The sequence below is a fragment of the Tenacibaculum soleae genome (genome assembly GCF_001693415.1).
Classification (GTDB): domain Bacteria; phylum Bacteroidota; class Bacteroidia; order Flavobacteriales; family Flavobacteriaceae; genus Polaribacter; species Polaribacter soleae.
In genome coordinates this window covers 1-57,671 of sequence record NZ_MAKX01000041.1, presented here as the reverse complement: position 1 = coordinate 57,671, position 57,671 = coordinate 1, and the positions used below count along the sequence as shown (strand labels likewise).

Annotated in this window: 50 protein-coding genes and 2 riboswitches (1 of these 52 running past the window's edge); of the genes, 5 read left to right on the top strand and 45 right to left on the bottom strand. The window is 30.6% G+C overall.

Annotation, left to right across the window (positions count from 1 at the left end; all coding sequences use genetic code 11):
- The 11 genes from hisF to BA195_RS13425 all read right to left on the bottom strand — a co-directional run.
- Positions 1 to 715, bottom strand: partial view of an imidazole glycerol phosphate synthase subunit HisF gene (gene hisF / locus BA195_RS13475; RefSeq protein WP_068706337.1) — the 5' portion only. It extends 38 nt beyond the left edge of the window; 715 of the gene's 753 nt are visible here — the first part of the coding sequence; the start codon lies at positions 713 to 715; its stop codon lies off the left edge, out of view.
- The gene (hisA, locus tag BA195_RS13470; protein ID WP_068706335.1) at positions 709 to 1,422 is read right to left on the bottom strand and encodes a 1-(5-phosphoribosyl)-5-[(5-phosphoribosylamino)methylideneamino]imidazole-4-carboxamide isomerase; all 714 of its coding nucleotides are present in this window, start codon (positions 1,420 to 1,422) and stop codon (positions 709 to 711) included. Before hisA ends, hisF begins: the two co-directional genes overlap by 7 nt.
- Before the next feature lie 32 nt (positions 1,423 to 1,454).
- Positions 1,455 to 2,036 (bottom strand): imidazole glycerol phosphate synthase subunit HisH, encoded by a 582-nt coding sequence (hisH, locus tag BA195_RS13465; RefSeq protein WP_068706333.1) that lies wholly within the window; start codon positions 2,034 to 2,036, stop codon positions 1,455 to 1,457.
- A 164-nt stretch (positions 2,037 to 2,200) separates the two neighbouring features.
- Positions 2,201 to 3,337 carry a bifunctional histidinol-phosphatase/imidazoleglycerol-phosphate dehydratase HisB gene (gene hisB / locus BA195_RS13460; RefSeq protein ID WP_068706331.1) on the bottom strand — a complete coding sequence of 379 codons (1,137 nt, stop codon included), beginning with the start codon at positions 3,335 to 3,337 and terminating at the stop codon, positions 2,201 to 2,203.
- A 119-nt stretch (positions 3,338 to 3,456) separates the two neighbouring features.
- Positions 3,457 to 4,485, bottom strand: coding sequence for a histidinol-phosphate transaminase (gene hisC / locus BA195_RS13455; RefSeq protein ID WP_068706329.1), 1,029 nt, complete (start codon positions 4,483 to 4,485; stop codon positions 3,457 to 3,459).
- Positions 4,478 to 5,764: a histidinol dehydrogenase gene (hisD, locus tag BA195_RS13450; RefSeq protein WP_068706327.1), complete on the bottom strand. Its 1,287-nt coding sequence runs from the start codon at positions 5,762 to 5,764 to the stop codon at positions 4,478 to 4,480. The genes hisC and hisD overlap by 8 nt, the downstream gene beginning before the upstream one ends.
- Before the next feature lie 10 nt (positions 5,765 to 5,774).
- Positions 5,775 to 6,632 carry an ATP phosphoribosyltransferase gene (gene hisG / locus BA195_RS13445; protein ID WP_068706325.1) on the bottom strand — a complete coding sequence of 286 codons (858 nt, stop codon included), beginning with the start codon at positions 6,630 to 6,632 and terminating at the stop codon, positions 5,775 to 5,777.
- Between the two features lie 265 nt (positions 6,633 to 6,897).
- A complete protein-coding gene (locus BA195_RS13440) occupies positions 6,898 to 8,427 on the bottom strand; it encodes a tetratricopeptide repeat protein (RefSeq protein WP_068706323.1) in 1,530 nt (509 codons plus the stop codon).
- Between the two features lie 833 nt (positions 8,428 to 9,260).
- Positions 9,261 to 11,033, bottom strand: coding sequence for a translational GTPase TypA (gene typA, locus BA195_RS13435; protein ID WP_068706321.1), 1,773 nt, complete (start codon positions 11,031 to 11,033; stop codon positions 9,261 to 9,263).
- Positions 11,034 to 11,103: 70 nt separating this feature from the next.
- Positions 11,104 to 11,400, bottom strand: a complete 297-nt coding sequence (locus BA195_RS13430; protein WP_068706319.1) for an LETM1 domain-containing protein — start codon at positions 11,398 to 11,400, stop codon at positions 11,104 to 11,106.
- Positions 11,400 to 12,563, bottom strand: a complete 1,164-nt coding sequence (locus BA195_RS13425; RefSeq protein ID WP_068706317.1) for a proline dehydrogenase family protein — start codon at positions 12,561 to 12,563, stop codon at positions 11,400 to 11,402. The genes BA195_RS13430 and BA195_RS13425 overlap by 1 nt, the downstream gene beginning before the upstream one ends.
- Positions 12,564 to 12,667: 104 nt before the next feature.
- Between BA195_RS13425 and aroB the strand changes: the two genes are divergently transcribed.
- Entirely contained in the window at positions 12,668 to 13,726 is a 1,059-nt protein-coding gene (gene aroB / locus BA195_RS13420; protein WP_068706315.1) for a 3-dehydroquinate synthase, read from the top strand.
- Between the two features lie 36 nt (positions 13,727 to 13,762).
- Here the strand turns inward: aroB and BA195_RS13415 are convergent, their stop codons facing one another.
- From BA195_RS13415 to BA195_RS13400, 4 genes are all read right to left on the bottom strand, one after another.
- Complete coding sequence (locus BA195_RS13415) at positions 13,763 to 14,632, bottom strand: mechanosensitive ion channel family protein (protein ID WP_068706313.1); 870 nt, start codon at positions 14,630 to 14,632, stop codon at positions 13,763 to 13,765.
- 36 nt (positions 14,633 to 14,668) lie between these two features.
- Positions 14,669 to 15,172: a Dps family protein gene (locus BA195_RS13410; RefSeq protein ID WP_068706311.1), complete on the bottom strand. Its 504-nt coding sequence runs from the start codon at positions 15,170 to 15,172 to the stop codon at positions 14,669 to 14,671.
- A 198-nt stretch (positions 15,173 to 15,370) separates the two neighbouring features.
- The gene (locus tag BA195_RS13405; RefSeq protein ID WP_068706309.1) at positions 15,371 to 15,919 is read right to left on the bottom strand and encodes a hypothetical protein; all 549 of its coding nucleotides are present in this window, start codon (positions 15,917 to 15,919) and stop codon (positions 15,371 to 15,373) included.
- A gap of 172 nt (positions 15,920 to 16,091) precedes the next feature.
- Entirely contained in the window at positions 16,092 to 16,253 is a 162-nt protein-coding gene (locus tag BA195_RS13400) for a DUF1328 domain-containing protein (protein WP_068706307.1), read from the bottom strand.
- A gap of 277 nt (positions 16,254 to 16,530) precedes the next feature.
- On the opposite strand from BA195_RS13400, the gene BA195_RS13395 reads away from it, so the two are divergent.
- The gene (locus tag BA195_RS13395) at positions 16,531 to 17,157 is read left to right on the top strand and encodes an SOS response-associated peptidase family protein (protein ID WP_068706305.1); all 627 of its coding nucleotides are present in this window, start codon (positions 16,531 to 16,533) and stop codon (positions 17,155 to 17,157) included.
- Between the two features lie 59 nt (positions 17,158 to 17,216).
- Here BA195_RS13395 and BA195_RS13390 read toward each other — a convergent pair whose 3' ends face one another.
- From BA195_RS13390 to BA195_RS13365, 6 genes are all read right to left on the bottom strand, one after another.
- Entirely contained in the window at positions 17,217 to 18,680 is a 1,464-nt protein-coding gene (locus BA195_RS13390) for a glutamate synthase subunit beta (RefSeq protein WP_068706303.1), read from the bottom strand.
- A gap of 4 nt (positions 18,681 to 18,684) precedes the next feature.
- Positions 18,685 to 23,196, bottom strand: coding sequence for a glutamate synthase large subunit (gene gltB, locus BA195_RS13385; RefSeq protein ID WP_068706301.1), 4,512 nt, complete (start codon positions 23,194 to 23,196; stop codon positions 18,685 to 18,687).
- A gap of 262 nt (positions 23,197 to 23,458) precedes the next feature.
- A complete protein-coding gene (gene leuB / locus BA195_RS13380) occupies positions 23,459 to 24,574 on the bottom strand; it encodes a 3-isopropylmalate dehydrogenase (protein WP_068706300.1) in 1,116 nt (371 codons plus the stop codon).
- An 11-nt stretch (positions 24,575 to 24,585) separates the two neighbouring features.
- The gene (gene leuD, locus BA195_RS13375; RefSeq protein ID WP_068706298.1) at positions 24,586 to 25,164 is read right to left on the bottom strand and encodes a 3-isopropylmalate dehydratase small subunit; all 579 of its coding nucleotides are present in this window, start codon (positions 25,162 to 25,164) and stop codon (positions 24,586 to 24,588) included.
- A gap of 1 nt (position 25,165) precedes the next feature.
- Positions 25,166 to 26,548, bottom strand: a complete 1,383-nt coding sequence (leuC, locus tag BA195_RS13370) for a 3-isopropylmalate dehydratase large subunit (protein WP_068706297.1) — start codon at positions 26,546 to 26,548, stop codon at positions 25,166 to 25,168.
- The gene (locus BA195_RS13365; RefSeq protein ID WP_068706295.1) at positions 26,548 to 27,723 is read right to left on the bottom strand and encodes a 2-isopropylmalate synthase; all 1,176 of its coding nucleotides are present in this window, start codon (positions 27,721 to 27,723) and stop codon (positions 26,548 to 26,550) included. The genes leuC and BA195_RS13365 overlap by 1 nt, the downstream gene beginning before the upstream one ends.
- A 132-nt stretch (positions 27,724 to 27,855) precedes the next feature.
- Between BA195_RS13365 and BA195_RS13360 the strand changes: the two genes are divergently transcribed.
- Entirely contained in the window at positions 27,856 to 29,418 is a 1,563-nt protein-coding gene (locus tag BA195_RS13360) for a hypothetical protein (RefSeq protein WP_068706293.1), read from the top strand.
- Position 29,419: 1 nt separating this feature from the next.
- On the opposite strand, the gene metF is transcribed toward BA195_RS13360, so the two are convergent.
- The 24 genes from metF to BA195_RS13240 form a co-directional block, all read right to left on the bottom strand.
- Positions 29,420 to 30,376, bottom strand: a complete 957-nt coding sequence (gene metF, locus BA195_RS13355) for a methylenetetrahydrofolate reductase [NAD(P)H] (protein ID WP_068706291.1) — start codon at positions 30,374 to 30,376, stop codon at positions 29,420 to 29,422.
- Positions 30,377 to 30,614: 238 nt separating this feature from the next.
- Positions 30,615 to 30,857, bottom strand: coding sequence for a hypothetical protein (locus BA195_RS13350; protein WP_068706289.1), 243 nt, complete (start codon positions 30,855 to 30,857; stop codon positions 30,615 to 30,617).
- A 7-nt stretch (positions 30,858 to 30,864) separates the two neighbouring features.
- Positions 30,865 to 33,543 carry a methionine synthase gene (metH, locus tag BA195_RS13345; RefSeq protein ID WP_084443220.1) on the bottom strand — a complete coding sequence of 893 codons (2,679 nt, stop codon included), beginning with the start codon at positions 33,541 to 33,543 and terminating at the stop codon, positions 30,865 to 30,867.
- 16 nt (positions 33,544 to 33,559) lie between these two features.
- Entirely contained in the window at positions 33,560 to 34,009 is a 450-nt protein-coding gene (locus tag BA195_RS13340; protein ID WP_068706287.1) for a hypothetical protein, read from the bottom strand.
- 3 nt (positions 34,010 to 34,012) lie between these two features.
- Positions 34,013 to 35,011, bottom strand: a complete 999-nt coding sequence (locus BA195_RS13335; RefSeq protein ID WP_068706285.1) for a homocysteine S-methyltransferase family protein — start codon at positions 35,009 to 35,011, stop codon at positions 34,013 to 34,015.
- A 49-nt stretch (positions 35,012 to 35,060) separates the two neighbouring features.
- A riboswitch (SAM riboswitch) is annotated at positions 35,061 to 35,184 on the bottom strand.
- A gap of 64 nt (positions 35,185 to 35,248) precedes the next feature.
- Positions 35,249 to 36,139 carry a cysteine synthase CysM gene (cysM, locus tag BA195_RS13330; RefSeq protein WP_068706283.1) on the bottom strand — a complete coding sequence of 297 codons (891 nt, stop codon included), beginning with the start codon at positions 36,137 to 36,139 and terminating at the stop codon, positions 35,249 to 35,251.
- A 3-nt stretch (positions 36,140 to 36,142) separates the two neighbouring features.
- The gene (epsC, locus tag BA195_RS13325; protein WP_068706281.1) at positions 36,143 to 36,883 is read right to left on the bottom strand and encodes a serine O-acetyltransferase EpsC; all 741 of its coding nucleotides are present in this window, start codon (positions 36,881 to 36,883) and stop codon (positions 36,143 to 36,145) included.
- Between the two features lies 1 nt (position 36,884).
- Entirely contained in the window at positions 36,885 to 37,217 is a 333-nt protein-coding gene (locus BA195_RS13320) for a 2Fe-2S iron-sulfur cluster-binding family protein (RefSeq protein ID WP_068706279.1), read from the bottom strand.
- 19 nt (positions 37,218 to 37,236) lie between these two features.
- A complete protein-coding gene (locus BA195_RS13315; RefSeq protein WP_068706277.1) occupies positions 37,237 to 38,292 on the bottom strand; it encodes an NAD(P)/FAD-dependent oxidoreductase in 1,056 nt (351 codons plus the stop codon).
- 92 nt (positions 38,293 to 38,384) lie between these two features.
- Positions 38,385 to 38,966: a precorrin-2 dehydrogenase/sirohydrochlorin ferrochelatase family protein gene (locus BA195_RS13310; protein WP_068706275.1), complete on the bottom strand. Its 582-nt coding sequence runs from the start codon at positions 38,964 to 38,966 to the stop codon at positions 38,385 to 38,387.
- Between the two features lie 16 nt (positions 38,967 to 38,982).
- Complete coding sequence (locus tag BA195_RS13305; protein WP_068706273.1) at positions 38,983 to 39,573, bottom strand: HPP family protein; 591 nt, start codon at positions 39,571 to 39,573, stop codon at positions 38,983 to 38,985.
- A gap of 15 nt (positions 39,574 to 39,588) precedes the next feature.
- Entirely contained in the window at positions 39,589 to 40,365 is a 777-nt protein-coding gene (gene cobA / locus BA195_RS13300) for a uroporphyrinogen-III C-methyltransferase (protein ID WP_068706272.1), read from the bottom strand.
- Positions 40,358 to 42,463: a HEPN domain-containing protein gene (locus BA195_RS13295; protein ID WP_068706270.1), complete on the bottom strand. Its 2,106-nt coding sequence runs from the start codon at positions 42,461 to 42,463 to the stop codon at positions 40,358 to 40,360. Before BA195_RS13295 ends, cobA begins: the two co-directional genes overlap by 8 nt.
- A gap of 38 nt (positions 42,464 to 42,501) precedes the next feature.
- Positions 42,502 to 42,849: a 4Fe-4S dicluster domain-containing protein gene (locus BA195_RS13290; RefSeq protein ID WP_068706268.1), complete on the bottom strand. Its 348-nt coding sequence runs from the start codon at positions 42,847 to 42,849 to the stop codon at positions 42,502 to 42,504.
- A 10-nt stretch (positions 42,850 to 42,859) separates the two neighbouring features.
- Positions 42,860 to 44,107, bottom strand: coding sequence for a sulfate adenylyltransferase subunit 1 (locus BA195_RS13285; RefSeq protein WP_068706266.1), 1,248 nt, complete (start codon positions 44,105 to 44,107; stop codon positions 42,860 to 42,862).
- A gap of 188 nt (positions 44,108 to 44,295) precedes the next feature.
- Positions 44,296 to 45,201, bottom strand: coding sequence for a sulfate adenylyltransferase subunit CysD (gene cysD / locus BA195_RS13280; protein ID WP_084443228.1), 906 nt, complete (start codon positions 45,199 to 45,201; stop codon positions 44,296 to 44,298).
- Positions 45,202 to 45,212: 11 nt separating this feature from the next.
- Positions 45,213 to 45,851: a phosphoadenosine phosphosulfate reductase domain-containing protein gene (locus BA195_RS13275; protein WP_245662361.1), complete on the bottom strand. Its 639-nt coding sequence runs from the start codon at positions 45,849 to 45,851 to the stop codon at positions 45,213 to 45,215.
- Positions 45,839 to 46,090: a DUF2061 domain-containing protein gene (locus tag BA195_RS13270; RefSeq protein WP_068706260.1), complete on the bottom strand. Its 252-nt coding sequence runs from the start codon at positions 46,088 to 46,090 to the stop codon at positions 45,839 to 45,841. The genes BA195_RS13275 and BA195_RS13270 overlap by 13 nt, the downstream gene beginning before the upstream one ends.
- A 120-nt stretch (positions 46,091 to 46,210) precedes the next feature.
- Positions 46,211 to 46,618 carry an RrF2 family transcriptional regulator gene (locus tag BA195_RS13265; RefSeq protein ID WP_068706258.1) on the bottom strand — a complete coding sequence of 136 codons (408 nt, stop codon included), beginning with the start codon at positions 46,616 to 46,618 and terminating at the stop codon, positions 46,211 to 46,213.
- A 29-nt stretch (positions 46,619 to 46,647) separates the two neighbouring features.
- The gene (locus tag BA195_RS13260; protein WP_068706256.1) at positions 46,648 to 47,814 is read right to left on the bottom strand and encodes a trans-sulfuration enzyme family protein; all 1,167 of its coding nucleotides are present in this window, start codon (positions 47,812 to 47,814) and stop codon (positions 46,648 to 46,650) included.
- A gap of 64 nt (positions 47,815 to 47,878) precedes the next feature.
- Positions 47,879 to 51,277 (bottom strand): bifunctional aspartate kinase/homoserine dehydrogenase I, encoded by a 3,399-nt coding sequence (gene thrA / locus BA195_RS13255; RefSeq protein ID WP_068706254.1) that lies wholly within the window; start codon positions 51,275 to 51,277, stop codon positions 47,879 to 47,881.
- 90 nt (positions 51,278 to 51,367) lie between these two features.
- Positions 51,368 to 52,642: an O-acetylhomoserine aminocarboxypropyltransferase/cysteine synthase family protein gene (locus BA195_RS13250; protein ID WP_068706251.1), complete on the bottom strand. Its 1,275-nt coding sequence runs from the start codon at positions 52,640 to 52,642 to the stop codon at positions 51,368 to 51,370.
- A 123-nt stretch (positions 52,643 to 52,765) separates the two neighbouring features.
- A riboswitch (SAM riboswitch) is annotated at positions 52,766 to 52,890 on the bottom strand.
- Positions 52,891 to 52,989: 99 nt separating this feature from the next.
- Positions 52,990 to 54,033, bottom strand: a complete 1,044-nt coding sequence (locus BA195_RS13245) for a WD40 repeat domain-containing protein (protein WP_068706249.1) — start codon at positions 54,031 to 54,033, stop codon at positions 52,990 to 52,992.
- Position 54,034: 1 nt separating this feature from the next.
- Positions 54,035 to 55,273: a S41 family peptidase gene (locus tag BA195_RS13240; protein ID WP_068706247.1), complete on the bottom strand. Its 1,239-nt coding sequence runs from the start codon at positions 55,271 to 55,273 to the stop codon at positions 54,035 to 54,037.
- A 277-nt stretch (positions 55,274 to 55,550) separates the two neighbouring features.
- Here BA195_RS13240 and BA195_RS13235 point away from each other — a divergent pair, with 277 nt between their 5' ends.
- Positions 55,551 to 56,606, top strand: coding sequence for a sensor histidine kinase (locus tag BA195_RS13235; RefSeq protein ID WP_245662360.1), 1,056 nt, complete (start codon positions 55,551 to 55,553; stop codon positions 56,604 to 56,606).
- Entirely contained in the window at positions 56,603 to 57,301 is a 699-nt protein-coding gene (locus tag BA195_RS13230) for a LytR/AlgR family response regulator transcription factor (protein ID WP_068706243.1), read from the top strand. The genes BA195_RS13235 and BA195_RS13230 overlap by 4 nt, the downstream gene beginning before the upstream one ends.
- Positions 57,302 to 57,671: the final 370 nt, after the last annotated feature.

Below are 57,671 nucleotides of genomic sequence, written 5' to 3'. Positions count from 1 at the left end.
TTAATTGCGGAACAGGAATTTCACCAAAATGAAAAATACTTGCTGCCAATCCCGCGCTTGCCTCTGTTTTTGTAAAAACGTCTGCAAAATGTTCTTCTTTACCTGCTCCGCCTGATGCTATAACAGGAATATTTATATTTTTACTTACTGAATTTGTAATATCTAAAGAAAATCCGGCTTTTGTACCGTCACTATTCATTGAGGTTAATAAGATTTCTCCTGCGCCTAATTTTTCTACTTCTTTTGCCCAACTTACGGTTTCTAAATCAGTTTCAAAAGTTCCTCCTTTGGTAAAAACTTTCCATTGATTATCTATCAACTTCGTATCAATAGCAACAACAACAAACTGACTTCCGAAACGGTTTTTTAAATCAGTAATTAACTGCGGATTTTTAACTGCCGATGAATTGATACTTACTTTATCTGCCCCTGCTTTAATTAAAGCTAAAGCATCATCAACAGTACTAATTCCACCACCTACAGTAAACGGAATATTAATTTCCTGTGCTACTTTTTCAACTAAATCAACTAATGTTTTTCTGTTTTCAAGTGTTGCTGTAATATCTAAAAACACCAATTCATCAGCGCCATCTTTAACATATTGCTTTGCCAATGCTATTGGATCACCAGCATCAATAATATCAACAAAATTAACACCTTTTACAGTTCGTCCGTTTTTAATATCTAAACACGGAATAATTCTTTTTTTTAACATAGTTGCTGTAATTCTTTTAAAGTGATATTACCTTCGTAAATAGCTTTTCCTAAAATAGTTCCTTCACAACCAATTTCTTTTAACTTTATTAAATCATCTATTGAAGCTACGCCACCACTTGCTATTAAGTTTACACCACTTTTAGCTAAGATTTCTTGATATAGCGCTACAGATGCTCCTTGTAACATTCCGTCTTTAGCAACATCTGTACAAATAGTAGTTTTTACACCTAAAACTTCATATTCTTTAATAAAATCAACAACATCAACTTGCGATGTTTCTAACCAACCGTGAGTTGCAATTTTACGATTGATACAATCGGCTCCTAAAATAATTTTACTGCTTCCGTATTGTGTTAACCATCCTTTAAAAATTTCTGGATTTTTAACAGCAATACTTCCTCCTGTAATTTGGTTTGCTCCATTTTCAAAAGCGATACGCAAATCATCATCAGACTTTAATCCTCCTCCAAAATCAATTTTTAAATTTGTTTTTGAAGCGATTTGTTCTAATACTTTATAATTTACAATGTGTTGTGATTTTGCACCATCTAAATCAACCAAGTGTAAATATTCAATTCCGTTGTCTTCAAATTCTTTTGCTACTTCAACAGGATTTTCATTATATATTTTTTTGGTACTATAATCTCCCTTTGTTAAACGTACGCATTTTCCTTCAATAATATCTATAGCGGGTATAATTCTCATTTTTTTTAGTTTAAAAGTTAACAGTTACTTGATTATAACTTTAAAAAATTTAGTAGTAATTTTTCTCCAACACTTGCTGATTTTTCAGGATGAAATTGCATTGCATAAAAATTGTCTTTTTGCATAATTGTGCTAAAAGGTTTGATATAATTGCAAATAGCTACTGTGTTTTGGCAAATTTCGGCATAATAACCGTGAACATAATACACATCTTCATCTGTAGTAATAGTATCTACTATTTTTGATGGTTTTAGTTCAGAAAAATTATTCCATCCCATGTGAGGCACTTTTTCTAAAGGCGGAAATTGTTTTGTTTCCGTATCAAAAATACCCAAACACTTGGTGTTTCCTTCTTCGGATGACGTACACATTAATTGTAACCCCAAACAGATACCTAAAACTGGCTGTTTTAAAGAAACTAAAAGTTCGTCTAATTTACGCTCTCTTAAATATGCCATTGCCGAGCTTGCTTCTCCAACTCCAGGGAAAATAACCTTAGTCGCTTTTCTAATTTCCTCTGGATTATCAGTAATTATACTTTCATATCCTAAACGCGTAATTGCGTTTTGAACAGAGCGAATATTACCAGCATTGTATTTTATAATTGCAATCATATGTTAATTATGAATTATGAATTTTCAATTACAGTTAGTTCGCAATTTTTAATTCGTAATTATATTTCTTTTATATTTTCATCTTTCTGAACTTGTTTCAGAATCACATTGTTTTAATAACCTGTTATGAGAACCTGAAATAAATTCAGGTTGACAACTAACCTTTATAACATGCCTTTTGTTGATGGTAAAAACATCTTGTTAGCATCGCGTTTTACCGCCATTTTCATCGCTTTTGCAAAGGCTTTAAAAATACCTTCGATTTTGTGGTGTTCGTTTTTTCCTTCAGCTTTAATATTTAAGTTACATTTTGCGCCATCTGTAAATGATTTAAACAAGTGAAAAAACATTTCGGTTGGCATATCGCCTATTTTTTCTCTATTAAAATCTGCTTCCCATTCTAACCAATTTCTTCCACCAAAATCAACTGCTACTTGTGCTAAACAATCATCCATTGGCAAACAAAACCCATAACGCTCAATACCTAATTTATTACCTAATGTTTTATTAAATAATTCACCTAAAGCAATCATGGTATCTTCAATAGTGTGGTGCTCATCAACCTCTAAATCACCAGTAACTTTTATGGTTAAATCCATCGCTCCGTGACGACCAATTTGATCTAACATGTGATCAAAAAACTTTAAGCCAGTGTCAATATCATTATTACCCGAACCATCTAAATTTAATTTGATATAAATTTGTGTTTCGTTAGTATTTCTTGTGATTTCGGCAACTCTATCTTGTAATTTTAAAAACTCGTAAATAGTTTTCCAATCGGTAGATGTTAATGCAATCGAATTGAATATTTCTTGTTTAGCTGCTTCAATTTCATCTGCGCCTAAATATGGATTTTCTGATAAGTAAATTCCTTTTGCGCCTAAGTTTTTAGCCAATTCCATATCTGTAATTCTATCACCCAATACAAATGAATTTTCTAAATCGTATTCTTCAGAAAAATATTGTGTTAACAAACCTGTTCTTGGTTTACGTGTTGGCGCATTTTCTTCCGGAAAACTTCTATCAATAAATACTTCAGTAAATTCTACACCTTCTTTTTTAAAGGCATCCATAATTTTATTTTGTGCTGGCCAAAAGGTATCTTCAGGAAAAGAATCAGTTCCTAAACCATCTTGATTGGTAACCATTACCAATTCAAAATCTAATTCCGACGCAATTTTTGCCATGTATTGGAATACTTTTGGGTAAAATTCTAGCTTTTCTAAACTATCCAATTGATAATCTACTGGCGGTTCTAATACCAAAGTTCCATCTCTATCTATAAATAATACTTTTTTCATGTTTTTATTTTTAATCTCGTTCGTCAACCTGAATTTATTTCAGGTTCTCATTTCTATGTTTTTTTACTTGATGAGATTCCGAAATAAATTCGGAATGACGCTCAGAATATTATAGCTTTTTAAGCTAATGATTTTAATGCTTTGATTAATTGTGTGTTTTCTTCGGTACTACCAACTGTAATTCGTAAACAATTATTTACTAAACTATTTCGATTACGAGTTATAATTTTGTGTGCTACTAATTTATTGTAAATATCTGTTGCGTTAGTTACTTCTATCAAAATAAAATTCGCATCCGAAGGATATATTTTTTGAACCAATTCAAGATTTTGAAAAGCTTTTATTAATACCTTTTTTTCATTCAAAATGATATTTTTATTTTCTTCAAAAACAGATAAGTTATCAAGAGATTCAATTACTTGTTCTTGATTTAAAGTACTTACATTATAAGGTGGCTTTACTTTATTATACAAATTGATAATTGCAGAATTTGCATACGCAGCACCAACTCTAACGCCTGCCAATCCCCAAGCTTTACTAAAAGTTTGACTTATAATTAAGTTTGGATACTCGTTTAACTTTGTTATAAAAGATGCTTTTGAGCTAAAATCGATATAAGCTTCATCAATTATTACAATTCCGTTAAAATTTTCAAGTATATAAATAATGTCTTCGTCATCAAAACAGTTTCCAGTTGGATTATTTGGAGAACAAACAAAAATAATTTTTACATCCTCCATATCTAAATATGGCTGTAATTGATTTAAGTTTATTTGAAAATCATTCAACAACGGCTGCTTAATTAATTCAATATCATTAATATTTGCCGAAACATCGTACATTCCGTAGGTTGGCGAAAAAGTTAAGGCTTTATCTTTTCCAGGTTCACAAAAAATTCTGAATGCTAAATCAATAACTTCATCACTTCCATTACCTATAAAAATCTGATTGTTTTCAACTTTTTTAATTGCTGATAATCGTTGTTTTATTTTTAATTGCTGTGGATCAGGATAACGGTTTAAAGTTCCGAACGGATTTTCATTTGCATCTAAATACACCTCTGCAGTTCCTTTAAACTCATCTCTTGCCGATGAATACGCTTGTAACTTTTGAATGTTAGCGCGAACTAATTTATTTAAATTAAACATTTTTGATTGCTTTTAAACGAACTGAAACTGCATTTTTGTGAGCCTGTAAACCTTCAGCTTCTGCCATTAATTCGATAGTTTTACCAATATTTTGAATACCTTCTTTCGAAATTTTTTGATACGTAATACTTTTTGTAAAACTATCTAAATTTACACCCGAATATGCTTTTGCAAATCCGTTTGTTGGCAAGGTATGATTTGTACCTGAAGCATAATCTCCAGCACTTTCGGGCGTGTAATTACCTATAAAAACTGAACCTGCATTTTCTATTTTATCAAGAAAATAATCATCATTTCTTGTTGAAATAATTAAGTGCTCTGGTGCATAATCATTTACAAAATCAAGAACTTCGTTTGCTTCTTTTATTAAAATTGCTTTCGCATTTACTAAAGCTTTTTTAGTAATCTCTTTTCTTGATAAATTTTCTAATTGTAAGTTAATTTCTTCATCAACTTTACTCATGAAATCTATTGAGTCAGAAACTAAAATTACTTGACTATCAGCTCCGTGTTCTGCTTGACTTAATAAATCTGAAGCTACAAAAGTTGGATTTGCAGATTCATCTGCCAATACTAATAATTCACTAGGGCCTGCTGGCATATCAATAGCAACGCCGTATTTTGTTGCCAATTGTTTAGCTACAGTTACATATTGATTTCCAGGTCCAAATATTTTTGAAACTTTCGGAATTGTTTCTGTACCAAAAGTTAATCCTGCAATAGCTTGTATTCCTCCAACTTTATAAACTTTAGTCACACCACACAAAGTTGCTGCATATAAAATAGCTGGATTTATTGATCCGTTTTTATCAGGAGGAGAGCACAATACAATCTCTTTACAACCTGCAATTTTTGCAGGAGTTGCCAACATTAACACAGTAGAAAATAACGGCGCTGATCCTCCAGGAATATATAAACCTACTTTTTGAATCGCTCTTTTTTGTTGCCAACATAAAACTCCATTGGTAGTTTCTACAACTACTTTTTCAGTTTTTTGAGCGGCATGAAAAGCTTCAATATTATTTTTTGCTTGTTGAATTGCTTCTTTTAATGATTCTGAAACTAATTTCTCAGCATTTTGGAATTCTTCACTAGTAACTTCAGTTGATTTTAAATCAACTTTATCAAAAAGAGAAGTATATTTATTTACAGCAAGATCTCCTTCATTTTTAATTTCATTAAAAATTTCACTTACAGTTCCTTCAATATCTGCAACAGATTTTGTTGGTCTTTGTAATAACGATTGCCAATTATTCTTATTTAATTCTACTGCTTTCATATGCTTTTTTTTAAACTACCATTTTTTCAATTGGGCAAACTAAAATTCCTTCTGCTCCGTTACTTTTTAACTCATCAATAATTTCCCAAAATTCGTTTTTATTGATTACTGTGTGTACAGAACTCCACCCTTCTTCTGCTAATGGTAATACAGTTGGGCTACGCATACCTGGCAATAAGTTTAAAATATCTTTAAGTTTATCATTCGGAGCGTTTAACAATACATACTTTGATTGTCTTCCTTTTAAAACAGATTGAATTCTGAACTGTAATCTGTCTAAAATCACTTTTTGTTCTGTTGCTAATTTTGGAGCTACAGCTAAAACCGCTTCTGATTTTAAGATAACTTCAACCTCTTTTAAGTTGTTTTTAAATAACGTTGAACCACTTGATACAATATCACAAATCCCGTCTGCTAAACCAATATTTGGAGCAATTTCTACAGATCCATTAATAATGTGTAATTGTGAAGTTATATTATTTGCTGATAAAAAACTCTGAACTGTATTTGGGTATGAGGTTGCTATTTTTTTACCTTGAAAATACGATAACCCAGTATATTCTTCTTCCTTAGGAATAGCTAAAGATACTTTACAACCAGAAAAACCTAATTTTTCAACAAACTGAATACCATCTCCTTTTTCTATCAATAAATTTTCACCTACAATAGCAGCATCAATAACTCCATCTTTTAAATACTGAGGAATATCACCATTTCGTAGATAAAACACTTCTAGCGGAAAATTACTCGCTGCTGCTTTTAATTGGTCTTTTCCATTATCAATTGAAATTCCACATTCTTTTAAAATTTGTAGAGAATCTTTATTTAATCTTCCTGATTTTTGAATTGCAATTCTTAATTTACTCATTTTGTTTATTTATTAATTTTATTTGAGTAAACCTTTTAAGTAAATATATTTTCTCTTTTTGAAAAAATAAAAAACCCGTTTGATTTACTCAAACGGGTTTAAAATATATGTTGGTTTTATTCAATACATCTTCAGTTCGCTTGAGTGCAAATATGATGGTAATGATGATGTAATTGATTAAATGTCATGTTATGTCTTTTAACGTTGCAAATATGGCACATAAATTTTATATAATAAAATTTATATAGTAAAATTTATATTTTTTTTATAATGCAACCAATAAATCATATAAACTATCCTCCTTTTCTAAACCCATTTTTTTCTTTATACGATATCTTGTTGTTTCTACACTTCGTGGTGAAACATTTATCAACTGAGCAACCTCTTTACTTTTTAAATTAGAAACTATATAGGTGCAATGTTTTAGATCATTAACTGATAGATTGGGGGCTATATTCTTTAGCTTATTAAAAAAATCTGGTCTTATTTTTTCAAATTGAACTTTAAAATCTTGCCATAACTCTTCTTCTGAAATTAAACTTAATAATTTTTTGTTTACAGAAATTAGATAACTCGAAGCATCTTTATTACTTTCAATATCGTCAGTTATTTTTCTAATCGCGTCATTATACGTCGATATTTTTAAAACTCTAGAAAATAACGCTTGTTCATTTAAATTCAAAAGTGATTCAATTTCTGTTTTCTTATCTACTAAATCATCATTTTTAGTTTTTAGATCGGCTATCAATTCCTTTAACTCAAAATTTAAAGTTTTTATCCGTCTATTTTTATTACGATTTTTTCTAATCAATGAAATAAGAAAGATCGTTAATATTATGAAAAGAATAAGAGTAATGGTACTTACAATCAATTTAAGTTTTTGATTATTAATTATAAGTCTCTGATTTTCTTTTAATTCGCTTTCTAACTCTAATTCATGAACAAAAGATTCTTTTATTTCTTTTTCATTAAAAACAATAGTTTTTTTTAAATTTTCATTTACCTGCTTGTATTTTTTTATTGCTGCTAAATACTCCCCTTTACTCTCATAATATTTTGCATACAAAGAATTAATTAAACTAAGAAGCTCACTATTATTTACTAACGTATATTTTTCTGCTTTTTTTAAATTTTTTAAAGCTTCTTCATTCTTTTTAAGCTTAAAATTACTATGAGCAATATAGTAGTACATTTTACCTACCCCGTCAACTCTTTTTCCGTCTTTTACAATTAATTTAAAAAAATTTTTACCGTAACCTATGGATTCTTCCCACTTATGTCTTTTCCTTGCATTAATCGTTAAGTTATAATAGGTGTCTATTAACTGTGATAAATTACTTACTTTTTTATAACTTTCAATTGCCTTTTTATAATATTTTGCAACTTTATTATAATCTTCATTTCTTAACGAAAAAACAACCCCTCTAGAGTTGTATATTGATCCTTTTAAAAACACATCATTTGTTTTTTCTGCTAACTCAAATGATTTTATAAATAAATCCTCTGCTTTTTTTAACCTTTTTAATTCTAGATTATTTACTCCTTTTAAATATAGAATTTTGCTATTAATTGAATCTTCTTTTATAGTAAACCTATTAAGCCTTATGATAGTTAATATACTGTCTAAAAACTGGGCATTTTCTTCATTTTGAAATGTATAAAACCCTTTTACAATTATATTTTTATATTCTTTTTTTGAAATAATACTTTGTTGTTGTCCTATTACATTTATAGAAAACAACATAAAAACAATACTTAAAAACGCTATTACTTTTTTAGAAAAAACATTACTCATATACTTCACCTGTACTACACAATACACTTACATTGAAATTAAAACCTATTTACAATTAAATTAATATTTTAAATATACGTCAAATATACTACATATAATAAAAAAAATGATTTCAAACGTTTAAAACAAAAACCATAAACAAAACTAAAAAAATTAATTAAAAGGTATTATTTAAAATAATGAAGTTCCTTTTGACTTAAAAACCAAAACATAAAAAACAAACATAAAAACATGAAAAACAAAAAGTTAATTAATTTATTTACATTTTTTAAAACTATGTAGTACAGTACACATCAGTTTAATTGCTAAATGAAAAATACTTTAATTTTATTAATTTATGTAAATAAAAATACACCTCAAAATTACTACAGATCAATTAAGCACTCATCATTCACATATATTTGTCCCGAAGTTATTGATTACCCATATAATAACATCATTAATTAATCCCCCAATTAATTAAAACACCTTTTATTGATTACCCCCTTAATTAATAAAAGTAATTTAAAAACTACCAAAAACTATATTCCCCTATATGTTATGGTAGTTTTTTCTTTCCATAAACAAACAAAATTAAGTTTATTTACTTTTTGTTAGTATTTAAAAATAGTGAAATAAAACATGCTCTTTTTAGCTTTGAAATAAAAACTACTAGAACTCTTTAAAAACCATTAATTTACACGTAAAATATTATTGTTTTATAAAACAACTTAAAATATAAACGTCAAGATTCATCCATATTTCATTATGGGAATTTTAACTATTACAGAATAATTTTTTAACCAAAAAAACCACCTAAAAAGGTGGTTTTAAATTATTGTATAATTATAAACTTATGCTTTAAATGTAATTTTACGCATACGTAAACTTTCTGGTGTTACTTCTAAGTACTCATCTGCTTTAATATACTCCATACATTCTTCTAATGAAAAATCTATTTTCGGAGCAATTTTCATAGCGTCATCAGTTCCTGATTTTCGCATATTTGTTAACTGCTTTCCTTTTACTAAATTCACAGCCATATCATCAGCTTTACTGTTTTCACCGATAACTTGACCAATGTAAATTTCTTGGTTAATATCGATAAAAAACTTACCTCTATCTTGTAAACGATCTAAAGCATAAGCTGTAGCTTTACCTGCTGCTGCAGATACAATAGCACCTTTTGTTTCTTCAGTAAAATCTCCTTTATAAGGGCCGTATTCAGAAAAACGGTGATTTATAATAGCCTGCCCCGAAGTAGCTGTTAATATTTTATTTCTTAATCCAATTAATCCACGAGAAGGGATTGTAAACTCTAAGTGTTGTAAATCTCCTTTAGGCTCCATTACCATTAAATCTCCTTTACGTAAAGAAACTAAGTTTACTGCTTTAGAGGCAACATCTTCTGGTACATCGATAGACAATGTTTCCATTGGTTCGTGTTTTTTACCATCAATTTCTTTAATAATTACTTGCGGACGACCTACTTGTAATTCATATCCTTCACGACGCATTGTTTCAATCAATACGGATAAGTGTAATACTCCACGACCATAAACATTAAATTTATCTTCAGAATCTGTAGTTTCAACTTTTAATGCTAAATTCTTTTCTAATTCTTTAAATAAACGATCACGTAAATGACGAGAAGTAACAAATTTACCTTCTTTACCAAAGAAAGGTGAATTGTTAATTGTAAACAACATACTCATTGTAGGTTGGTCAATTTCTGTTCTTGGTAATGCTTCTGGGTTTTCTAAATCGGCAATTGTATCTCCAATCTCAAATCCTTCGATACCTGTAATAGCACAAATATCTCCACAAGGAACTTTATTTACTTGAACCTTACCCATTCCTTCGAATACGTGTAGTTCTTTAATTCTTACTTTTTTAGTAGATCCATCTGCTTTACATAGCATGTAATCTTTACCAGCTTCTAAATCTCCTCTAAAAACACGTCCGATAGCAATTCTTCCTGTAAAAGAAGAAAAATCTAACGACGTAATTTGCATCTGTGGAGTTCCTTCGTTGTATTTAGTTTCTGGAATAGATTCTAATACAGCATCTAATAAAGGTACAATATTATCTGTTTCATTTTGCCAGTCAGTACTCATCCAGTTGTTCTTTGCAGAACCATAGATTGTTGTAAAATCTAACTGCTCTTCAGTAGCTTCTAAAGCAAACATTAAATCGAAAACTTTTTCATGAACAATATCAGGAGTACAGTTTTCTTTATCAACTTTGTTTACTACTACGATTGGAGTTAATCCTAATTCTAAGGCTTTTCCTAATACAAAACGAGTTTGCGGCATCGGCCCTTCAAATGCATCAACTAACAATAAAACACCATCAGCCATTTTTAATACACGCTCTACTTCTCCACCAAAATCGGCGTGACCAGGTGTATCAATTACATTGATTTTTGTATTCTTATAATTTACAGATACGTTTTTAGAAAGAATTGTTATTCCTCTTTCACGCTCTAAATCATTATTATCTAACAATAAATCAGTACGTTCTTTACGTTCGTCTAAAACTTTTGCTTGATCTATAATCTTATCTACCAAGGTAGTTTTACCGTGATCAACGTGTGCTATAATAGCGATGTTTCTAATTGGTTGCATTCTTGCTCGTTTTTGAAGCTGCAAAAGTAGTGTTTTATAAATGAATACTATAAGTGATAATGAATTATTTTCATTCTTCTAACACTTGGTCATCTTCCCTGAAGGCACTTGGCAAAATATCTGGAATTAATTTTATTAATAAAGGCAATAATAAAGCACCTCCTGGCAACATAAAGACTGCAAAAGCAGGAATAGCTTTGCATATATCTAAGGTTTGAGTTTTTACTTTATTTTTTTCTTCATCAGACAAGCTGGTAGTAATTGATTTTTTTATTAAAAAAATCAATTCTTTACTTTCTTGAAGTTCTTTTGCTAATCGTTTTTTATTTTTTTGAATAGCTTCCTTTATTTCATCAACCGTATTCATTATAATTTACGGCGCTTTCTTTCTATTTTTAGTAAATTAAGCTCTCTTGATGTTTGTCCTGCTACCGAAGTATTTTCTTCTGCTCTACGAATTAAGTATGGCATTACATCTCGTACAGGTCCAAAAGGTACATATTTAGCAACATTATATCCTTCTTTTGCTAAATTAAAACTAATATGATCGCTCATTCCATATAATTGTCCAAACCACATACGGTTATCATTACTAGCAATTTTATATTCTTTTGCTAAATTCATTAATAAAAATGAACTTTCTTCATTATGAGTTCCTGCAAATATTGCCATATTTTTATGCTCCATCATAAAACGTATAGCCTCATTATAATTATCGTCAGTAGCTTGTTTATCTTTACATATTGGCGATTTATATCCTTTTTCTTCTGCACGTTCTCGCTCTTTTTCCATATAAGCTCCACGTACCACTTTCATACCAATATGATATCCTTTTTGATGTGCTTTTTGATGTAAACTTCGTAAATAATCCATACGATCATGACGATACATTTGTAATGTGTTAAATACAATAGCTTTTTCTTTATTGTAAATCTCCATCAATTCTTCAATTAAATCATCTGCAGCATCTTGCATCCAACTTTCTTCAGCATCAATTAATAAAGGCACGTTCTTTTTTACCGCCGCTTTACATACTGTATGAAAACGAGCTACCACCCTTTCCCATTCTACTTTTTCTTCATCGGTATGTACTTCTCCTTCTGTTAATTTTTGATATAGTGAAAAACGTCCGAAACCTGTTGGTTTAAAAACTGCATAAGGAATTGATTTTTTTTCTTCAGCAAAATCAATTGTTTTTAAGGTCATTTTTAAAGCATCATCAAAGCTTTCTTCCTCTTCTTTACCTTCAACTGAATAATCTAAAACACTATATACACTACCTTTAGTGTGCATTTTTTCAATAACTGGTAAACAGTCATTTTCTGTTACTCCGCCACAAAAGTGATCAAAAACAGTAGAACGAATTAATCCTTCAACCGGCAAATGTGCTTTTAATGCAAAATTAGTCACTGCGGTACCTATACGAACCATAGGTTGATTTTGTATCATTTTAAATAAAAAGTAAGCGCGCTCTAATTCTGAATCAGATTTTAATTGAAAAGCAGTTTCGGTGTTGTTAAAAAGTGTCATTATCGAAGTCTATATATATGTTTGATTTCTATTACAAATATAAATGACCCTTATGATATATTTTAATTTTTTCTATTTATTTTCGCTTTAAATTTTAGATTGAAATGACTTCTATTCAAGCAGCAACATATCCTATTCATTTTAATGAAAAAGCATATTTAGAATTAGCAAATTTAATTCGACATAACAATTACTCATCTATCTTTATTTTGGTTGATGATAATACACTTACACATTGTTATCCTCGATTTATGTCTTTACTAGATACCAACAAAACCATCGAGGTTATTCAAATTGATGCTGGTGAAATTCATAAAAATATTGAAACTTGCGTAGGGGTTTGGAATGTTTTAACAGAACTGGGTGCTGATAGAAAAAGTTTACTAATAACCTTAGGTGGTGGTGTTATTACTGATTTAGGTGGTTTTGTTGCCGCTACCTTTAAACGTGGGATTGATTTTATTAACGTACCAACTACGTTATTAAGTATGGTTGACGCTTCTGTTGGTGGTAAAACCGGAATTGATTTAGGTGTTTTAAAAAATCAAATTGGGTTGTTTGCAAACCCTATAATGATTGTTTTAGATCCTGAATATTTACATACGCTTTCTGCTCGTGAAATTAGATCAGGTACTGCCGAAATTATTAAATATGGTATGACACATGACGTTAAGTTGTTTAATGAAATTAAGGGTAATGCTAGTTTAAATATTATTGATTTAATTCATCGTTCTATCGAAATAAAAAACGAAGTTGTTTTAAAGGATCCTAAAGAGCAAAATATTCGTAAAGTTTTAAATTGGGGGCATACTATTGGCCATGGTGTGGAATCTTACTTTTTAGAAAATCCTGAAAAAGAAAATTTAACACATGGTGAAGCTATTGCTATTGGGATAGTTTGTGAAACTTTTCTTTCTTCTAAAATATTAGATTTCCCTTCAGATAAACTTCAGGAAGTTAAAAAAGCTATTATTGCTATTTATGGTAAAATTGATATTAAAAAAGAAGATTTTTCTTCAATCATCGAATTAATGAAGCATGATAAGAAAAATATTGGTGGTGAAATAAATTTTGTTTTGTTAAGTGATTATGAAAATTTTGAACTTAACTGCAAGGTTTCAAATCAACTAATTAAGGACAGTTTAAACTATTATAAGTCATAATAAAAAAGAGCAACTAATTAGTTGCTCTTTTTTGTTTTATTTAGTTACTGTTATTGGTATGCTGTCTTGAGAGCCATATAATTTTATTTCTGTAATATCGGCTGGCATATTTAAACCATTTTTAGTAATTACCGTTTTTACATTTTTAATAACATCACTTTTAACTTCTAAAGCAGCTCTTTTATATTCTTTTGTCTTTGTCCAAAAAATAACTTTTAGATTTACAGTACTAACACCTAAACTATCTACAGTTACAAAACATTGGTGTTTTTCTGTATCTATAACTCCTATAGTATTTACAACTGTGTTTATAATAACTTTTTTGGCTAAATCTACATCATCTTCATAATCTATACCAACAGTAAAATCTAACCGATAAAAACCGTCTTCCGTATAGTTATAAACTGCTTTTTTTATAATATCACTGTTAGGAATATAAACATCTCTACCATCAAACGTTTTTAGTTTTGTAAACCTAAACTCCATCATTTTAACTTTTCCAAAAATGTCACCAATCTTAACGGTATCATTCACATCAAAAGGTCTATTAAATGATAAAATTACTCCCGATATAAAATTCTCACCAATATCTTTAAATGCAAAACCAATTATTACAGCACTTGCACTTGCAGCTGTTAACAAACCGGTTGCAACACCACCTAAACCTGCTACCTTTAAAGCTAACATTATGGTTACAATTATTAAACCGACTTTAACTGTTTTAGTTAAAAAGTTTGTCATTAAAGGGTCTTTTGTTTTAACAGATACGGTAGTCCTAAAAATTTTAGCGATATAATTTGCTATTAAAAAACCTATTGTGATTATAAGTATTCCTATAAATATATTTGGAATTTGTTCAATAAACTCATTCCAGTATAATTGAATAGTATTTTTTAATTTTATCATATTTTACATTAATTTTTTTATTAATTACTCATCATTTTAAGACAAAACAATATCCTCTTTTAATTGTTCAACTGTGCTCTTTGTCCATGCATTCAACATCCAACTCGTTTTTTCTAAAGAAGCAATATAATTACCCATTAAATCAATTGTCCCCTCATCTTCTGCTTCTTCTGCTCTTTTAATTACTTTTGACATTTGTTCTAATAAGATTTTATGATCATCTAACAATATATATACCATATCTGTATCTGTTTGAAAAGGGCTTTCTTCTGATATTGATGATATTTTTAAATATCTACTATACCTACTTATAGGATGGTATTGTAATGTTAAGATACGCTCTGCAACCTCATCTATTTTTCCTCTTGCATCAACATACATTTCTTCAAATTTATTATGAAGTTCAAAGAAGTTTTTACCAACTATATTCCAATGAAAATTTCTTAATTTTTGGTAGTAAACATGGTAATCAGCTAATAATTGATTTAATTCTTTTGCTACTGGTAAAACACTCTCATTCTGCATATTTAAATAACTCATATTGTTTTATTTTTTAAATTAATAATTCATTTACACTACAAAAGTAAAAAGTAACCCCATTCTTTATTTGCTCATTTAATATATATACTAACTCATTTCATTTAACGTAAATATTAAATAAAAAAAAGGATGAGTTAAACTCATCCTTATAAATAAAATCGTATTAAAAAGTTATACGGGAGACCCTCTTTTTTATTTTTACATTTTAAAAGTTTCAAAAGTTGCATATTCTAGCTTATCAGATTTTTTATCTTTATACTCTACTATAAAATCACCTTGACTATTAAAATACCCTACCCCATTAAAATCATTTCCAGCCACAACATAAAAATTATTATTTATTGATTTTAATGCTTTTGCTGATGTTATATCTTTATCTTTTAATTTATATGTAATTAATAAATCATTTTGATTGATTAAAAAATCATATTTTACTTGTTTATACTTAAAGTACGTAACTTTTGTTTTAGTATCGTAAAAGGGATCTTTATCATTGTCAACCATTATATTTTTGGTTACCGTAATAGGGCTATCTACTATTTTTTGGTTTAGTTTATTTTTCTGATTTGGATTAAATTTTACTTTTTGAGATTTTTCAGTAACAACCTTTACCTTAGTATTGTATTTAACACCGTTTTTATCTACTTTTTGAGATTTTTCTACTTTTGTTGTCTTAACAACTTCTGTTTGTGAGTTTACTGTAGTAATAACTCCTACTAACAATAAACCTATGAATAAATTTTTCATTTTAAATATATTTTTAAAATTATGAGTGCTTTTTTATTTACACTCGCTTATTATATTTCTTATACTTTTTAAAACCATAACAATTATTAACTCACTTTAAAATTAATAAAAACTAATAATTTTAAACTTTCTATCTTAAATCTATTACTTATTTGAGTAACAAAATTGTCACTTACAATCTTTTTTTTCCTGTTAAAAGAGAAATAATAAAAAGAATAATAAATAAGAAAAAAGCAATTTTAGCAAAACCTGTTGCTGCTCCTGCAATTCCACTAAATCCTAAAAAACCTGCTATTAAAGCTATAATAATAAATGTGATCGTCCAACGTAACATATTTTTTCGTTTTTTTAAGTTAATAATACACACAACTATTGTGCACTACAAAATTACTCAGAGGGTTAAACATCGGTTTACTCATTTCAATTAATTTTTAACTCATTTAAAATTAATTGAAATGGGTTAAAAAGTATTTCTTTTGAATTAAAAAAACTTTGTGATTATATCTAATTTTGTTTAGTAAGTTTAACATAAAACTAAGTAGATAGTAAACCTATCTTAGTTACTGAGAGGAGTAAATTACAATACTTTTGGTTATATTTAAAATACAATAATGAATTATAAATTATCAAACATAGCAACAAAAGAGCAAATTAAAGACTTTACAAAATTAAAATTTAAGTACCCACACCTTTACAAGTCAAAACGTAAGATAAACGGTTTAAAAGAACAAACTATTTGTTTAATTACTATGGATTCTCCAAATAAAATAACACATGGTATTTGGGGTATATTACCTCAAAACTATAACGAAGATTGGAAAAAATTTCAACATATAAAACATTCTCTACACACTAATAAAAAAGAAATAAAAGAGAATATCTTATTTAAAGGATCTTTACAAACAAGAAGGTGTCTACTTATTGTTACAGGGTTTTATACTCATAAACTTATAAATGGTGAAATTGAAAATTATTTGGTTGAAAAAAAAGATCAAAAACCTTTTTATTTAGCAGGAGTGTATAATACTACATACGATGGATTTACCACCTGTACCGTAATTAACACAAAGGCAACAAAAAAATTAAATACTCAAAACAATTTATATAATGTAATGCCTTTACAAATCCCTCAAATTTTAAAAAACGTTTGGCTTAATAAATCACTGAAATATAATGACATTAATTATATAATAAACAAACCATACATTACAACATACAATATTCAAAAGATAACTTGATAAAAAAGTGCTGTTACTTAAAACAACACTTTTTCTTAGGGGAAACTTCTCTTTTTCAATTATAATTTTACCAAATCACCTGTAATATTTTTAGAAGGTAATTCTGATTTTCCCGTTAAGTAAATATCAACTTGTCTTGCCGCTTCTCTACCCTCTGAAATAGCCCAAACAATTAAAGATTGTCCGCGACGCATATCACCCGCTGTAAATATATTTGAAACACTCGTTTGATATTTTCCATATGCAGCTTTATAATTAGAGCGAACATCTTTTTCAATACCTAATTTATCTGCCAACGTGCTTTCAGGCCCTGTAAAACCTAAAGCTAATAAAGCTAAATCACAAGGCCATGTTTTTTCTGTCCCTTCAATTTCTATAAGTTTAGGTCGTTTCCCTGGAACCATTTCCCACTTTACATTTACTGTTTTTAAAGCGGTTAAATTTCCTTTTTCATCTTTAACAAACTCTTTCGTATTTATTAACCAATTACGCTCTACACCTTCTTGATGAGAAGAAGATGTTTTTAATTGCAAAGGCCAATAAGGCCATGGTGTAGTTGGTGAACGATGTCCTGGGGGTTTTGGCATAATCTCAAAATTTATTACCGATTTTGCCCCCTGACGATTAGAAGTCCCAATACAATCCGAACCTGTATCTCCACCACCAATAACAATTACATTTTTATCAGTAGCTAAAACTTGGTTTTCAACATCTTTTCCTAAAACTACTTTTGTTTGTTGGGTTAAAAAATCCATGGCTTGTACAACACCATTTGTCTCGATACCTGTTGTTGGTAAACTACGTCTATCGGTAGCACCACCACATAAAACCAATGCATCAAAATCTTTTAAATCTTCTACATTATAATTAACACCAACATTTACATTGGTTTTAAATAAAATTCCTTCAGCTTTTAAAATTGCTACACGACGATCTATAATTCCTTTTTCTAATTTAAAATTAGGAATTCCGTAACGTAACAAACCACCTACCTCATCATCTCTTTCAAAAACAGTAACCGTATGGCCGGCTCTATTTAATTGTTGCGCTGTTGCTAAACCTGCCGGCCCAGAACCTATAACTGCAACTGTTTTTTGGGTTCTACTTTTTGGCGGTTGTGGTTTTATCCATCCTTCTTTAAAGGCACGTTCTACTATATTTTTCTCAATATTTTCAATAGAAATTGGATCTTCAATAATACCCAATACGCATGCTTTTTCGCATGGAGCTGGACATAAACGTCCTGTAAACTCTGGAAAATTATTGGTAGAATGTAATAACCATGACGCTTTTTGCCATTCACCTTGATGTATCATGTGGTTAAAATCTGGAATTAAATTTCCTAACGGGCAACCACTATGACAAAAAGGAATACCACAATCCATACAACGTGACCCTTGTTTTTCTAAATCTTTTTTAGAAAGGGCAACGGTAAACTCTTTATAATTTTTTACACGATCTTTTACAGCTATGTACGTTTCATCTTGTCTTTCAATCTCTTTAAATCCTGTTACTTTTCCCATGACATTATGCTATTGTTAATTCTTCAAACATTGGTTTTGCTGTTTCTATACGCTCTAAAGCACGCTTGTATTCTATTGGCATTACTTTTACAAAGTTTTTTAAACATGCATCCCAATCAGCTAATAAAGCAGCTCCTTTTTTACTACCTGTATATAAAACATGTTTTTTAATAATCGCTTTTAATTCTTCTGCATCCTCATTTAAAACCGCTTCAAAATCTATTGTTTCTGTATTACATAATCCATTTGTAAATTTATTTTGCGCATCAAAAACATAAGCTATTCCTCCACTCATACCTGCGGCAAAATTTCTTCCTGTTTTACCTAAAACAACAACTCTACCACCTGTCATGTATTCACAACAATGATCTCCAACACCTTCAACAACTGCTGTTGCTCCAGAATTACGAACAGCAAAACGCTCACCTGCAATTCCGTTTATATAAGCTTGTCCTTCAACAGCACCAAATAAACAAACATTACCTACAATGATATTATTTTCAGCTATAAAGTCAGCTTTATCAGGTTTTTTTACGATTAATTTAGCTCCAGATAAACCTTTTCCTAAATAATCATTCGTGTTACCATCCACAGTAAAAGTTAATCCGTGTGCTCCAAAAGCTCCAAAACTTTGTCCTGCAGAACCCGTAAAATTAAGGTTCAATGTATCTTCTGGTAAACCTAAATGTCCGTAAATTTTTGAAACTTCATGACTCACTATCGCTCCAACTGTACGGTTTGTATTTTTTATTGAATAGGTAAGATTCATTTTTTCTTTTCGATATAAAGCTCTGTGAGAATCTTTAAGTATCGTAAAATCTAACACGTTTTCTAAATTATGCTCCTGATTTTCAGTATTTTTAAGCGACATGCTTTTATAAGCCTCTGGTCTATGTAAAATACTCGATAAATCCAATCCTTTGGCTTTATAATGCTTAATTGCTTTGTTGGCATTTATTTTATCTGTTTGCCCAACCATTTCAGCCAAAGTTCTAAAACCTAGTTGTGCCATGATTTGTCGCAACTCTTCTGCTATATAATAAAAGAAATTAATTACATGCTCTGGCGTTCCTTTAAAGTTTTTACGTAATTCTTTATCTTGCGTAGCAATACCTACCGGACACGTATTTAAATGACATTTACGCATCATAATACAACCCGAAGCTACTAATGGAGCGGTTGCAAAACCAAATTCTTCAGCTCCTAATAATGCTGCAATTGCAACATCTCTACCTGTTTTTAATTGCCCGTCACACTCTACAACAATTCTACTTCTTAATTTATTTAAAACCAGTGTTTGTTGTGCTTCTGCCAAACCAAGTTCCCAAGGTAAACCTGCGTGTTTTAATGAGGTAAGCGGTGAAGCTCCTGTACCACCATCGTAACCAGAAATTAAAACAACATCGGCTTTTGCTTTTGCAACACCAGCTGCAATGGTACCAATACCTACTTCTGAAACTAGTTTTACATTTATTCTTGCTTCACGATTTGCATTTTTTAAATCGTAAATTAATTGTGCTAAATCTTCAATTGAATAAATATCATGATGGGGCGGTGGAGAAATCAATCCTACAAAAGGGGTTGAGTTTCTTGCGGATGCAATCCAAGGTAATACTTTTTCACCAGGCAACTGACCTCCTTCTCCAGGTTTTGCACCTTGCGCCATTTTTATTTGAATCTCTTTTGCGCTTGATAAATAATGAGAAGTTACTCCAAAACGCCCAGATGCAACTTGTTTAATTGCTGAGTTTCTACTATCGCCATTTACATCTTTTTGAAAACGTTTTCTATCTTCACCTCCTTCACCCGAATTAGATTTCCCACCAATTCTGTTCATCGCAATGGCTAAATTTTCATGAGCTTCACGCGAAATAGATCCGTAGGACATAGCGCCTGTTTTAAAACGTTTTACTATTTCTGTCCAAGGTTCTACCTCATCTAAAGGAATAGGATCTAAATTATTAAACTCAAACAAACCACGGATAGTCATCAAGCTTTCTGACTGCTCGTTGATCGCTTTTGCATATACGTTATAACTGTCTTGATCACTTAATCTAACTGCTTGCTGTAGTTTTGCTACCGTAGTTGGATTAAATAAATGACGTTCTCCATTTCTTCTCCATCGATAGTTACCTCCAATATTTAGGCTTAAATTTTTATCTATCTCTTTACTTGGATATGCTTGTTTGTAACGTTTATCTATTTCTTTTTCTATTTCATACAAACCAATACCTTCTATTCGAGAAGCGGTGTACGGAAAGTATTTTTCTACAAATTGAGAATTAAAACCTACGATTTCAAAAATTTGAGAACCTCTATAAGAATGTAAGGTTGAAATCCCTATCTTATTCATCACTTTTAAAATTCCTTTTCCGATAGCGGTATTAAAATTATCAACCGCTTTTTGTTCATCCATTCCGGTTATAAAACCTTCTTTTACTTGAGAACGGATAATTTCATTTACCATATACGGATTAATAGCACTTGCGCCATAACCAAATAAAGTTGCAAAATGATGTGGTTCACGAGGTTCTGCCGATTCAATAATAATATCGAAAAAAGAACGCTTACGTAATCTGTTTAATTGATGATTTACAAACGAACAAGCTAATAATGCTGGTATCGGCGCAAATTCTTTATTTACGCCTCTATCTGATAGTATTATAATGTTTGTTTTTCTTGTTAAAGCTTTTTCTACCTGAACAACAATTGATTCTAAAGCATCTTCTAACCCGTTAAGTCCTTCTGATTTTTTATATAAAATTTCAATTGTTTCTGCTTTAAAACTTTCTACCGAGATATTTCTTATTTTTTCTAAATCATCGTTAGATATTACAGGATTTTGGATTTCTAATTTTCTACATTGTCTTTCGGTAATGCTAAAAATATTTCTATCTTTTCCTAAATTTAAACTAATATCTGTTACAATTTCTTCACGAATACCATCTAAAGGCGGATTGGTTACTTGTGCAAATAATTGCTTAAAATAACTTGAAATTAATTGAGGTTGGTCTGATAAAACTGCTAACGGCGTATCAATTCCCATCGACCCTAACGCTTCTTTACCTACAATTGCCATTGGGGTAATTACTTCTTGAATATCTTCAAAAGTGTAATTAAATAAACGTTGACGGGTTTTTATATCAACAGATTCAATTGGGCAAGTTTTACCAGTATACGGTACATCTTTTAAATGTAAACGTGTTTTATTTAACCATTCTTGATAAGGTCTTTCTGAAACAATTTTACTTTTTATTTCTTCGTCTTCAATAATTCTACCTTCATTCATATCCACCAAAAACATTTTTCCTGGCTCTAATCTTCCATGCTCTTTTACATCTTCTGGCGCTACATCAACCACACCAATTTCTGAAGACATAATTAAGTTTCCACTCTTTGTTACTGTATACCTTGAAGGTCTTAATCCGTTTCTATCTAACAAAGCGCCAATATAATCTCCATCTGTAAAAGGTACTGATGCGGGGCCATCCCAAGGTTCCATAATACAACTATTGTATTCGTAAAAAGCTTTCCTTTCTTTAGACATGGTTTTGTGTTTTTCCCAAGCTTCAGGAATCATCATCATCATAATTTCTGGTAAAGAACGATCTGTATGTGTTAATAATTCTACCACCATATCCATAGAAGCTGAATCAGATTTACCTGGTAAAATTATTGGAAAAAGTTTATCTATTTGCGAGCCAAAAACATCACTTTTCATAATTTCTTCTCTAACTCGCATTCTACTTATGTTACCTCGTAATGTATTTATTTCTCCGTTTTGACATAAATATCTAAACGGTTGTGCTAACTCCCAAGTTGGCATTGTATTGGTAGAAAAACGTTGGTGTACTAAGGCTAAACGCGTAACTAAATCTTGCTCTTGTAAATCTTTATAATAAGCGCCAATATCTTCTGGTTTAATAATCCCCTTATAAATTATGGTTGTTATAGATAAACTTGAAACATAGAAGTATGCGCTTTCTGAAGTTTTAGATTTTCTAATAGTATGTTCTGCTATTTTACGAGCTGCATATAATTTTGCTTTAAAAGTAGTTTCACTTATTTTTTCAGGTTTATTGATAAAAAGCTGCTCTATATTAGGCTCTAACTTAAAGGCTATTTCCCCTAATTGAGAAGCATCTACAGGTACTTTTCTCCAACCTAAAACTGTAAGTCCTTGAGATACTACCTCTTTTTCAAAAGTAGTTTTACAAAAATTATATTGATTTATATTTTTAGGAAGAAAAACCATTCCAACTGCGTACTCTCTTTGGTTGGGAATTGTAAAATCGCAAACACGTTTAAAGTAATTATGAGGTATATCGATTAGTAAACCTGCTCCATCACCAGTTTTTCCATCAGAACTAACGCCACCTCTATGCGCCAACTTTACTAAAATTTCTAATGCGTCGTGTATAATTTTATTCGTTCTTTCTCCATTCAAATTACAGATAAAACCTGCACCACAATTTTCGTGTTCAAATTCGGGTAAATACAATCCTTGTTTTTCCATTCTAAATTAAATTATACTCACTAAAGTAGTAATTTTAATAAATATAATTTAACAAAATAGATGAAAAGCAGAATTAAACGCACGAATAACTCATTTTTTTACAAAAACATTAAAAATATAACAATTAGTTTTAAAAATTAAATTTATGGTAACAGCAATTAACCTAAAACCAATTACCAACTTATTTTCAACATTTTACAAAAAAAACACTATTCCTTTTTCGAAAAAGGAATAGTGTTTTTTTTGTAATGTTTTTTTAGACTTAAATAATGGTGCTCTGCCCGGTATGAATATTTTGAAAATTAATATTACTATCTTCTTGATTGTAAATAAAATCAGCAATAAAATCACCCACTTTATTGGTTCCAAAATTTTGTTCAGAATTAATATCTTCAGTTGTAATACCTAATTCTAATGATTTTTCTACTGCTCGCTCAATAACCTCAGCTTCGTTATGTAAGTTTAAATGTTTTAATAGCATTGCTGCTGATAATATAGACGCTAAAGGGTTTGCAATATTTTTTCCGGTTGCTTGCGGAAATGAACCATGAATTGGTTCAAATAGAGCATTCTCTTCTCCTAAAGAAGATGAAGCTAATAAGCCAATAGACCCACCAATTACACTTGCTTCATCAGATAAAATATCGCCAAATAAATTTTCTGTTAATATTACATCAAACTGTTTAGGGTTTAATATTAATTGCATCGCAGCATTATCTACAAAAATAAAATCTAACACTACTTCTGGATAATTACTCGCTAAATCAGTAACTGTTTTTCGCCATAATCGAGAGGTTTCTAAAACGTTTGCTTTATCAACCAAGGTTAGTTTTTTGCGTCTTTTTTGAGCCGCTTTGAATGCTAAATGTGCAATACGCTCTATTTCTGTTACCGAATAAGAGCATCCATCAAAAGCAATTTGTTTATCATCACTTATTTCTTTAATCCCAAAATAAATTCCTCCTGTTAACTCTCTATAAATGGTGATATCGGTTCCTTCAATAATTTCTCTTTTCAACGGAGAGTTTTCAATTAATTGTTGGTATGCTTTTACTGGTCGTTCGTTACAAAACAACCCTAATTCTTTTCGTAATTTTAACAACCCTTGCTCAGGACGTACTTTTGCTGTTGGGTCGTTATCATATTTAGGATGCCCGATAGCACCAAATAAAATAGCATCACTTTTTTTACATAAAGTAATGGTTTCGTCTGGTAACGGGTTTCCTGTTGCATCAATAGCACAAGCTCCCATTAGTGCTTCTTTAAATATAAATGTATGATCGTACACATTTGCAATTGCTTTTAACACTTTTTGAGCTTGTGTAGTTACCTCTGGCCCAATACCATCTCCTGGAATTACTGCTATATTAAATTTCATCTTTTTATCTTTTATAATGAAGCTTCAAAAGCTTCTATTTTATCTTTTTTACTTACTAAAAAATCAATATCATCATAACCATTAATTAAGCATAGCTTTTTATAGGAATTAATTTCAAATTCACTTGTTCCTACTGGTGTTTTAATTATTTGGTTTTCTAAATCGATAATTATAATCGTATCTGATTGTTGCGCCACTCTTTCAAGTAACTTATTTAAAAAATCTTCAGACACCTGCACAGGTAAAATGCCATTATTTAATGCATTTCCTTTAAATATATCGGCAAAAAAACTACTGATTACTACTTTAAAACCGTAACCAGCCAATGCCCAAGCTGCATGCTCTCTACTTGACCCACAGCCAAAATTATCGCCAGCAATTAATATACTGCCTTTATAATTTTTATTATTTAAAATAAATTCCTCGTTTACGCTTCCATCTTTATGATAACGCCAATCTCTAAACACATTATCTCCAAATCCTTTTTTATCGGTTGCCTTTAAAAAGCGAGCAGGAATAATCTGATCTGTATCTACGTTTTCAGTTGTTAATGGAACTGCTGTATCAATTAATTTTACAAATTTTTCCATCTTAGTTTAAATGTTTAGTGATATCTATAATTTTTCCTTCAACTGCTGTTGCTGCTGCCATTAACGGGCTTGCTAAAATGGTTCTTGCTCCTTGTCCTTGACGCCCTTCAAAATTCCTGTTAGATGTAGAAACACAATATTCTCCTTCAGGAATTTTATCATCATTCATCGCTAAACAGGCCGAACAACCTGGCTGACGTAATTCAAAGCCTGCTTCTTCAAAAATAGTTTGTAAGCCTTCGTTTTGAATTTGCTTTGCTACTTTTTGAGAGCCCGGAACTAACCATGCATTTACATTAGTGGCTTTTTGTTTTCCTTTTACATAATTTGCAGCAACTCTAAAATCTTCAATTCTAGAATTAGTACAACTTCCTATAAAAACATAGTTTATTGGTTTATCTATTAAACTTTCTCCTTTTTTAAAGTTCATATATTCGATTGCCTTTTCAAAAGAAGTATCGCTTAAGGTTGGAATATTTTCTGATATTTTAATTCCCATTCCTGGGTTGGTACCATAAGTTAACATTGGCTCAACATCTTCCGCATTGAAATTATATTCTTGGTCAAATTTTGCATCTACATCTGAAGCTAAAGTTTTCCAATAGGCTACTTTTTTATCAAACTCTGCTCCTTGTGGTGCAAATTCTCTACCTTTTACATATTCAAAAGTAGTTTCATCTGGGGCTATCATTCCGCCTCTTGCTCCCATTTCAATACTCATATTACAAACTGTCATACGGCCTTCCATAGACATTTCTTCAAACACATTTCCTGCGTATTCACAAAAATATCCTGTGCCCGAATTGGTTCCTAATTGTGCTATGATATAAAGAATAACATCTTTAGGAGACACTCCTTTTTTTAGTTTTCCATTAATAGAAACGCGTAAGCTTTTTGGCTTTTGAAGTAACAAACATTGGCTCGCAAATACCTGTGCTACCTGACTTGTACCTATACCAAAAGCAATGGTACCAAAAGCACCGTGGGTTGATGTATGGCTATCGCCACAAACCATTGTCATTCCTGGTTGCGTAATTCCTAGTTCTGGTGCAATTACATGTACTATTCCGTTATTTTTATGTCCTAATTCATATAACGTAATATTATTTTCTTTACAATTCTCGGTTAATTGGGCTAACTGATTTCTAGACAGCACATCTTTAACAGGCAAATGTTGATTTACTGTTGGCGTATTATGATCGGCAGTTGCTACGATTTTATGCGGACGCGCTATTGGAATATTACGTTCTTTTAACTCATTAAAAGCTTGTGGGCTGGTAACTTCGTGAATTAAGTGTTTGTCTATGTATAAAACCTGTGGACCATCTTTTACAGTATCTACCACATGGGCATCCCATACTTTATCAAATAATGTTTTTCCCATTATGCTATTGCTATTTTAGATACTTTACTTACTTTTTTCATTATTAAATGCAAATCATCATCTATTATCTCTTTTTGTTTATCGGCAAAATTTAAAAATGTTTTATAGGCAGTATCTAATTGTAACTTGGTTAATTCATACCCTATTTTTTTTGCTCTGTATGCTAATGCTGCTCTTCCGCTTCGAGCGGTTAAAACAATAGCACTTTCTGTTACTCCAACATCGGCAGGGTTCATAATTTCATACGTTTCTCTATTTTTAATTACGCCGTCTTGATGAATTCCTGAGCTGTGCGCAAATGCATTGGCACCAACGATTGCTTTATTGGGTTGTACAGGCATTCCCATACTTTCGCGAACCATAATACTTGTATCATATAATAATTGTGTATTGATATCGGTTTGTAGGTTTAAATATGGATGTTGTTTTAAAATCATTACTACTTCTTCTAAAGCAGTGTTTCCTGCACGCTCTCCAATTCCGTTTACAGTACACTCTATTTGCCTTGCGCCGTTAATAGCACCGGCAATTGAATTTGCTGTTGCTAAACCTAAATCATTATGGCAATGGCAAGAAATTATAACATTTTCTATACCTTTTACATGTGCTTTTAAATACTTAATTTTTGCTCCGTACTCTTCAGGTAAACAATACCCTGTGGTATCTGGGATATTTAAAACTGTAGCTCCTGATTTTATCATTTCTTCACATACCTTGGCTAAAAAAGCATTGTCAGTTCTCCCTGCATCTTCTGCATAAAACTCTACATCATCTACAAAATTTTTAGCATAAGAAACTGCTTCTTTACCTCTTCTTATTACTTCATCTTGTGATGCGTTAAATTTATACTTTATATGTGAGTCACTTGTTCCAATTCCTGTATGAATCCTCGGTTTAACTGCTTGTTTTAAAGCTGCAGCAGCAACCTCAATGTCTTTTTTAACTGCCCTAGTTAATCCACAAACCGTAGCATTTTTTACAATTTTTGCAATTTCACTTACTGATGTAAAATCACCTGGACTAGAAACAGGAAAACCTGCTTCAATCACATCAACTCCTAAAAAATCAAGCCTTTCAGCAATAATTAGTTTTTGTGTTGTATCTAATTTACATCCAGGAACTTGTTCTCCGTCTCGTAAAGTGGTGTCGAATATTTGAACTTTATCGTTATTCATTAATCTAAAATAATTGTCATTATATATAATCAAATGTATATATTGGTTTCCGTAACAAGTTGTTTTTTAACTTATTACTTACGATATTTAAATTAAAAAAAAACAACACAAAACACTGATAAACAAATAATTATGAGCAAAGTCATTACACAATCCAATCAACAAAACGACTCGCTATTTGTTTTAATAAAGTCTTTATCTAAATCTGAAAAGCGGCAGTTTAATCTTTATGTTGGTCGTTTAGATGGTAATAATGATGCTAAGTTTTTTTCCCTTTTTAAGTTTCTGGAAAAACAAAAAAAGTATGATGAAAAAACAATTATAAAAAGTGGTATTGTAAGTAAACAACAACTTTCGAATTTAAAAGCACATTTGTATAAACAAATTTTAATTAGTTTACGAATGAATCCTGCTCACAAAAATATTCGGATTCAAATAAGAGAATTATTAGATTTTGCGACAATTTTGTATCAAAAAGGATTGTATAAACAAAGTTTAAAACTACTTGATAAGGCAAAAAATACAGCAATTGATAATGAAGAAAAAAATATTGCTTATGAAATTGTAGAACTTGAAAAAGTTATAGAAAGTCAATATATAACTCGAAGTATTAGTACTAGGGCTGACGAATTAACAATTCAGGCAAAAAAGCTAAGTCAACAAAATGTAATGACCAGTAAATTGTCAAACTTATCGATACAATTATACAGTTATTTATTAAAAAATGGCTACGTAAGAAATGATATTGAACTTAAAAAAGTGAATCATTATTTTAATTCTAAACTACCACACTATCAATATGAAAATTTAAATTTTAGAGAGAAGCTATGGTTATATAAAGCTAATTTATGGCATAGTTTTTTAACACAAGATTTTTTACAAAGTTATAAATATGCTAATAAATGGGTTAATTTATTTAAAATTAATGCTAAAAATATTGCTATACATCCTGTTTTTTATTTAAAAGGGAAAAATTATTTACTAGAAAGTCTTTTTTTTATAAAACATTACACAAAATTTAAAAAAGAGCTTTTATTATTTGAGGAAGAAGTTAAAAATAATATAATACCACAAAATAGTAATACTGAAATTCTTATTTTTCAATACTATTATTCAAGCAAACTACATGCTCATTTTTTAGAAGGTAATTTTTATGAAGGAGAATATTTAGTTGAAATAATAAACGACAAGATTGCGCTTTATAAAAATAGGTTAGATAACCATCATATTGTTGTTTTATATTATAAAATAGCTTGTTTATACTTTGGTATGGGTAAAAATAAAGAATGTATTTTATATTTAAATAAAATTATTAAATCTAAAAAAATTCATGTTGCTGAAGATTTACAATGCTTTGCTCGTATTTTAAATTTAATTGCACATTACGAATGTGGTTTAGATTACGATTTAGAAAGACAATTTAAAGACACCTACCGCTTTTTATTAAAAATGGAAAATCTTCAAGAAGTTCAAAAAGAATTTATTTCATCAATAAAAGCGCTAGGCGACGTGTTTCCTCATCAAATTAAAAAGGAATTTAAAAAAATATATGACCGTTTAAAAGTTTATGAAAATCATCCATATGAAAAAAGAGCTTTTTTATATTTAGATATTCTTTCTTGGTTAGAGTCAAAAATTGAAAACAAACCAGTTGCTTTGATCATCAAAAATAAACTCAATCAAAATATTAGATAATTTAAAATAATGCTTTGGCTATTGCTTTTACATTGTCACTTTTTCCCATAGAGTAATAATGTAACAAAGGTACTCCGGCTTGTAATAGTTCTTTAGATTGCTCAATACACCACTCTACACCTACTTGCCTTACTTGTTTATTTGTTTTACAATCATCAATCGATTTTATCAATGTTTCTGGTAAATCTATTTTAAAAACCTGTGGCAACAATTGTAAATGACGTTTTACTGCTATTGGTTTAATTCCAGGAATAATTGGTATGGTAATTCCTATTGCTCTTGCTGCGTTTACAAATTCGAAATACTTTTGATTATTAAAAAACATTTGCGTCACTACATAATCTGCCCCTGCATCAACTTTTTCTTTTAATCGTTTTAAATCGGTTTGTAGTGATGGAGATTCTAAATGTTTTTCTGGATACCCTGCTACACCTATACAAAAATCAGCTTTATGATTTGCTTCTATCACATCGTGTAAATATTTACCACTATTTAAACTCTTAATTTGACCTACCAATTCTGTTGCAAATTGATGTCCTCCTTTTGTTGGTTCAAAATACTTTTGATGACTCATTGCATCACCTCGTAATGCCATCACATTTTCAATACCTAAATAATGACAATCTACCAATAAATACTCTGTTTCTTCTTTGGTAAATCCTCCACATAAAACATGCGGAACCGTATCTACATCATATTTGTGCTTTATTGCTGCACAAATACCTACTGTACCAGGACGCATTCTGGTTATTTTTCTATCTAACAATCCATTTCCTTTATCAATATATAAATGCTCTTCTCTTGAAGTGGTTACATCTATAAAGGGCGGGTTAAACTCCATCAACGGATCTATATTATTATATAAATCCTGAATGTTGTTTCCTTTTTTTGGCGGAATAATTTCAAACGAAAATAATGTTTTCCCGTTTGCTTTTTTAATGTGATCTGTTACCTTCATAAGTTATTATAAAGGCGTATTTAACTATATAAATGATGCTATAAATAATGATATTGTAAACATTACCAATAATTGAATCATAAACTTAATTTCTAAACTATACTTTTTCATTTTTGTTCTTTTTATTAATTTTTATAGTTCAAAATTACTATCGTTTCTTGGTTTAAATTTTACCTTAAAGATAATTTATTGTTAATTAAATACGCTTTTTTTTATGTTTTTAGTTGTTAGTTGTTTCTTATTTTATTAATATTTTTTTTACCAATTCGTAAGGCTCTTTATACTCCCAATAAATCCATCTACCTCCTATATAATCAGTTAAAATATATTTATCGCTCAAGGATTTAATTCTACTTATAGCAATTGTTTTGGGTAAAAAAACATCTGCAGTAACCTCTTCAGTTATTTCTTTATTATCCTCATCATATCCATGAGAAATAATATGATTTCTTAAGTTTAATTCTATAAATTCCTGACTCATTTCGTTTTTAATTATCAGCTATCGCTGGATGTAACCATTTTCTGGCCTTTTCTAATGTGATGTCTTTTCTGTTGGCAAAATCACGTACCTGATCATCTGTAATTTTTCCTAACCCAAAATATTTTGCTTCTTCATTACCAAAATAATACCCTGAAACTGCTGCTGCAGGCCACATTGCTAAACTTTCTGTTAATGTTACTCCTATTTTTTCTTCAACTTTTAATAAATCCCAAATCGTTTCTTTTTCTAAATGATCAGGACATGCTGGATAACCTGGTGCAGGACGAATACCTTTATAAGTTTCCTTTATTAATTCATCATTTGATAATGTTTCATCAGCTGCATATCCCCAATGTTTTGTTCTAACTCTATGGTGTAAATATTCTGCAAAAGCTTCGGCAAAACGATCGGCAATTGCCTGTACCATAATGGCATTATAATCATCTTCCTTTTCTTTATATGTTTTCGCTAGTTCATCTGCTCCAAAAATAGCAGTACAAAATGCCCCCATATAATCTTGTTTTTTAGATTCTTTTGGTGCTATAAAATCTGACAAAGCAATACTTGGTTTTCCTTCTCTCTTTTTAAGTTGTTGACGTAAGGTTCTAAAAACTGCAATTTCTTCCCCTTTTTTCTGAATAGAAATATCGTCATCATTAATTGTATTTGCTTCAAATAACCCAAATACTGCTTTTGGTTTTAATAATTGTTTCGTAATTATTTTATCCAAAATCACTTTCGCATCTTCATACAATTGCGTTGCCTGCTCGCCAACTACCTCATCAGTTAAAATATCTGGGTATTTACCGTGTAAATCCCAACTTCTAAAAAACGGACTCCAATCTATATATGGTAATAATTCTTTTAAACTAACTTGTTCTAAAGTTTGAATTCCTAGCTCTTTAGGTTTAAAAATAGAGCTTGTTTTCCAATCTATTTTAAACTTACGTTCTCGAGCTTCTTCAATTGAAATATAGGCTTTAGTCTTACCTCTTTTTAAGAATTTTTCGCGAAACTCATCGTAGTCTTTTTTTAACTTTGCAACATAGGCATTACTGGTTTCTTCGTTTAATAAATCACTTACCACAGTTACCGCTCTTGATGCATCGTTTACATGCACCACCGCGTTTTTATATTGAGGATCTATTTTTACAGCCGTATGTGCTTTTGATGTTGTTGCCCCACCTATTAATAAAGGTACCGAAAACTCTTGGCGTTCCATTTCTTTAGCCAAGTACACCATTTCATCTAACGAAGGTGTTATTAAACCTGATAAACCAATAATGTCAACATTTTCTTTTTTAGCAGCTTCAATAATTTTTTCTGGCGGAACCATAACGCCTAAATCAACAATTTCATAATTGTTACAGCCTAAAACAACACTTACAATATTTTTACCAATATCATGTACATCTCCTTTTACAGTTGCCATTAAAACTTTACCCAAGGCTTTTTGTTTTTCTCCTTTTTCTGCTTCAATAAACGGATTTAAATAAGCAACTGCTTTTTTCATTACTCGTGCCGACTTAACTACTTGAGGTAAAAACATTTTTCCTGCACCAAATAAATCACCTACCACATTCATTCCAATCATTAAATGACCTTCTATTACTTGAATTGGTTTGTCTGATTCTTGCCTTGCTTGTTCTACATCTTCAATAATAAACTCATCAATTCCTTTTACTAAAGAATGGGTAATTTTTTCTTGTAAAGGCAAACTTCTCCATTCTAATATTTTTGCTTCATCTTGCTTTTTAACCCCTTTTACAGTTTCAGCAAAATCTAACAGTCGCTCGGTTGCGTCATCTCTTCTATCTAAAATAACGTCTTCAATATATTCTAATAAATCTTTAGGAATATCGTCATAAATTTCCAGCATTGCTGGGTTTACAATTCCCATATTCATTCCTGCCTGAATTGCATAATACAAGAAAACAGAGTGCATAGCCTCTCTAACAATATTATTTCCTCTAAAAGAAAACGAAACATTACTTACACCTCCACTTACACTTGCGTTTTGTAAATTTTGTCGTACCCAACGTGTAGCTTCAATAAAATCGATGGCATTTTTTCTGTGCTCTTCCATTCCGGTTGCAACAGGAAAAATATTTAAATCGAAAATAATATCTTCGGATGCAAACCCTACTTTATCAACTAAAACATTATACGATCGTTCGGCAATTTCAATTCTTCTTTCGTAAGTATCAGCTTGCCCAACCTCATCAAAAGCCATAACAATTACGGCAGCTCCGTACCTTTTAATTTGAGTAGCTTCCCAAATAAATTTTTCCTCTCCTTCTTTTAATGATATTGAATTTACAACACATTTTCCTTGTACAACTTGTAAACCGGCTTCAATGATTTCCCATTTAGAACTATCAATCATTAACGGAACTCTACAAATATCAGGTTCGGCTGCTATTAAGTTTAAAAAACGAACCATAGCTTCTTTTCCATCAATCAAACCATCATCCATATTTACATCGATAATCTGAGCTCCTCCTTCAACCTGATGCCTTGCTATTGCTAAAGCTTCATCAAACTTTTCTTCTTTTATCAACCTTAAGAACTTACGAGATCCTGCAACATTTGTGCGCTCTCCAACATTAATAAAATTGGTATGTTCACTTAAAACTAAAGGTTCTAAGCCCGAAAGTTTCATGTATTTATTCGTTTTTACACTCATCTTTTAATAATGTTACTTATTTAATTCTGATATATTTTTCAATAATATCTCTATGAATCCCTGCTTCTTTTACTTCTTCTAATCCATATTGAATTAAGGTATCACCAGTAATTTTTACTGTAAATGGAAATACATGGCCCCTAATAGCATCAACCGAAATATAATTTAAGGTTTCTTTGTAATTATTTTTTTCAAGCGTATAACTTCCTCCTCCTCCATAAAATCCTTCTGTATTTTTTTTAGGCTGATTAAAAAAGGCGAAATGGGTTTTATTTATAATTTTAATAAAATCTGCTTTAGACAAATCTTTAACCTTTATGGAATCGTTTTCTTTAACCTCACCATATACTAACTTCCAAGTACCTTGGATATTGATTTTTATAGCTTCTTTTTTATCTTTTTTATCTAGATTATTACAAGAAACAAGCAAGATTGTCACTAAAATTAATTGAATTATATTTTTCATAGTTTAGGTTGTTTTAAATTTTCTTGGTGAATATTTTAATGCTAAATCTGCTATTGCTTTAATATGTTCTGGCGTTGTACCGCAGCAACCACCAACAATATTAACCAAGTTTTTCTTTAAATACTCTTCAATTTGTTCGGCAGTTTCTTCAGCAGTTTCATCATACTCACCAAAAGCATTTGGCAACCCTGCATTAGGATGTGCAGACGTAGCAAAATCTGTTTTTGAAGTAATTGCTTCTAAGTGAGGTTGTAATAAATTGGCGCCTAAAGCACAGTTAAATCCAACAGATAATAACGGAATGTGAGATACTGAAATTAGAAAAGCTTCGGCAGTTTGCCCAGATAAAGTTCTTCCACTGGCATCGGTAATTGTGCCACTTAACATTACAGGCACTTCTATTTTTCGCTCGTCTTTTACTTCTTCAATAGCAAATAATGCGGCTTTTGCATTTAAGGTATCAAAAACAGTTTCAACTAATAAAATATCAGCTCCGCCATCCAATAAAGCTTCAACTTGTTCTTTATAAGCAACACGAAGCTCATCAAAAGTTACTGCTCTATAACCAGGATCATTTACATCTGGCGACATACTTGCTGTTCTGTTTGTTGGTCCTATTGACCCTGCTACAAACCTTGGTTTGTGTGGTTCTTTGACTGTAAACTCTATAGCTACTTCTTTTGCAATTTTAGCAGATTCATAATTTAATTCATACACCAAATTTTCCATTTGATAATCGGCCATTGCAATGGTAGTTCCTGAAAAGGTATTGGTTTCTATAATATCGGCACCAGCCTCAAAATACTTTGCATGAATTGTTTTTATTGCCTCTGGCTGTGTGATAGAAAGTAAATCGTTATTTCCTTGTAACGGTATTGGATATTCTTTAAAACGTTCTCCTCTAAAATCTTCTTCGGTAAATTTATATGCCTGAAGCATAGTACCCATTGCTCCGTCGAGTATGAGAATTCGTTTTTGTATTTCTTGGTAAATGTTTGACATTCCTGATATTTTATATTGTATATGTTATCAGGAAAAGAGGAAAGTCTTTCCGTTATCTCTCTTAAAAATTAAATTTACTACAATTTTTAAGTAGAATTTAGCACCTTCTTTGTTTACACATAGGGTTGCTAAGGTTTCACAGGGTCTAATCCCTCCACCTTTCTTGATAACATTTATAAAGTTAATGAACTATTATAATGCAAATAAACAAACTTTTTTTGTTTTTACATCATTTTTTTAATAATTATACAAATTGGATGATAAATATCTATCACCGATATCACAAATAACAGCTACAATAATACCTTCTTCAATCTTTTCTGCTACTTGTAATGCTACGTGTACTGCGCCACCACTACTCATACCTCCAAAAACTCCTTCTTGACTCGCAAGTTTACGTGTCATATTTCGTGCTTGGTTTTCGCTAACCTCAATAATTTCATCAACTTTTGACTTATCGAAAATTTTTGGCAAATATTCTTTAGACCATTTTCTAATACCAGGTATTTTAGAACCATCGGTTGGTTGTGCTCCTATAATTTTAACCTTAGGATTTTGTTCTTTCAAGTACGTAGAAACTCCCATAATAGTACCTGTAGTTCCCATGGCAGATACAAAATGTGTTACTTCCCCCTCAGTATCTTTCCAAATCTCAGGTCCTGTGGTTTTATAATGCGCTTTCCAATTATCATTATTTTCAAACTGATTTAACATAAAATACCCTTCTTTATAGCGTAACTTTTGTGCTAAATCTCTAGCGCCTTCAATACCTTCTTCTTTTGGTGTTAATAAAACTTCGGCTCCATAAGCTTTCATTGTTTTTACACGTTCTTCAGTTGCACTTTCAGGCATTACCAACGTCATATGTAGCCCTAATACTTTTGATATAAATGCTAAAGCGATCCCTGTATTTCCACTAGTTGCTTCAACTAGATGATCTCCTTTTTTAATGTTTCTTCGGTTTAAAGCCTCAAAAATCATATTGTAAGCAGCTCTATCTTTGACACTTCCTCCTGGATTGTGTCCTTCTAATTTTAAAAATAAACGTACTCCTTTTTTATTTAAAATATTACTAACCTCTATTAAAGGGGTGTTTCCGACAAAGTCGGTTATTTTTTTTGCTTTCATAATTTAAACTTTATCTAATGAAACAATTTTATTTTCTGATTGATATATTACTAACGATTTAGGTGGTACAGATTCGGTAACACATACATTAGCCCCTATAATACTATTTTCACCTATTACAACTTCTCCTCCTAAAATAGTAGCGTTTGCGTAAATAGTTACATTTTTTTCAATCGTTGGGTGTCTTTTTGTTTCTGCTAAACTCTTTTTTACTTGTATCCCGCCTAAGGTAACTCCTTGATAAATTTTTACATTTTCTTTTATCAGAGTAGTTTCACCTATAACAATTCCGGTAGCATGGTCTATAAAAAACGAGTTTCCAATGGTTGCTCCTGGATGAATATCAGTACCTGTAACTCCATGAGTATATTCACTCATCATTCTTGGTAAAACAGGTACGTTTAACTTTACCAACTCATGGCTTAAACGATAAACTGCAATGGCATGAAAGCCTGGATATGCTAAGTATACCTCCGCTAAACTTTTTGCTGCTGGATCTGTTTTTTCAAAAGCAATGGCATCTAAATCTAATTTTTTACGAATTTCTTTAAACTTACTTTTATATGCTTCCCAAATTTTATCAGTATCATTAATCGCTAATGATTTTGTTATTTGAAGAAATAAACTTTGTATTGTTTTTATGTTTTCTTGATAATAATTTTCATCAAAAAGTGCATAAAATAATTTCTTTGTAAATTCTTCTACGGTGTCTTTTAAGGTTAGTTTATAATTTTTTAACGGCATACTATATTTCTGGTGCTAATTCAACTTCCAATCCTTCTAGTTCTGGTTTCATTTGAATTTGGCAACCTAAACGGCTATTGTCCTCAACATGAAAAGCTTCAGCTAACATCATATCTTCATCAATTCCCATTTCAGGTAATTCATGTTCAGATTTTACATAACATTGACACGAGGCACACATTGCCATACCACCGCAAACGCCTATGGTACCTTCTTCTGCTAATTCGTATGAACGAATTACTTCCATTAAATTCATTGCCATATCTGTCGGTGCAATAATTTCGTGAAGTACTCCTTCTCTATCTGTTATTTTTATATTGATATCTGCTGACATTATTTAGTATTAAATCTTATTACTGAATTGCTTTTACTACTGCTTTTGGTGCTTCTTTTTTGGTTCCATCAAAACCTTCAACTCCACCTACCGTAGTATATTTCATTACATATTTTTTATCTGGATGAATGATTTTATAAGCACTCTGACACATTAAAGTTGCTTCGTGAAAGCCACATAAAATTAACTTTAGCTTACCAGGATACGTATTTACATCTCCAATTGCAAATATACCAGGAATATTTGTTTGATAATCTAAAGCATTGTTAACTTTAATCGCATTTTTTTCAATTTCTAATCCCCAATCTGCTATTGGCCCCAATTTTGGTGATAATCCAAATAAAGGAATAAAGTGATCTGTATCAATAATAAAGGGTTCTTCTCCTTTCTTTTCAACGGCTACTCCTGTAACGTGCTCTTTCCCTAAAATTCCTTTTACTTCAGCTGGAGTAATTAAATTAATTTTCCCTAAATTTTTTAACTCTTGTGCTTTTTCAACTGAATCTAACGCTCCTCTAAATTCATTTCTTCTATGAATCAAGGTTACTTCGGATGCTACATCTGATAAGAAAATCGCCCAATCTAAAGCCGAATCTCCACCTCCAGAAATTACCACTTTTTTATCTCTATACAGTTCTGGATCACGAATAATATATTCAACCCCTTTATCTTCAAAATCTGCAATATTAGGAATCGGTGGCTTACGAGGCTCAAAACTTCCTAAACCTCCAGCAATAGCTACAACTGGCGCTTGGTGTTTGGTACCCTTATTAGTGGTTACAATAAAAGTTCCGTCTTCTTGTTTTTCAATTGTATTTGCTCGTTCACCTAAGGTAAAACCTGGCTCAAATTGTTTTGTTTGCTCTAATAATTTATCGGTTAAATCACCTGCTAAAATTTCTGGATATGCCGGAATATCATAAATAGGTTTCTTCGGGTAAATTTCTGAACATTGCCCTCCTGGTTGTGGCAAAGCATCAATTAAATGACATTTTAGTTTTAATAAACCAGCTTCAAAAATGGTAAATAACCCTGTTGGTCCTGCTCCAATAATTAGTATATCTGTTGTAATCATAATTTTATTTATTTGTCATTACGAACGAAAAAAACTAAGCAATCTCTTTTTAAATCAACTAATTACTTTACTTTGTTCGCAATAACGTTACGCTATTTTTCTACTAAACTCTTCGTAAATTCGTTTAGTTTTTCAACTTTATCCTCAAAATCTCCTCTAAGGGTTTTTCTATATTTATTTAAATTTTGTACTAAATCGTTAATATTATTGGGAATTACTTCCTCAAAAAACTGACGTAATCTTTTGGCAGTTGTTGGCGATTTACCATTAGTAGAAATGGCTATTTTTACATTTCCTTTGGTTACAATTCCGCCCATATAAAAATCGCAATATGGTGGATTATCGGCAACATTTACCAATATATTTTGTTTTTTACAATCTTTATAAACTTCAATATTTACATCAACCTTATCAGTCGTTGCAACTACAATATGTTTACCTTTTAAATAGATTTTATTATAAATATCAACAATTATATTTACCTTAAACTTATTTGCTAATTTTTTTGTTTCTTCTCTAAAAAATGGCGAAACCATGGTTACTTTAGCATTAGGACTAGACTTTAATAAAAAAGACAATTTTTCTAATGCTACAAATCCTCCACCAACAATAAGTATTTCTAATTGTTCTGTTTTTAAAAAAATAGGATATAGATTGTTTCTTTCTTCATTCATTTTATCTCCTTTAAAATCAATTTCCTTTTTTTACTTTTCTAAATATTCTTGTAAACTTTTTATTGGTAGGATAACTTCTGTGTTTAGTAATATTGTTTATCAATAAAGCTACTACAAATAAAATTAACGTTCCGCTTAAAACAGGCGACAATACATATAAATACCCTAATGTTTTTATTTTTTCTGTTCCTATTATCGCAATTAAAGCCGTTGCGCCTCCTGGTGGATGCAATGTTTTTGTGTACTGCATTAACACAATAGATACTGAAACTGCTAACGGTGCTGTTAACCAAATAATATCGGGTAAAAATTTAGCAATTGTAACACCAATTATTGCCGATAAAACATGCCCACCAATTAAATTTCTTGGCTGTGCTAACGGACTTTGAATTGCTCCATACACTAAAACACACGTGGCTCCAAACGATCCTATTAAAAAAACATTTTCAAGTTTTGATAAATAAAAAGATTGTATAATAGCGATAATTCCTATTCCGATAAAAGCACCTATAAAAGACCAAAAATTTTCTATATAATCTAAAGATGTTTCTTTATACAAAACATATTTAGTTATTCTTATTGTTCTTTTTACTTGTTGCTTTACCATTATAAAATTATTTTTTTAAGCTAAAGTAAACTCTTTATTAATAACTTCTTGTTGCACTTTATCTAAATCTTGTCGATGTTTAACAACCTCGCCTAAAACAATAATCGCAGGATTACTTAATTCATTCTTTTGAACAATTTCTAAAATAGTATCTACGGTTCCTATACCAACTTTCTCTCTTGATGTTGTGCCATCTTGAATAATTGCTACTGGTAAATTATTTTTATTTTCTTGTTTAAATAATTTTACAATTTCTGGTAATTTCCCCATTCCCATTAACACCACCACTGTTGCGTTGGATTTTGCTGCCAAAGCAACATCGTTTGACAACTTGTGATCTTTCGTGGTACCTGTAATTACCCAAAAACTTTCAGCATTTCCACGTTTTGTTAATGGTATGTTTTGAGATGCTGGCACCGCTAATGATGATGAAATTCCTGGTACAACAGCTACTGCTACTCCAAAACTAGCAGCATATTCCATTTCTTCAGCACCGCGCCCGAAAATAAAAGGATCTCCTCCTTTTAAACGAACAACATGACCGTGACTTTTTGCTCTTGCTACAATTAATTCGTTAATTTGATCTTGCTGATATTTATAACATCCTCTTCTTTTTCCAACAAAAATTTGTTCTGCATTCGGATTTATAAACTCTAATAAATCTTCATTTACCAAAGCGTCGTATAAAACAACATCAGCTTTTTTTAACGTTTTAATTGCCTTTACTGTAATTAAATCTACATCTCCAGGACCAGCGCCAACAACGGTTAATTTTGGTATTTTATTAAGCATTACTTACTTCTTGTTTTCTAAAAGCATCTATTTTATTATAAAACGATTTTGCATCATTTAAATAACTTTCAGCAAATGCTTTTGTTGGGTTCTCTCTTTTAATTTGATAAACTACATCTTCAAAACTAACATCTAAATTAATTTTACCTGTAGCTACAAAATGTTCTTGAAAGCTTGTAATAATACCTGCTTGTGTGTTTGTTTTTATATTTTCGGCAATTAATAAAGCTTTTGCTGTATTAACTAAAGAGGTATATGAATGATAAATACTATCTGAAAATTGATTTTCTTTTAAAGCTTCTGCTGAGTTTGTAATTTTTTCTTCACTTTCAAATAAAAGTGTTGCTATTAAATCAATTACAACTCCCGCACATTCACCTACTCCAATTGCTTTTACATAATTTTCTGAATGTCCCCAATCAATAAAATCACTTGGCGCTAAGTTTGATGTATCAGATAATCCTTTTAACAAATCATAAAAGTATGTTTTTCCTTGACGGTCATAATACGCTAAAAAAGTTTCATCTTCTTGCTGATTTGCCTCTACATCATTTAATAAAATACGTAATGCTTCCGGACCTCTTTTACTTGGTACTTTAACTAATTTATCAGAAAAACGTCCTTTTCCATCACCTAAAATACCACCACCTATTAAAATTTGTAATGCTGGAGCTTGTAATGCACCTACTTTTATAGACATTCCTTGAAAACCAATGTGTGCCATATTATGTTGCCCACAAGCATTCATACAACCACTAATTTTAATAGCGATTTCTTTATTGTTTAAATATGCTGGATATTCTTCTTCTAATACCTTTTCTAGTTCTACCGCAATTCCTGTACTACTCGAAATTCCTAAATTACAAGTATCAGTTCCTGGACACGCTGTAATATCAGCTGTAGAATTATAACCTGCTTTTGCAAAGCCTAATTTTTGTAATTCTACATAGAAAAAAGGTAACAATCCTTCTTTTACATGACGAATTAAAATATTTTGACGTAAAGTTAAACGAATTTCATTTGCTGCATATTTTTTAACTAAATCTGCTAACAAGCGTGCTTTTGGTGTATAAAAATCTCCTAAGTGAATTTTAAGCCCTATTGCAAATAAACCTTCTTGTTTTTGTTTGATTACATTGGTTTCTTTCCACTTATTATACGCAGATTCATCTTCAATTTTTACTGAAGGAATTGAAATTTCTTGAAAAGAGATTGGCTGCTCAAACTCGGTAGTATCTACTTTAAATGTTTTATTTTCTAACGCATTTACCTCATCAGATACTAATTGTAAAAAAGTATCAACTCCTAAATCTTTTACTAAAAATTTTAATCTTGCTTTTGCGCGTTTTGCACGCTCACCAAATCGATCAAAAATTCTTAAAACACCTTCAATTGTTGGTATTAAAACATCTTCTTCTAAAAAGTCGTAAATAACATCTGCATGTCTTGGCTGTGAGCCTAAACCACCACCTAATAAAACTTTAAATCCTTTTTTAGTTACTCCATTTTCAGTTTTTATTTTTGCAATAAATCCTAAATCATGAATAAAACTAATTGCTGTATCATCATCTGTACCCGAAAAAGACATTTTAAATTTACGCCCCATTTCTTGACAAATTGGGTTTCTTAAAAAGAATTTAAACGTAGCATCTGCATATGGTGAAACATCAAAAGGTTCGTTTACATCGATTCCCGCTGTTTCTGATGCTGTAATATTTCTTACTGCATTTCCACAAGCTTCACGTAGTGTGATATCATCTTTTTCTAGTTGCGCCCATAATTCTGGCGTTCTATCTAAACTTACGTGATGTATTTGAATATCTTGTCTTGTAGTAATATGTAATCTTCCACGAGAATACTCATCTGAAACGTCTGAAATTCTATGTAATTGCTCGCTTGTAACCCTACCAAAAGGTAATTTTATACGAATCATTTGTACACCAAACTGACGCTGACCGTAAACACCTCTTGCTAAACGTAAACTACGAAAACGTTCTTCGTCTATTTTACCTTCTTTAAAAAGTTGAATTTTTCTCTCTAATTCTAGAATGTCTTTTTCTACAATTGGGTTTTCTATTTCGGTTCTAAAACTTTGCATTACTATATATCTTAAAGCTTGTAAGCGTTACTTTTTAATTAATTATGTAAGAATTTTTGTTTTGACAATAATTCTTCCTCTGTTTCTACATGGTCATCATCAGGTACACAACAGTCTACCGGACAAACGGCTGCACATTGTGGTTCTTCGTGAAAACCGATACATTCGGTACATTTATCTGGAGAAATAAAATAGTATTCATCTGATATCGCCTCTTGTGTTTCATCAGCATCTACAGTTACTCCATTTTTTAACTCAATATTACCTATTAACGAAGTTCCTTCACTATATTTCCAATCTTCAGCTCCTTCATAAATAGCTGTATTTGGGCATTCTGGTTCACATGCTCCGCAATTGATGCACTCATCTGTTATTATAATTGCCATACTATTTTAATTACTGAATAAAGCCTACACCGGCTGTATTATTGGTTTTTGGATTGATTAAAATAAAAGTTCCGTTTGCTTTATTTTTGCTATAAGCATCTACAAATAATGGTTTACTTACTTTTAAAGAAACTTCGCCTATTTCATTTAACGCTAATGCTGATGGGTTTTCTTCTTTTCCTGAAAAATCAGGTTTTATAAGTGATGTTAAGCTTGTTATTTTTGCTTGTACATCATTTACCCCGTGTTTAACGTAATATTTATTAGCGGCTTGTAAAGGTTCTTTATCCATCCAACAAATAGTTGCATTCAACTCTTTTGTAACTGTTGGTTGTTCATCTAGTTTTACCAACATATCCCCTCTACTTACATTTACATTATCTTCTAAAGTAAGTGTTACCGAACTTCCTCTTTTTGCCTGTAAATACTCTTTATCAAAAAAGTTAATACTTTTTATTTTTGATGTGGTTGCTGATGGTAAAACGGTAACGGAATCGCCAACAGCTAAATCGCCTCCATAAATTTTACCGGCATAACCTCTAAAATCATGATACTCGTCAGTTTTAGGTCGTATTACTGTTTGCACAGGAAAACGTGTTTGAGAAACTTCTTCTAAATCTTCTGAAACTAAACTTTCTAAGTGATCTAATAATGTTTCGCCTTTATACCAAGGTGTATTTTCTGACTTTTCAACAACATTGTCACCTTTTAAGGCAGACATAGGAATGAACGTTAATTTTTGACCTTTATAAGCACTTTTACTTGCTAAATATTCTATTTCATTTTTTATTTCGTTAAATTTTTCTTCTGAAAAATCAACTAAATCCATTTTATTAATGGCTATTACTACGTTTTTTACGCGTAATAATGTGTTTATAAAAAAGTGACGGTAGGTTTGCTCAATTACTCCGTTACGAGCATCAATTAAAACAATAGATGCTTGTGAGTTTGATGCACCTGTAACCATGTTTCTGGTATACTCAATATGCCCAGGAGTATCGGCTATTATAAAACTGGTTTTTGGTGTTGAAAAGTATATGTGTGCTACATCGATTGTAATTCCTTGCTCTCTTTCTGCCACTAAACCATCGGTAGCTAATGAAAAGTCTAAGTAATCAAAACCTCTTTGTTTACTTTTTTCTTCAATGGCTTCTAATTTATCATCAGTTAGTGATTTGGTGTCGTATAAAATACGTCCGATTAAGGTACTTTTACCATCATCTACACTACCTGCTGTTGCTATTTTTAATACGTTCATTTTATTTGCTATTTGCTATTAGCTTTTAACTTATAGCGGTATTCGTATTTGTTTTTATTGATAATCTTAAAGCTTTTAGGCTTTCGGAATATTTGTTAATAAATGCGTTAGGGATTGAAACGGCATCCTTTTTTTGTTTTTCTCAAAAAAAGATACAGTGTAAAGCCCGTTAAAACGCCCTTATAATTTTAAAAATATCCTTGTTGTTTACGTTTTTCCATGGCTGCTTCTGATCGTTTATCATCTATTCGAGCACCACGTTCTGATATGGTTGATACTTTTATTTCGTTTACAACGGTGTCAATATCTATTGCGTCGGACAATACTGCTGCGGTACAACTCATATCACCTACGGTTCTAAAACGTACCATTCGCTCTTGCACTTCTTCATCTTCATCTCTATAAACTACATCGTCTTCTGCTGACCATATTAAGCCGTCTCTTAAAAAAGTAGCTCTTTTGTGAGCGAAATAAATGGATGGTATTTCGATGTTTTCTTTTTGGATGTATGACCAAACATCTAACTCTGTCCAGTTTGAAATAGGAAAGACACGTACATTTTGCCCTAAATCAATTTTTCCGTTTAACATATCAAATAATTCTGGTCGTTGATTTTTTTCGTCCCATTGTCCAAAATCGTCACGAACAGAAAAAATACGTTCTTTTGCTCTTGCTTTTTCTTCATCTCTACGCGCTCCACCGATACATGCATCAAAGCCAAACTCATCAATTGCATCTAATAACGTTTCTGTTTGTAACATGTTTCGGCTTGCGTATCTCCCTTTTTCTTCTTTTACTCTACCTTTATCGATATTATCTTGAACGTTTCTAACGATTAGTTCAACCCCTAATTCTTTTGCTAAACGGTCTCTAAACTCAATAGTTTCAGGAAAATTATGTCCTGTATCTATGTGCATTAAAGGAAACGGAATTTTAGCTGGATAAAATGCTTTTTGTGCGAGTCGCACCAGTGTTATACTGTCTTTTCCCCCCGAAAATAATAACACTGGTTTTTCAAATTGAGCGACTACCTCCCTAAATATATATATAGCTTCACTTTCTAGTGCACCTACTTGTATTGTTTTTGTATTCATAATCATATCTTTTAAATATGTAAACCACATTCTCTGTTACTTTCTACTTTTGTTGGATCGAAGTATTTAAACTCATTTGGTAAATTGTGTTCTTTTAAATATTTATCTAAATCTTCATCAGACCAATGATAAAAAGGGCTCACTTTTAAAATACCATCTTTACTAAAAGAAAGCACGCCTATACCGTCTCTATATGCTGTTTGTCCTTTTCGTAAATTGGTAAACCATATTTTTGGTTGATGCTCAGCCATCGCTCTTTTAAAAGGTTCTAATTTTACTTGCTCGGTAAAAACTGCATGATTTTCATCTTCTATTGATGGAAGCCCTATGGTAATATTACGATGTGCAACCGTTTGCTTTGGCACATACAACGCTACGTTTAAGTTTAATTTATCTATTAACTCTTCAGCATGTTTATAAGTTTGTGGTGTGTTATAACCTGTATCACACCAAATAACTTTTATCGAAGGATTTTTTGTTGCTATTAAATGTAAGATAGCTACTTCATAAGGTCTGAAATTTGTAGTAATTATCGTTTTTTGTTTCAATTCAAAAACCCATTCTATAATTTCTTTTGGACTCAATTTTTCTAAACCTTTATTTAGTTCAGCTATATTTAACTCTTCTTTTAAGCTCATTATTTTCCCCATTTTATTTTATTCCAAATTCTTTCATGAAAGAAATACAATATCATTTTTGTTACTAACTCTATGCTTCCTATTGAAAATGCTAAGGTTAACTCTCCTGTAATTAACCAAGAAATTAAAATTGTATCAATAGTTCCGATAACTCTCCAACTAACCGATTTAACAAAACTTCGTATCGGATTTTCTGAAGTTTTATCTGACTTATAATTTTTTTTATCTGCTACTAATTGTTCTAAAATCATTTTTAAAATTAAATACCCTATCGGGTAACTAGGTTTTAAGATTCAACAAATGTAGGTATACATTTTAGATAAAAAAACATTTATTTAAATTTTTTACAAAACGATAACATTTGTGGTAAATTATACTAAATCGGCAAGGGTATTATTTCTAAGAACTTGAAGTGTATTGTCTCTAACTTGAATCATTAATTTATGAACAGAACACGCATCTTCATCAGGGCAATCACTACATTTTTCGTAGTAATTTAAACTAACGCAAGGTAACATGGCTATAGGACCTTCAAGGGTTCTAATAACATCTGTCATTTTAATTTCTGATGCATCTTTTAACATATAGTAGCCACCGCCTTTGCCTTTTTTGGCGCCTAAAAAGCCGGCTCTTCGTAAGGTAAGTAATATACTTTCTAAAAATTTGTGTGAAATATTTTCGCTTTTAGATATTGTTGCAATTTGCACCTTATCTCCTTTTTCTTGCCTAGCAATAAATGTTAGTGCCTTTAAGCCGTATTTCGTTTTTTTAGAAAGCATACCACAAAAATACACTTTTTATTTAGTTGCTAATTCTCTAAAGCTTGTTTTAAATCATTAATAATATCAATAGCGTTTTCTACCCCCACAGAACATCGTACCAAACCATCTGTAATTCCTACTTCTAATCGATCTTCAATACTTAATTTACTATGTGTTGTAGATGCTGGGTGCGTAACAATGGTTCTTGTATCTCCTAAGTTTGCAGATAATGAGCACATTTTTATTGCGTTTAAAAATTTACGTCCTGCTTCAATACCTCCTTTAACTTCAAAAGCAACAATATTACCTCCTAAGCGCATTTGTTTTTTTGCAACTTCATATTTTGGATGCGATTTTAAAAACGGATATTTTACTATATTCACATTTTCATGCGCCTCTAAAAACTCGGCAACTTTCAAGGCGTTTTCGCAATGTTTTTCTACTCGAATACTTAATGTTTCTAAACTTTTAGATAATACCCAAGCATTAAACGGTGACATTGCTGGCCCTGTATTTCTTGAAAACAAATAAATTTCACGAATTAAATCAGCTTTTCCAACAGTTACCCCGCCTAAAACTCTTCCTTGTCCGTCAATTAATTTTGTTGCTGAATGGATAACAATATCTGCTCCAAAATCTATCGGGTTTTGTAGGTATGGCGTTGCAAAACAATTGTCAATTACTAATAATATGTTATGCTTTTTTGCAATTTTACCTAATAATTCTAAATCAATAATATCAACGGCTGGGTTGGTAGGTGTCTCTGCATATAATATTTTAGTATTGGGCTGAATTAAACTTTCAATTTTATCAACTTCATTTATTTTAAAGTAACTTGTTTCAATATTCCATTTTGGTAGATATTTAGTAAACAAACTATGCGTAGAACCAAAAACAGATCGGCAAGAAACAATATGATCTCCTGCATTTAGCAAAGCTCCGAAAGTAGAAAAAACAGCTGCCATTCCTGTTGCAAAAGCATAGCCCGCTTCGGCTTTTTCCATTGCCACAATTTTATTTACAAATTCTGTTGTATTTGGGTTTGAAAATCGGCTATATAAATTTTTCTCTTTTTCTTCAGCAAAAGACGCTCGCATATCTTCTGCATCATCAAATACAAAACTAGAAGTTAAGTATAAAGGTGTAGAATGTTCTGAAAATTGCGATCGTTCAGTTTGTGTTCTAATTGCTTCAGTTTCGAAATTTTTACTCATATTGTTTGTTTTATACTCTTTAATCAAATAACCTATTTATAGTTAAATACTTTTTAATCTTTAATTATTGTTTGTTTGCTAATCGTAAAATATCTCCAAAAACACCCCTCGCTGTTACTTCTGCTCCTGCTCCTGCTCCTTGAATTACAATGGGTTGTTCTCCGTACGATTCTGTATAAATTTCAAAAATAGCATCCGATCCTTTTAAACTTCCTAAAGGCGAACTTGTTGGTACCGATACTAATTTTACATCTAGTTCTCCTTTTGCTTTTGATAAATCGCCATGTAAATCGCCTATATATCGCAATACATGATCTTTATCTTGTGCTTCTTTTTGATTTTTAAATACTGGATTTAATTTATCTAAGTTTGATAAAAATTCTGATGCTGAAATATCTCTAAATTCTGATGGAATTAAATTTTCAATTGCTATATCTTCAAATTCATTTTCTAAATCTAGCTCACGAGCCAAAATCAATAATTTTCGAGCTACATCATTTCCACATAAATCTTCTCGTGGGTCTGGTTCTGTAAATCCGCTATCAATAGCTTCTTGTAATACGTTTGAAAACAGAACTTCATCCGAAGAAAACTTATTAAATAAATAACTTAAAGATCCTGAAAAAACTCCTCTAATACGTGTAATATTTTCGCCAGAATCGTGCAATAACTTAATGGTATCTATTAGCGGTAAACCTGCACCAACATTGGTTTCATACAAATATGATTTGGTATTTATTTCTAATGTTTTTCGTAGTTTTTTATAAAAATCATGAGATACCGTATTTGCTATTTTATTAGAAGAAACTAAATCGAAACCGTTTTCTATTAATGGAATGTAATTTTCTGTAAATTCACTACTTGCAGTATTATCAACAGCTATTAAGTTTTCGAGATGATGTTTTTTAGCAAAATCTATTACGCTATCAACAATATGCGTTTCCTCATCATTATTTTTTAAAATTGTTTTCCAATTTTCTACAGCTCCATCGCTACTTAATAATACTTTTTTAGAGCCCGCTATGGCAAAAATATTTAACTGTATTTTTTTTCTTTCTAATATAGATTTGGTATTTTTTATAATTTGATTAATTAAAGTTCCTCCAACTAATCCTTTACCAAATATGGCTATATTTATTTTCTTTGCAACTCCAAAAACTTGCCCATGAATTACATTTAACGCCTTGTGTAATTGTTCTTTTTTAACAACCAAACTTACATTTTTTCCTGAAATTGTATTGTTAAATAATAATGGTACAATTTGGTTTTTTATCAACGCATTATACGGATGATGAAACTCACTTAAATCTTGACCTATAATTGATATTACAGCGACATTATCTATAATTGAAATTTGATTTACATCTTTGGTATAAAAATCACTTTCAAACTCTTGTTCTAAAGCTTGTACAGCTGCTGCTGCCTTTTCTTTATCAATTACTAAACCAATACCTCTTTCTGATGAACCTTGCGAAATAATACTTACACTAATGCCATTATTACTTAAGGCTCTAAAAATACGTGCATCTACACCTACTTTACCCAACAAACCTCGTCCTTCAAAATTTAGCAATGCTACATTGTCTAAAACCGATAATGATTTTATGCCTTTTGAATTTGATTTAGCTGTAATTAATGTTCCTTTATCCGCAGGGTTAAACGTATTTAAAATACGAAGATTTATATTTTTTTCTAATAACGGAATAATTGTTTTTGCGTGTAAAATATTAGCGCCAAAATTTGCCAATTCATTAGCCTCTGAAAAAGATAGTTCTTCTATTTTTTTTGCATCAGCAACTAAATCAGGATTTGCAGTAAAAATTCCATCAACATGCGTATAGTTTTGTAACTCATTTGCATCTAAATAATTTGCTAATAATGATGCGGTATAATTACTTCCATTTCGTCCAAGCGTAGTCGTTTCTCCTTTTAAATTAGAAGCAATAAAACCTGTTACAATATTTACAGTATCTCCATTATGTTTTTTAAAATGCTTTACTACATTTTCTTTCGAAATATTTATAATTGGCTGTGCATTTCCAAAATTATCATCCGTTTTTATCAACGTTCTAGCATCGGTAATATTAGCATTTATCCCTTTTTCATTTAAAAGTGCGGCAACTGTTTTTGTTGATAACAACTCTCCTTGAGCTAAAACTTCGTCTTTTATTTTTTTACTATAATCTCCTAATAAACTAACACCTTCAAAAAATTTTTCTAAACGAGAAAACTCAGGAGAAAAGTCAATCAATGGTGTTAATTGCGACTGCTCATATTTAAGCGCTTCAAATTGATCTTGATAAGGAGCGTTCTTTGCTGCTTTTTCTAAAATTTCTTCTAATTGATCCGTCGCATTTCCTCTTGCTGATACAACCACAGCTATATTTTCTTGATCGTTTACTTTTTGCTCTATAATTGAAATTACATTTGTAATTCCTTTATTCGACAGCGATTTTCCGCCAAATTTGATTATTTTCATTTGATTATTTTTTGAATTTAGATTGAATATTGGCGCTATTATTTTTTCTAATTGCTCGTATTCAATCAAAAAAGCATCGTGTCCGTGAACCGAATTTATTTCGTTATACGTAACATTTGCGTTTACTAAGGCTAGCTCTTTTTGAGTTTCTCTATTTTCTTCAGCAGTAAAAAACAAGTCAGAATCTACTCCTACGATATGTATATCTGCTTTAATTTTTTTTAAAATTTCCGAATTATTTTCTCCTTTGGTTACATCAATCGTTTTTAATAATTGATTCATTAATTTATAAGACGCTAGTTGATAACGTTCTTGTAATTTTTTACCGTGATGTAACAGCCAACTTTCTACATTAAAAACTTCTGAATCTTCTCTTTTTGATCGATGAAAACGTTCTTTAAACGATTTTGGAGTTCTATAACATAACATTGCATGCATGCGAGCATCGTGCACTGGATTGCTCGAATTTATTAAAAATTGTTCTTGAATTTGGCAGTTACCAATTAACCAATCAGTAGATTTCCAATCGGTTGCTATGGGAATCAAATGTTTTGTTATTTTAGGTTTTAAAACAGCCATTTCCCAAGCTATTCCACCACCTAATGACCCACCAATTAAAGCAAATAATTGTTTTATTTTAAGTTTTTCTAATCCTATTAAAAAAACTTTAGCAATATCTCTTGCAATAAAATCTTTATAGTTTTCTATTAAAAAACCATCATACCCGTTGCCTGGAATGTTAAAACATAAAACGGTATACTTTTGCGTGTTTACCGCTTTGTTTTTCCCTATTAATTCTTTCCACCAACCATCTGTAACATCAGCAACATTACTATTACCTGTTAAAGCATGATTGATTAATACCACAGGAGCTGTTCCCAATTTTTCCCCAAAAACCTGATAGCTTAATGCTATTTTACTTAATAAAACGCCGCTTTCTGTGGTAAAATCAACAATATTTATATGTGCTAAAGTATTTTTCAACTGTATCTATTTTACTATAAAATCGAACGATTTACATGAACTTATTCCCCTTCAAAAAAATAAGATTCAATACATTCGATTTTTTTATGTTTATATTGTTAAAAAAGCATCTTTTAAATCACTTTTTAAATCTTCAAGATTTTCAAGCCCTACTGATAAACGAATTAAATCATTCGTAACTCCTGCACTTTCTTGCGCTTGTTCACTTAATTGTTGATGTGTTGTACTAGCAGGGTGAATGATTAGTGATTTTGTATCTCCAATATTTGCCAATAATGAAAAAAGTTTTGTGTTATCTGAAACTTTTTTTGCAGCTTCATAACCACCTTTAACACCAAATGTAACAATACCACTTTGTCCTTTTGGTAAATACGTTTTTGCTAATTTGTTATATTTACTGCTTTCTAAACCTGGGTAATTTACCCAAGCTACTTCTGATTGCTCTTCTAACCATGCAGCAATATTTAAAGCATTTTCACTATGCTTTTTTATTCTGATATCTAATGTTTCTAATCCTTGAATAATGTTAAATGCATTCGTAGGACTTAAGGCTCCTCCGAAATCTCTTAATCCTTCTAAAATTAATTTGAAAGTATAAGAAGCTGCTCCTAAAGTTTCATGATATACTAAACCATGATACCCTGCTGATGGTTCTGTAAATTCAGGGAATTTCCCATTTGCCCAATTAAAAGTTCCTGCATCAATAATTGCGCCTCCTAAAGAGTTTCCTTGACCTCCAATGTATTTTGTTAACGAATGAATTACAATATTTGCACCATGTTCTATCGGATTTAACAATGCTGGTGTAGCTACTGTATTATCAACAATAAATGGAACTTCAGTTTTTTTTGCATGTTTTGATATCCCTTTTAAATCTAACACATCTAACTTCGGGTTCCCTAATGATTCAACGAAAAAAGCTCTTGTATTATCCTGTACTGCTTTAGCAAAGTTATCAGGATTAGAAGCGTCCACAAATGTGGTAGTAATACCTAATCTAGGTAAGGTTACATTTAATAGATTGTAGGTTCCTCCATACAAACTACTTGAGGCTACAATATGATCACCGGCTTTTAATAACGTTAATAACCCTGTTGAAATTGCTGCCGTACCTGACGCAAATACTACAGCTCCTGTTCCGCCTTCTAAACTAGCCAAACGCTCTTGTAAAATTTGATTTGTAGGATTGTTTAATCGTGTGTAAATAAATCCTAATTCTTTTAATGAAAAAAGGTTTGCTGCATGGTCTGAATCATTAAAAACATACGATGTTGTTTGATAAATAGGAACTGCTCTTGTGCCTCCTGTTTGTTTTACATCATGTCCTGCGTGCAACGCGTTGGTTGCGAATTTTTGTGTACTCATTTTTCTTGTTTTTTGAGATAATAAAAAATTAAAACAAAAGTCAAATGCGTCAATTTTTTTTGACGTACTTACTAGAAAAATGTTATGAAGAATTATAGCAATTATAGATGAATAATTGCACTTGAGTTATCTATCCAATTTTAAATAAATGAATTTAAAATTAAGTAGAATTTAGCACCTTCTTTGTCTTGTACAAAGGGTTGCTAAGGTTTCACCGGGTCTAATCCCTCCACCTTTCTTGATAACATTGTCAATAAGTTATTGAACTTCGTGAGTGCAAATATTCAAATATTTTAATTTAATATCCTAATAAAAATTCACTTTTTTTTAAAAAAAAAAGTATTTACCTAAATGATTTTCCAAACTTTAACAGTTTTATCTTTACTTGGCGTTGCAATTAGTCTTCCGTCAGAACTAACATCCATTCCCAAACCAATATCATTGGTATGATTTGAAATTGTTTGTAAAATTTTTTCGCTTTTTACATCCCATAAAGTTGCTACAATTGGTTTTACTACTCCTGAAAATTTAAAATGATATTCAAGTAATTCTCCAATCATCGATTTGTCTGTTCCTCCTGCTATTACCCTGTCATTATCAATAAAAACAACCGAATGAATTGCCTGATTATCTCCTTTTAAAGTGTGCAATAATTGCCAATTAGTGGTGTCCCAAATTTTAACTATTTTATCATCTCCAGCACTTGCTAATAACTTTCCGTTTGGACTAAAATTCATTGACAATGGCACCATAGAATGCCCTAAAATTGTTTGAAGTAATTTGCCCGATTTAACATCATAAACTCTAATAGCATTATCACTTCCTGACGATAATAATAATTCGCCAGTAGGGTTAAAAACAACTTCCCAAATATTTTCTTGAGAGTCGTTAAAATCATAAATTAGTTTCCCTGTATTTACATTCCAAACAAAAACTTTATCATCATTTCCGCCAGCGGCGATTAACTTTCCGTCTGGACTAAAATTTACAGTCCAAATTGTGCCACCATCTCCTTTTAAGGTTTTTAATAAAGCTCCTGTTTTAACGTCCCAAATTCTAACGTTTCCATCATACGCTCCTGTTGCAACAACTTTTCCTGTTGAACTAAAATCTACTGTTGGCGTTCCTATTTCGTGTGGTAAATCATGTAAAACTTTACCTGTAATTCTAGACCAAATTTTAGCGTTTGGTTCAATTCCTCCACTAATCATTAATGAATTGTTTGGACTAAACTTAACCTCCCATACTTCATTTTTATGATGTGTATACGTTTTTTGCAATTCGATTTGATTTCCTTCAACAATTTTAGGCTGAGCAAATACTTGTAAAGACATTAAAACTAAAAGGCTTATAACAATTATAATTCCTATTATTAAAAACTTATTTTTCATACTATTTAATACTTTCTAGTTTTTGAATCATTTTTTTTGCTGATGCTGATGACGCATCTAATTCTAATGCTTTCTTATATGCTAATAAAGCATTTTTTTTATCTTTTTTATAAAAATACGCTTCTCCTAAACTATCCCAAGAATTGGCATCATTAGGATATAATTCTGTGTTCTTTTGAAATAATTTAATTGCAAAATCCACATTTTTTTCTTGTAAGTAAGTATATCCTACTTTATTTAAAATATTTTTTTTATTTCGTTTTACAGTTTTATCTAATGCATCAATATATGCAACTATAAAAGCATCTTTCTTTGTTGATTTAATAGTTGGTTTTACGCCTTTTCCTTCCCAATTAGTTTTTGTGACAGGATGCATTGCTTCAATATACGGAATAGAGATTGTAAAATTATTATTCAAATTCACTCTTTTAGTTCTGTTTGCACCTCCTCGAGTTGTTTCTCCAACAACTATTGCTTTATTTAAATGTTTCAGTGTATAGGCAAACGCTTCTGCTGCTGAAAACGTTTTTTTACTTGTTAAAATGTATAGTCGCGTATTTGTTTTCCTTTTACCATCAATATTTTCGAAAGTAAGTAACTGTGTTTTATTATTTGTCTTACGCTCATAAAAATTACTTAGTAACACTGGTTTTTTATCCGTAAAATAACTTGCTAATAATTGCATCATGTTTGGAACACCTCCACCGTTATTTCTTAAGTCAATAATAATTGCATTGGTATTTTTTAAAAAACTCATAGCAGCAATTGCCGTTTCTTTTGCGTACTTCATATCTGCGAACATTCGCAAATTTAAATAACCAATATTACCGTTTAACACTTTTGTTTCTGTAAAACCAAAATTGATTTCTGCCATTTTCATAGCCATCATTTTATCTCTTTTAAGTTTTATCTCTTTTGTTATTACACGTTTACTTTGTGCAATTTTTTTCGGCTCAAAATTCACTTTTAAATGCAAATCATGACTTAATTCTTGTAAGTCTTTTGTAAGTATTGTAGAAAATTCTTTTTTATTAGAAATAGACTTGTATTTTTTTGAATTAGATATGATCGTTGCAGACATTTTTTTTGCAACATCTAAATCGATATAAGACGCTAGTAATTTCTCTGAAATTAGTTTTAAAACTAATTTCTTTTCTTTTTTGTTAAATTCATTATTTTGCGATATTGTACTTGTTATAGTCACAATTGTTACTACGAATGCTAAGATGTATTTTTTCATTTTTAAATTGATTTTAAATTCCTTACAAACATAAAACCGATTTAATTTTAGATAAATAATAATTCTCAACTGCTTATCATTTCCACACACAAACCATCTTTATAAACTTAAAACCGTTTTGAGTCCCATTTTTAATTGTTGATGCTTGATTTTTGATTGTTTGTGTAAAATAGTATTCTATTTATTACATTATCATTAGCTTTACTAAGTGAAAACATTTCTTAAAAAATACAAAGCATTTATATACGGGCTAATAATTTTCAGGCTCCTAGTACTGTTGCTAACTTATTTTGATCATATTTATATAGATAATTCAGAATACTTATCAAACACGTTAAGTTTTATCTTTTATTGGTTGTTATTTTCATTGCCCATTTATTATTTTTATTTCCTAAAAAAACACCTATCAATTTCACTAAAATTAATTGGCGTAATCTTTTTTTTTATACTTGTTATTGTTAATGATATCCATGCCGAAATAATTGACAATCCTATTACATTTATAGGTATTATTATTACCAGCTTAGCTTTATTTTCTATAATAGCTCCAAAATTCTTCAAAAAATACGCGCTTTTTACAATTGCTTTCTATCTATTAAGCATCGGTTACTTCTTATATATAAGAGTTTATATTGATGATTTAAACGTGTACTTACAGCAAGAAAAAGAGATTAAAATTATTTTAACCATTCCTTTTTTTTTATTGATTTTAGGATGGATTTTTCAACAATGGAGATGGTTAAAAAACGTAGAATCAAAAAAAACTAAAGCTGAATTAGCGCTATTAAAAAGTCAAATAAATCCTCATTTTTTCTTTAACACACTGAATAATTTATATGGCTTAACAGTAGAAAAATCTGATGATGCACCAGATGTTGTGCTAAAATTATCTGATATGATGCGTTACACAATCTATATGGGAAAGGAAGATTTAGTGCCTTTAAAAGATGAAGTTGAATATTTACAAAACTATATAGAACTACATAAAATCAGGTATCAAAAAAAAGTTGATATTACATTTAAATACATAAATATAACTAATTACAAAATTGCTCCGTTGCTGTATATTATTTTATTAGAGAATGCATTTAAACACGGAGTAGAAAAACTGACAGAGAATGCTTATATTCACATGAATCTTTCTACAAACAAAAAAACTATTCTTTTTCAAATAGAAAATAATTATGAGCAATCAGAAACTGAATCAGAAACTGGAATTGGCTTAGATAATTTAAAACAACGTTTAAATTTATTGTATCCTAAGAAGCATCAAATAACCATAAACAAAAGCGATGCTGTGTATAAATTAGCTATTAAAATTGACACCAAATGACGCATTATTTAATTATTGATGACGAGCCAATTGCGCATCGTATTATTGAGAAGTATTGTGATAATTTACCGCATTTAAAGAAAAGCGGAAATTGTTTCAATGCGTTTGAAGCCTTGCAATTTTTAAATCAAGAGCAAGTAGATTTGTTGTTTCTAGACATTAACATGCCTAAATTATCTGGCTTCGATTTCTTAAAAACCTTAACCAATCCACCAAAAATAATTGTAACAACTGCTTACAAAGAATTTGCTTTAGAAGGATATGAACTAAATATTTCAGATTATTTATTAAAGCCTTTTTCTTTTGAACGTTTTGTTAAAGCTATCAATAAAACCATTACAAATAATCAGCAAGAAATAAACAACAACATTCCTGTAAATCAAACAGAAAAAATACCCGAAAGTTTTTTCTTAAAAGGCGATAAAAAACATCATCAAATCCATTTTAACAACATTCTTTTTATTGAAGCTTATGGTCACTATTGTAAAGTTTATTTAAAAGATAAAATCATTTTAAGTAATGAAAAAATATCTTCATTAGAAAAATCCCTTCCTGATACTTTTATCAGAACACACAAATCTTTTATCGTTTCAAAAAGTAAGATTGAACAAATAGAAGGAAATCGTATTCTAATCAAAGAACATAAAATTCCTATTGGCCAAACTTATAAAAAAAACATAAAGCTCTTATTTTAGTTACCTTTATAATATTTATAATTATTAACAAATTGTTCCTTTTTTATAAATAAGATTTAAATAATTAGTAATAGCTATTCACGCTTTCCACACTCGCTTTTTTTGATTTTTTTAGTAAAACCAAAAAAGAGCTCAAACAAATGCTTCAATCGTGGCTAAGGCTATCAATGTATAATTCGTATATCTAAAGCTTATTTGCTTACTTTATACCTCTCCATTTCCTTTTTTTATTCACCTTTTGTCTTTTACCCAATTTCATTTCGATTTAAAGCAAAAAAAACCTCAATCTAATAAAAGATTGAGGTTTAAAAGAAAGGCAACGACCTACTCTCCCACCATTGGCAGTACCATCGGCGCTAATGGGCTTAAC

Bases quoted from the DNA above. Each gene is read 5' to 3' on its own strand.
- hisA (WP_068706335.1), bottom strand. From the start codon at position 1,422: ATGAGAATTATACCCGCTATAGATATTATTGAAGGAAAATGCGTACGT.
- hisH (WP_068706333.1), bottom strand. From the start codon at position 2,036: ATGATTGCAATTATAAAATACAATGCTGGTAATATTCGCTCTGTTCAA.
- hisB (WP_068706331.1), bottom strand. From the start codon at position 3,337: ATGAAAAAAGTATTATTTATAGATAGAGATGGAACTTTGGTATTAGAA.
- hisC (WP_068706329.1), bottom strand. From the start codon at position 4,485: ATGTTTAATTTAAATAAATTAGTTCGCGCTAACATTCAAAAGTTACAA.
- hisD (WP_068706327.1), bottom strand. From the start codon at position 5,764: ATGAAAGCAGTAGAATTAAATAAGAATAATTGGCAATCGTTATTACAA.
- hisG (WP_068706325.1), bottom strand. From the start codon at position 6,632: ATGAGTAAATTAAGAATTGCAATTCAAAAATCAGGAAGATTAAATAAA.
- BA195_RS13440 (WP_068706323.1), bottom strand. From the start codon at position 8,427: ATGAGTAATGTTTTTTCTAAAAAAGTAATAGCGTTTTTAAGTATTGTT.
- typA (WP_068706321.1), bottom strand. From the start codon at position 11,033: ATGCAACCAATTAGAAACATCGCTATTATAGCACACGTTGATCACGGT.
- BA195_RS13430 (WP_068706319.1), bottom strand. From the start codon at position 11,400: ATGAATACGGTTGATGAAATAAAGGAAGCTATTCAAAAAAATAAAAAA.
- BA195_RS13425 (WP_068706317.1), bottom strand. From the start codon at position 12,563: ATGACACTTTTTAACAACACCGAAACTGCTTTTCAATTAAAATCTGAT.
- aroB (WP_068706315.1), top strand. From the start codon at position 12,668: ATGACTTCTATTCAAGCAGCAACATATCCTATTCATTTTAATGAAAAA.
- BA195_RS13415 (WP_068706313.1), bottom strand. From the start codon at position 14,632: ATGATAAAATTAAAAAATACTATTCAATTATACTGGAATGAGTTTATT.
- BA195_RS13410 (WP_068706311.1), bottom strand. From the start codon at position 15,172: ATGAGTTATTTAAATATGCAGAATGAGAGTGTTTTACCAGTAGCAAAA.
- BA195_RS13405 (WP_068706309.1), bottom strand. From the start codon at position 15,919: ATGAAAAATTTATTCATAGGTTTATTGTTAGTAGGAGTTATTACTACA.
- BA195_RS13400 (WP_068706307.1), bottom strand. From the start codon at position 16,253: ATGTTACGTTGGACGATCACATTTATTATTATAGCTTTAATAGCAGGT.
- BA195_RS13395 (WP_068706305.1), top strand. From the start codon at position 16,531: ATGAATTATAAATTATCAAACATAGCAACAAAAGAGCAAATTAAAGAC.
- BA195_RS13390 (WP_068706303.1), bottom strand. From the start codon at position 18,680: ATGGGAAAAGTAACAGGATTTAAAGAGATTGAAAGACAAGATGAAACG.
- gltB (WP_068706301.1), bottom strand. From the start codon at position 23,196: ATGGAAAAACAAGGATTGTATTTACCCGAATTTGAACACGAAAATTGT.
- leuB (WP_068706300.1), bottom strand. From the start codon at position 24,574: ATGAAATTTAATATAGCAGTAATTCCAGGAGATGGTATTGGGCCAGAG.
- leuD (WP_068706298.1), bottom strand. From the start codon at position 25,164: ATGGAAAAATTTGTAAAATTAATTGATACAGCAGTTCCATTAACAACT.
- leuC (WP_068706297.1), bottom strand. From the start codon at position 26,548: ATGGGAAAAACATTATTTGATAAAGTATGGGATGCCCATGTGGTAGAT.
- BA195_RS13365 (WP_068706295.1), bottom strand. From the start codon at position 27,723: ATGAATAACGATAAAGTTCAAATATTCGACACCACTTTACGAGACGGA.
- BA195_RS13360 (WP_068706293.1), top strand. From the start codon at position 27,856: ATGAGCAAAGTCATTACACAATCCAATCAACAAAACGACTCGCTATTT.
- metF (WP_068706291.1), bottom strand. From the start codon at position 30,376: ATGAAGGTAACAGATCACATTAAAAAAGCAAACGGGAAAACATTATTT.
- BA195_RS13350 (WP_068706289.1), bottom strand. From the start codon at position 30,857: ATGAGTCAGGAATTTATAGAATTAAACTTAAGAAATCATATTATTTCT.
- metH (WP_084443220.1), bottom strand. From the start codon at position 33,543: ATGAGTGTAAAAACGAATAAATACATGAAACTTTCGGGCTTAGAACCT.
- BA195_RS13340 (WP_068706287.1), bottom strand. From the start codon at position 34,009: ATGAAAAATATAATTCAATTAATTTTAGTGACAATCTTGCTTGTTTCT.
- BA195_RS13335 (WP_068706285.1), bottom strand. From the start codon at position 35,011: ATGTCAAACATTTACCAAGAAATACAAAAACGAATTCTCATACTCGAC.
- cysM (WP_068706283.1), bottom strand. From the start codon at position 36,139: ATGAAAGCAAAAAAAATAACCGACTTTGTCGGAAACACCCCTTTAATA.
- epsC (WP_068706281.1), bottom strand. From the start codon at position 36,883: ATGCCGTTAAAAAATTATAAACTAACCTTAAAAGACACCGTAGAAGAA.
- BA195_RS13320 (WP_068706279.1), bottom strand. From the start codon at position 37,217: ATGTCAGCAGATATCAATATAAAAATAACAGATAGAGAAGGAGTACTT.
- BA195_RS13315 (WP_068706277.1), bottom strand. From the start codon at position 38,292: ATGATTACAACAGATATACTAATTATTGGAGCAGGACCAACAGGGTTA.
- BA195_RS13310 (WP_068706275.1), bottom strand. From the start codon at position 38,966: ATGAATGAAGAAAGAAACAATCTATATCCTATTTTTTTAAAAACAGAA.
- BA195_RS13305 (WP_068706273.1), bottom strand. From the start codon at position 39,573: ATGGTAAAGCAACAAGTAAAAAGAACAATAAGAATAACTAAATATGTT.
- cobA (WP_068706272.1), bottom strand. From the start codon at position 40,365: ATGCTTAATAAAATACCAAAATTAACCGTTGTTGGCGCTGGTCCTGGA.
- BA195_RS13295 (WP_068706270.1), bottom strand. From the start codon at position 42,463: ATGCAAAGTTTTAGAACCGAAATAGAAAACCCAATTGTAGAAAAAGAC.
- BA195_RS13290 (WP_068706268.1), bottom strand. From the start codon at position 42,849: ATGGCAATTATAATAACAGATGAGTGCATCAATTGCGGAGCATGTGAA.
- BA195_RS13285 (WP_068706266.1), bottom strand. From the start codon at position 44,107: ATGAACGTATTAAAAATAGCAACAGCAGGTAGTGTAGATGATGGTAAA.
- cysD (WP_084443228.1), bottom strand. From the start codon at position 45,201: ATGAATACAAAAACAATACAAGTAGGTGCACTAGAAAGTGAAGCTATA.
- BA195_RS13275 (WP_245662361.1), bottom strand. From the start codon at position 45,851: ATGGGGAAAATAATGAGCTTAAAAGAAGAGTTAAATATAGCTGAACTA.
- BA195_RS13270 (WP_068706260.1), bottom strand. From the start codon at position 46,090: ATGATTTTAGAACAATTAGTAGCAGATAAAAAAAATTATAAGTCAGAT.
- BA195_RS13265 (WP_068706258.1), bottom strand. From the start codon at position 46,618: ATGCTTTCTAAAAAAACGAAATACGGCTTAAAGGCACTAACATTTATT.
- BA195_RS13260 (WP_068706256.1), bottom strand. From the start codon at position 47,814: ATGAGTAAAAATTTCGAAACTGAAGCAATTAGAACACAAACTGAACGA.
- BA195_RS13250 (WP_068706251.1), bottom strand. From the start codon at position 52,642: ATGAGTACACAAAAATTCGCAACCAACGCGTTGCACGCAGGACATGAT.
- BA195_RS13245 (WP_068706249.1), bottom strand. From the start codon at position 54,033: ATGAAAAATAAGTTTTTAATAATAGGAATTATAATTGTTATAAGCCTT.
- BA195_RS13240 (WP_068706247.1), bottom strand. From the start codon at position 55,273: ATGAAAAAATACATCTTAGCATTCGTAGTAACAATTGTGACTATAACA.
- BA195_RS13230 (WP_068706243.1), top strand. From the start codon at position 56,603: ATGACGCATTATTTAATTATTGATGACGAGCCAATTGCGCATCGTATT.